This window comes from Burkholderia sp. FL-7-2-10-S1-D7 (genome assembly GCF_001524185.1).
Taxonomy (GTDB): Bacteria; Pseudomonadota; Gammaproteobacteria; order Burkholderiales; family Burkholderiaceae; genus Burkholderia; species Burkholderia diffusa.
Window position 1 is genome coordinate 227,421 of sequence record NZ_LOWY01000074.1, and the last position, 49,464, is coordinate 276,884.

61 protein-coding genes, 1 tRNA gene and 3 pseudogenes (1 of these 65 cut by a window edge) are annotated in these 49,464 nt (G+C 60.1%); 14 read left to right on the forward strand and 51 right to left on the reverse strand.

All coding sequences use genetic code 11. The features are described from left to right. The 43 genes and pseudogenes from WS75_RS23355 to WS75_RS23540 all read right to left on the reverse strand — a co-directional run. Positions 1–154: the start of a DUF2514 family protein gene (locus WS75_RS23355; RefSeq protein WP_059683596.1), read on the reverse strand. It extends 314 nt beyond the left edge of the window; the window shows 154 of its 468 coding nt (coding positions 1–154); its start codon is at positions 152–154; its stop codon lies beyond the left edge, outside the window. Then, positions 151–570 carry a glycoside hydrolase family protein gene (locus WS75_RS23360; protein WP_059683598.1) on the reverse strand — a complete coding sequence of 140 codons (420 nt, stop codon included), beginning with the start codon at positions 568–570 and terminating at the stop codon, positions 151–153. The genes WS75_RS23355 and WS75_RS23360 overlap by 4 nt, the downstream gene beginning before the upstream one ends. Beyond that, positions 563–856 carry a phage holin family protein gene (locus WS75_RS23365; RefSeq protein ID WP_059683600.1) on the reverse strand — a complete coding sequence of 98 codons (294 nt, stop codon included), beginning with the start codon at positions 854–856 and terminating at the stop codon, positions 563–565. Before WS75_RS23365 ends, WS75_RS23360 begins: the two co-directional genes overlap by 8 nt. A 55-nt stretch (positions 857–911) precedes the next feature. Further along, positions 912–1,628 carry a hypothetical protein gene (locus tag WS75_RS23370; RefSeq protein ID WP_059683602.1) on the reverse strand — a complete coding sequence of 239 codons (717 nt, stop codon included), beginning with the start codon at positions 1,626–1,628 and terminating at the stop codon, positions 912–914. Further along, positions 1,628–1,936, reverse strand: a complete 309-nt coding sequence (locus WS75_RS34700) for a hypothetical protein (protein ID WP_082729710.1) — start codon at positions 1,934–1,936, stop codon at positions 1,628–1,630. The genes WS75_RS23370 and WS75_RS34700 overlap by 1 nt, the downstream gene beginning before the upstream one ends. Continuing rightward, positions 1,933–6,690 carry a phage tail protein gene (locus WS75_RS34705; protein WP_082729711.1) on the reverse strand — a complete coding sequence of 1,586 codons (4,758 nt, stop codon included), beginning with the start codon at positions 6,688–6,690 and terminating at the stop codon, positions 1,933–1,935. Before WS75_RS34705 ends, WS75_RS34700 begins: the two co-directional genes overlap by 4 nt. Continuing rightward, positions 6,687–7,250 carry a tail assembly protein gene (locus tag WS75_RS23380; protein WP_059683603.1) on the reverse strand — a complete coding sequence of 188 codons (564 nt, stop codon included), beginning with the start codon at positions 7,248–7,250 and terminating at the stop codon, positions 6,687–6,689. Before WS75_RS23380 ends, WS75_RS34705 begins: the two co-directional genes overlap by 4 nt. Beyond that, on the reverse strand, positions 7,247–7,999 hold the full coding sequence (locus WS75_RS23385; protein ID WP_059683606.1) for a C40 family peptidase: 753 nt from the start codon (positions 7,997–7,999) through the stop codon (positions 7,247–7,249). The genes WS75_RS23380 and WS75_RS23385 overlap by 4 nt, the downstream gene beginning before the upstream one ends. A gap of 49 nt (positions 8,000–8,048) precedes the next feature. Then, positions 8,049–8,390: pseudogene (locus WS75_RS35210) on the reverse strand (phage minor tail protein L); the annotation flags it as partial. Between the two features lie 114 nt (positions 8,391–8,504). Further along, positions 8,505–9,044 (reverse strand): annotated as a pseudogene (locus WS75_RS35215) (phage head spike fiber domain-containing protein); the annotation flags it as partial. 105 nt (positions 9,045–9,149) lie between these two features. Continuing rightward, positions 9,150–9,485 (reverse strand): annotated as a pseudogene (locus WS75_RS23395) (phage minor tail protein L); the annotation flags it as partial. Continuing rightward, positions 9,485–10,975 carry a hypothetical protein gene (locus WS75_RS23400; RefSeq protein ID WP_059683608.1) on the reverse strand — a complete coding sequence of 497 codons (1,491 nt, stop codon included), beginning with the start codon at positions 10,973–10,975 and terminating at the stop codon, positions 9,485–9,487. The pseudogene WS75_RS23395 and the gene WS75_RS23400, both read right to left, overlap by 1 nt. 8 nt (positions 10,976–10,983) lie before the next feature. After that, complete coding sequence (locus tag WS75_RS23405; RefSeq protein ID WP_059683611.1) at positions 10,984–11,322, reverse strand: phage tail protein; 339 nt, start codon at positions 11,320–11,322, stop codon at positions 10,984–10,986. Continuing rightward, complete coding sequence (locus WS75_RS23410; protein ID WP_059683614.1) at positions 11,322–15,422, reverse strand: phage tail tape measure protein; 4,101 nt, start codon at positions 15,420–15,422, stop codon at positions 11,322–11,324. Before WS75_RS23410 ends, WS75_RS23405 begins: the two co-directional genes overlap by 1 nt. Before the next feature lie 10 nt (positions 15,423–15,432). Continuing rightward, a complete protein-coding gene (locus tag WS75_RS23415; RefSeq protein ID WP_059683615.1) occupies positions 15,433–15,714 on the reverse strand; it encodes a phage tail assembly protein T in 282 nt (93 codons plus the stop codon). Then, positions 15,711–16,175 (reverse strand): phage tail assembly chaperone, encoded by a 465-nt coding sequence (locus WS75_RS23420; protein ID WP_059683618.1) that lies wholly within the window; start codon positions 16,173–16,175, stop codon positions 15,711–15,713. Before WS75_RS23420 ends, WS75_RS23415 begins: the two co-directional genes overlap by 4 nt. A 30-nt stretch (positions 16,176–16,205) precedes the next feature. Further along, the gene (locus WS75_RS23425; RefSeq protein ID WP_059683620.1) at positions 16,206–16,661 is read right to left on the reverse strand and encodes a phage tail tube protein; all 456 of its coding nucleotides are present in this window, start codon (positions 16,659–16,661) and stop codon (positions 16,206–16,208) included. Positions 16,662–16,718: 57 nt separating this feature from the next. Beyond that, a complete protein-coding gene (locus WS75_RS23430; protein WP_059683622.1) occupies positions 16,719–17,063 on the reverse strand; it encodes a hypothetical protein in 345 nt (114 codons plus the stop codon). After that, positions 17,060–17,482 carry an HK97-gp10 family putative phage morphogenesis protein gene (locus WS75_RS23435; protein ID WP_059683624.1) on the reverse strand — a complete coding sequence of 141 codons (423 nt, stop codon included), beginning with the start codon at positions 17,480–17,482 and terminating at the stop codon, positions 17,060–17,062. The genes WS75_RS23430 and WS75_RS23435 overlap by 4 nt, the downstream gene beginning before the upstream one ends. Beyond that, positions 17,475–17,801 (reverse strand): phage head closure protein, encoded by a 327-nt coding sequence (locus WS75_RS23440; protein WP_082729712.1) that lies wholly within the window; start codon positions 17,799–17,801, stop codon positions 17,475–17,477. Before WS75_RS23440 ends, WS75_RS23435 begins: the two co-directional genes overlap by 8 nt. Further along, the gene (locus WS75_RS23445) at positions 17,801–18,367 is read right to left on the reverse strand and encodes a hypothetical protein (RefSeq protein ID WP_059683628.1); all 567 of its coding nucleotides are present in this window, start codon (positions 18,365–18,367) and stop codon (positions 17,801–17,803) included. The genes WS75_RS23440 and WS75_RS23445 overlap by 1 nt, the downstream gene beginning before the upstream one ends. Before the next feature lie 6 nt (positions 18,368–18,373). Continuing rightward, positions 18,374–18,556, reverse strand: a complete 183-nt coding sequence (locus WS75_RS23450) for a hypothetical protein (protein ID WP_059683630.1) — start codon at positions 18,554–18,556, stop codon at positions 18,374–18,376. Positions 18,557–18,615: 59 nt separating this feature from the next. Then, positions 18,616–19,923, reverse strand: a complete 1,308-nt coding sequence (locus tag WS75_RS23455) for a phage major capsid protein (RefSeq protein ID WP_059683632.1) — start codon at positions 19,921–19,923, stop codon at positions 18,616–18,618. A 103-nt stretch (positions 19,924–20,026) separates the two neighbouring features. Next, positions 20,027–20,995 carry a S49 family peptidase gene (locus WS75_RS23460; RefSeq protein ID WP_059683634.1) on the reverse strand — a complete coding sequence of 323 codons (969 nt, stop codon included), beginning with the start codon at positions 20,993–20,995 and terminating at the stop codon, positions 20,027–20,029. Beyond that, positions 20,992–22,251 (reverse strand): phage portal protein, encoded by a 1,260-nt coding sequence (locus tag WS75_RS23465; RefSeq protein WP_059683636.1) that lies wholly within the window; start codon positions 22,249–22,251, stop codon positions 20,992–20,994. Before WS75_RS23465 ends, WS75_RS23460 begins: the two co-directional genes overlap by 4 nt. 4 nt (positions 22,252–22,255) lie before the next feature. Beyond that, complete coding sequence (locus WS75_RS23470) at positions 22,256–22,441, reverse strand: hypothetical protein (RefSeq protein ID WP_059683638.1); 186 nt, start codon at positions 22,439–22,441, stop codon at positions 22,256–22,258. Further along, the gene (locus WS75_RS23475) at positions 22,438–24,150 is read right to left on the reverse strand and encodes a terminase large subunit (RefSeq protein ID WP_059683641.1); all 1,713 of its coding nucleotides are present in this window, start codon (positions 24,148–24,150) and stop codon (positions 22,438–22,440) included. Before WS75_RS23475 ends, WS75_RS23470 begins: the two co-directional genes overlap by 4 nt. A 9-nt stretch (positions 24,151–24,159) precedes the next feature. Beyond that, the gene (locus WS75_RS23480) at positions 24,160–24,645 is read right to left on the reverse strand and encodes a phage terminase small subunit P27 family (protein ID WP_059683643.1); all 486 of its coding nucleotides are present in this window, start codon (positions 24,643–24,645) and stop codon (positions 24,160–24,162) included. A gap of 148 nt (positions 24,646–24,793) precedes the next feature. Continuing rightward, positions 24,794–25,150 carry an HNH endonuclease gene (locus tag WS75_RS23485; RefSeq protein WP_059683645.1) on the reverse strand — a complete coding sequence of 119 codons (357 nt, stop codon included), beginning with the start codon at positions 25,148–25,150 and terminating at the stop codon, positions 24,794–24,796. 275 nt (positions 25,151–25,425) lie between these two features. Beyond that, positions 25,426–25,502: transfer RNA gene (locus tag WS75_RS23490), tRNA-Met, on the reverse strand. Positions 25,503–25,644: 142 nt separating this feature from the next. Next, positions 25,645–25,944 carry an H-NS histone family protein gene (locus WS75_RS23495; protein ID WP_059683647.1) on the reverse strand — a complete coding sequence of 100 codons (300 nt, stop codon included), beginning with the start codon at positions 25,942–25,944 and terminating at the stop codon, positions 25,645–25,647. 539 nt (positions 25,945–26,483) lie between these two features. Continuing rightward, positions 26,484–26,945 (reverse strand): hypothetical protein, encoded by a 462-nt coding sequence (locus WS75_RS23500; RefSeq protein WP_156429858.1) that lies wholly within the window; start codon positions 26,943–26,945, stop codon positions 26,484–26,486. 1 nt (position 26,946) lies between these two features. Further along, positions 26,947–27,486: a hypothetical protein gene (locus WS75_RS33805; protein ID WP_156429859.1), complete on the reverse strand. Its 540-nt coding sequence runs from the start codon at positions 27,484–27,486 to the stop codon at positions 26,947–26,949. A 325-nt stretch (positions 27,487–27,811) separates the two neighbouring features. Beyond that, positions 27,812–28,246 carry a hypothetical protein gene (locus WS75_RS23510; protein ID WP_059683653.1) on the reverse strand — a complete coding sequence of 145 codons (435 nt, stop codon included), beginning with the start codon at positions 28,244–28,246 and terminating at the stop codon, positions 27,812–27,814. Positions 28,247–28,290: 44 nt separating this feature from the next. Next, positions 28,291–28,539 (reverse strand): hypothetical protein, encoded by a 249-nt coding sequence (locus tag WS75_RS23515; protein ID WP_059683655.1) that lies wholly within the window; start codon positions 28,537–28,539, stop codon positions 28,291–28,293. Next, positions 28,536–28,808, reverse strand: coding sequence for a hypothetical protein (locus tag WS75_RS23520; protein ID WP_257129436.1), 273 nt, complete (start codon positions 28,806–28,808; stop codon positions 28,536–28,538). The genes WS75_RS23515 and WS75_RS23520 overlap by 4 nt, the downstream gene beginning before the upstream one ends. Positions 28,809–28,870: 62 nt before the next feature. Further along, entirely contained in the window at positions 28,871–29,314 is a 444-nt protein-coding gene (locus WS75_RS32730) for a nuclease domain-containing protein (protein WP_082729713.1), read from the reverse strand. After that, on the reverse strand, positions 29,311–29,643 hold the full coding sequence (locus WS75_RS33810) for a hypothetical protein (protein WP_156429860.1): 333 nt from the start codon (positions 29,641–29,643) through the stop codon (positions 29,311–29,313). Before WS75_RS33810 ends, WS75_RS32730 begins: the two co-directional genes overlap by 4 nt. Further along, the gene (locus WS75_RS23525) at positions 29,643–30,206 is read right to left on the reverse strand and encodes a hypothetical protein (RefSeq protein ID WP_059683660.1); all 564 of its coding nucleotides are present in this window, start codon (positions 30,204–30,206) and stop codon (positions 29,643–29,645) included. Before WS75_RS23525 ends, WS75_RS33810 begins: the two co-directional genes overlap by 1 nt. 169 nt (positions 30,207–30,375) lie before the next feature. After that, positions 30,376–31,383 (reverse strand): helix-turn-helix domain-containing protein, encoded by a 1,008-nt coding sequence (locus tag WS75_RS23530; protein ID WP_059683662.1) that lies wholly within the window; start codon positions 31,381–31,383, stop codon positions 30,376–30,378. Next, complete coding sequence (locus WS75_RS23535) at positions 31,380–32,186, reverse strand: ParB/RepB/Spo0J family partition protein (protein WP_059683665.1); 807 nt, start codon at positions 32,184–32,186, stop codon at positions 31,380–31,382. The genes WS75_RS23530 and WS75_RS23535 overlap by 4 nt, the downstream gene beginning before the upstream one ends. 10 nt (positions 32,187–32,196) lie before the next feature. After that, on the reverse strand, positions 32,197–32,370 hold the full coding sequence (locus tag WS75_RS33815) for a hypothetical protein (RefSeq protein ID WP_156429861.1): 174 nt from the start codon (positions 32,368–32,370) through the stop codon (positions 32,197–32,199). 82 nt (positions 32,371–32,452) lie between these two features. Next, positions 32,453–32,752, reverse strand: a complete 300-nt coding sequence (locus tag WS75_RS23540; protein WP_081056699.1) for a DNA-binding protein — start codon at positions 32,750–32,752, stop codon at positions 32,453–32,455. Between the two features lie 161 nt (positions 32,753–32,913). Here WS75_RS23540 and WS75_RS23545 point away from each other — a divergent pair, with 161 nt between their 5' ends. Both WS75_RS23545 and WS75_RS23555 read left to right on the forward strand, forming a co-directional pair. Next, positions 32,914–33,099: a hypothetical protein gene (locus tag WS75_RS23545; RefSeq protein ID WP_059683667.1), complete on the forward strand. Its 186-nt coding sequence runs from the start codon at positions 32,914–32,916 to the stop codon at positions 33,097–33,099. Positions 33,100–33,277: 178 nt separating this feature from the next. Beyond that, positions 33,278–33,763, forward strand: a complete 486-nt coding sequence (locus WS75_RS23555; protein ID WP_059683674.1) for a hypothetical protein — start codon at positions 33,278–33,280, stop codon at positions 33,761–33,763. Between the two features lie 206 nt (positions 33,764–33,969). Here WS75_RS23555 and WS75_RS23560 read toward each other — a convergent pair whose 3' ends face one another. Next, positions 33,970–34,209: a transcriptional regulator gene (locus WS75_RS23560; RefSeq protein WP_059683751.1), complete on the reverse strand. Its 240-nt coding sequence runs from the start codon at positions 34,207–34,209 to the stop codon at positions 33,970–33,972. Positions 34,210–34,280: 71 nt separating this feature from the next. On the opposite strand from WS75_RS23560, the gene WS75_RS33820 reads away from it, so the two are divergent. From WS75_RS33820 to WS75_RS23585, 5 genes are all read left to right on the forward strand, one after another. Then, positions 34,281–34,667, forward strand: coding sequence for a hypothetical protein (locus tag WS75_RS33820; RefSeq protein ID WP_059683677.1), 387 nt, complete (start codon positions 34,281–34,283; stop codon positions 34,665–34,667). Between the two features lie 1,147 nt (positions 34,668–35,814). After that, on the forward strand, positions 35,815–36,033 hold the full coding sequence (locus tag WS75_RS23570) for a hypothetical protein (RefSeq protein ID WP_156429862.1): 219 nt from the start codon (positions 35,815–35,817) through the stop codon (positions 36,031–36,033). A 25-nt stretch (positions 36,034–36,058) separates the two neighbouring features. After that, complete coding sequence (locus WS75_RS23575; RefSeq protein WP_059683682.1) at positions 36,059–36,289, forward strand: hypothetical protein; 231 nt, start codon at positions 36,059–36,061, stop codon at positions 36,287–36,289. Positions 36,290–36,513: 224 nt separating this feature from the next. Beyond that, positions 36,514–37,308, forward strand: coding sequence for a DNA adenine methylase (locus WS75_RS23580; RefSeq protein WP_059683685.1), 795 nt, complete (start codon positions 36,514–36,516; stop codon positions 37,306–37,308). Positions 37,309–37,388: 80 nt separating this feature from the next. Continuing rightward, positions 37,389–37,682 (forward strand): hypothetical protein, encoded by a 294-nt coding sequence (locus WS75_RS23585; protein ID WP_059683688.1) that lies wholly within the window; start codon positions 37,389–37,391, stop codon positions 37,680–37,682. Positions 37,683–38,005: 323 nt separating this feature from the next. Here the strand turns inward: WS75_RS23585 and WS75_RS23590 are convergent, their stop codons facing one another. Then, a complete protein-coding gene (locus WS75_RS23590; RefSeq protein ID WP_059683691.1) occupies positions 38,006–38,263 on the reverse strand; it encodes a hypothetical protein in 258 nt (85 codons plus the stop codon). Positions 38,264–38,476: 213 nt separating this feature from the next. Between WS75_RS23590 and WS75_RS23595 the strand changes: the two genes are divergently transcribed. From WS75_RS23595 to WS75_RS34710, 4 genes are read left to right on the forward strand one after another with little or no spacing between them, the layout of a single operon-like run. Further along, positions 38,477–39,334, forward strand: coding sequence for a hypothetical protein (locus WS75_RS23595; protein WP_156429863.1), 858 nt, complete (start codon positions 38,477–38,479; stop codon positions 39,332–39,334). A gap of 8 nt (positions 39,335–39,342) precedes the next feature. Further along, a complete protein-coding gene (locus WS75_RS23600; protein ID WP_218919286.1) occupies positions 39,343–40,620 on the forward strand; it encodes a DNA cytosine methyltransferase in 1,278 nt (425 codons plus the stop codon). Between the two features lie 8 nt (positions 40,621–40,628). Beyond that, the gene (locus WS75_RS23605; protein ID WP_156429864.1) at positions 40,629–41,888 is read left to right on the forward strand and encodes a hypothetical protein; all 1,260 of its coding nucleotides are present in this window, start codon (positions 40,629–40,631) and stop codon (positions 41,886–41,888) included. Further along, positions 41,885–42,277 carry a hypothetical protein gene (locus tag WS75_RS34710; protein WP_257129437.1) on the forward strand — a complete coding sequence of 131 codons (393 nt, stop codon included), beginning with the start codon at positions 41,885–41,887 and terminating at the stop codon, positions 42,275–42,277. Before WS75_RS23605 ends, WS75_RS34710 begins: the two co-directional genes overlap by 4 nt. Here the strand turns inward: WS75_RS34710 and WS75_RS23610 are convergent. Continuing rightward, a complete protein-coding gene (locus WS75_RS23610; RefSeq protein ID WP_059683700.1) occupies positions 42,272–43,372 on the reverse strand; it encodes a hypothetical protein in 1,101 nt (366 codons plus the stop codon). The genes WS75_RS34710 and WS75_RS23610 overlap by 6 nt on opposite strands. Before the next feature lie 67 nt (positions 43,373–43,439). Here WS75_RS23610 and WS75_RS34970 point away from each other — a divergent pair, with 67 nt between their 5' ends. Further along, positions 43,440–44,684, forward strand: a complete 1,245-nt coding sequence (locus tag WS75_RS34970) for an HNH endonuclease (protein WP_306453418.1) — start codon at positions 43,440–43,442, stop codon at positions 44,682–44,684. 66 nt (positions 44,685–44,750) lie between these two features. Beyond that, positions 44,751–44,990 (forward strand): hypothetical protein, encoded by a 240-nt coding sequence (locus WS75_RS23620; protein ID WP_059683702.1) that lies wholly within the window; start codon positions 44,751–44,753, stop codon positions 44,988–44,990. A gap of 42 nt (positions 44,991–45,032) precedes the next feature. Here the strand turns inward: WS75_RS23620 and WS75_RS33825 are convergent, their stop codons facing one another. The 3 genes from WS75_RS33825 to WS75_RS34720 are packed head-to-tail and all read right to left on the reverse strand — an operon-like array spanning position 45,033 to position 46,710. Then, positions 45,033–45,539 (reverse strand): hypothetical protein, encoded by a 507-nt coding sequence (locus tag WS75_RS33825; protein ID WP_156429865.1) that lies wholly within the window; start codon positions 45,537–45,539, stop codon positions 45,033–45,035. Between the two features lie 4 nt (positions 45,540–45,543). Further along, entirely contained in the window at positions 45,544–46,278 is a 735-nt protein-coding gene (locus WS75_RS32745; protein WP_082729716.1) for a type II toxin-antitoxin system MqsA family antitoxin, read from the reverse strand. Positions 46,279–46,287: 9 nt separating this feature from the next. Then, positions 46,288–46,710: a hypothetical protein gene (locus WS75_RS34720; protein WP_257129438.1), complete on the reverse strand. Its 423-nt coding sequence runs from the start codon at positions 46,708–46,710 to the stop codon at positions 46,288–46,290. Between the two features lie 515 nt (positions 46,711–47,225). On the opposite strand from WS75_RS34720, the gene WS75_RS23630 reads away from it, so the two are divergent. Next, the gene (locus WS75_RS23630; protein WP_059537455.1) at positions 47,226–47,480 is read left to right on the forward strand and encodes a hypothetical protein; all 255 of its coding nucleotides are present in this window, start codon (positions 47,226–47,228) and stop codon (positions 47,478–47,480) included. 355 nt (positions 47,481–47,835) lie between these two features. Here the strand turns inward: WS75_RS23630 and phaR are convergent, their stop codons facing one another. Then, positions 47,836–48,402, reverse strand: coding sequence for a polyhydroxyalkanoate synthesis repressor PhaR (gene phaR, locus WS75_RS23635; RefSeq protein WP_011549704.1), 567 nt, complete (start codon positions 48,400–48,402; stop codon positions 47,836–47,838). 118 nt (positions 48,403–48,520) lie between these two features. After that, on the reverse strand, positions 48,521–49,261 hold the full coding sequence (locus WS75_RS23640; RefSeq protein ID WP_059537451.1) for a 3-ketoacyl-ACP reductase: 741 nt from the start codon (positions 49,259–49,261) through the stop codon (positions 48,521–48,523). Positions 49,262–49,464: the final 203 nt, after the last annotated feature.

Below are 49,464 nucleotides of genomic sequence, written 5' to 3' on the forward strand. Positions count from 1 at the left end.
TACGCTCAGTGACGAGATCCCGAATTCGCTGCGCCTGCGTTTCAACTGTGTGAGATTGGTCGGCGTCGCGATGCCCCTTCGAATACCCGGCCGCAGCACCAACGAACACTGCGGCGATAACAACCAGCCATAGGCGAGGATCGAACCAGGTCATACGCCGCTCCGCATCATCGATGCGAGGCGCTTTGCGCGATCCCCGACCTGCCGCGCCCACAGGCTGTCGAGCATTTCGGCTGAGGCCGTGCTCCAGTCGCGGCGTTGCGCGGCCGCGAGGAAATTTCGGAACCCGAGCAACTTCCCTTGCATGTTGAACGCCATGTTCATCATCACGCGCTGGCGCACCGGATCCAGCGCTCGCCACCACGGCAGATTGCGGTCGAGCCATGCCTCGGTCTCGGCTCGATCGTTCTCATACATCAGATCGATCTCGCTGTCCCGGAAACCCTTGTCAGTCAAATTGCGGCCGATACCGCCTGACACCTTGCCTACCGTGTCGGTGTAGATGCGGTACTTGCGCCCTTCGTCGCGCATCAGTTCGGCCTTCAGAGCGGCCGCGTCGTAATTACCCATTCTTGCTCTCCCCAAACAATTGCTTTGCCTTTCTGCGCAGCAGCACCTCGAGGTACTGCGACCCGACGATGCCAAACGCGCTCCCGAGGCCGAGCAACGCGATCGGCGGCAGATCAGGGATCTGCAACAGCGCCAGGCCGGCGACCATCGACGTCGCCGAACCGAGCACCGCGCGCCCTGCAACGAGCCGAAACGTCAGCTGTTCGCTACCGACCAGAACCTTCGCAATTCCAATCAGTCCGCCCATGAGGATTAACTCCAAGATCGTCTTTTCGTGCTCTTGCATTACTGCTCCCCGATTCCTGCCCCGTAAAAAGAAAGGCCGCCAAATTGGCGGCCCATCACACAATCCCTGTCGCATCCAGCACCATGAACATGTGATGCCACTGCTCTTTAAATCCCGTAAAGTTTGGCTTCCTCCCACCTCCCCACATCGAGGTTCCCCATGCGATCGTGTCGCCAGTCACACGAATCGACGTCATCTCCAGACCGGCGGGGGCATAGCTCCAGCCAACATGCACCGGCGCGATAGCCGAAATCAAAACAGGCCTGCCGTACGATCGCGACTTCCACTGCGGCCCGGGAGCCCCAATCGTCACAAATCCCGTGCCAGGCACGTAGTGATCGACGATCACATCGAGTACGCGAAGGAACGGCACCGACGTGTCCGCGATGAGCTTCGTATCCGGCGCAAACACCTGAAACCCGAAACCACTATTGACGGGGGGTGTGCGATCGAACAGAAAAAAATAGACGACGCATGGGCGCTCAGTCACGAATCGAATCGTGTAAGCGCCACCGTCGACGCTCACGTTCCAAACCGAAATACCGACGCCATCAGATGCATACACGCCATACATCGGCCCGACTGTGGAGTTGAACGAGAATGCGATGCTCGGAAGCGTCGCGCCGAACGGCTTCCCCACATCGTTGACCGCAAGCGGTAACGAAGTGTCTACCGCCTGCCCTGACATCGCCTGCACCATCTGATAGTTCGGTGTCCTCCCATCGATCTGATAAAGGCCGCTGTCCGTAAATGCCTGAAACCCTGCGTCCATCAATACACCCCGAAAACAAGCCAACCAGGCACCGGCGAGTATGCGTTCGATCCGCTGCTATTCCCGCTGTACGACCAGCTGATTCCGAATGCATCGATCGCGACAACCGGCGTAGGCTCTGCACCGCCGACACGCCGAAAAATCCACTGCGGCATGAACGCCCAGAACGGCGTGCCCCCTGACAAATCAGCCGGATTGGACCCCGCACCGCCTCCCGTGTACACGATCCCAACGACGCGCCCGGCACGCGACGTACCGTCGAGGACCATGCGGCCTGTGCCATCCCAAACCCAGAACCCCGCGCTCATTGCTGCCACACCCCCCATCGCACGCGCAGTACGCCGTTTGCGTCGTATACGCGCCCGCCGTTGCTATCGATTACCGTCCGGTTGCCGCGACCATCGGTCGAGTTGATTTCGAACCAGCCGCTCTTGTCGAGCCGCCATCCCTGCTGTCCCGCGACGTAGTTGTCCGACTGGATGTAACTGCCGATCATGGCGTTCGTGATCCACCCGGCACCAATCAGCGCCTGCCGCAAAAACACCTGGCCGCCCTGCACCACGAACGGCACGATCGACGCGCCCCCGTTATTCGGATCCACCACTGCGAAGCGCTGCGCCGACACCAACACCTGTGACTCGAAAATGCCCTCGTTGTTGTTGACCCCAATGCCGATGCCGGCGATGTACGTTCGGCCGTCCGACGTGATCTGCGTTTTGATCTGGTACGACGCCGAAACACGCCCATTCAGATCCGCATACGACTGCGCAACCGTCTGGACCGCCGCAGCGTTCGCGTTCGCCTGCGCACGAACCGTCGTAATCTCTTCTGCCTGCGCACTCACCGCGTCGACGCGGGCCTGTGATTCAGTTCGAATATCGGCATACAACGATGCCTGACCGTTCTGCATCTGCGCCGTCACAGAATCGAGCCGCTGTGCGAGCGCCATGTCGGCCTCGGCACGCGCAGCTTGCTCGGAGTAGACGCCGGCCATCACCTGTGTCGATCCGGCCGCCTGCCCCGTGTCGCCCGCCATCGGCACATTGAGCTGCGCAGACACCTGATTGATTTGCGATGCAAGTGCACCGTCCGCGTCCGCGCGAGCCTTCTGCTCGGCCGAAATTGCCGCTGCATTGGCGCTGGTGGACGCCGATACCGTGTCAATGCGCGTCGACAGCGCACTGTCCGCATCGGCGCGCGCGCTCTTTTCCGATACGATTGCCGCAGCATTCGACGCCGTACCGCCCTCGTCCGAGAACGGTGTCGCCGAGGCGCTCTGCTCCAACTTGACTCGCCGCCATTTCAGCGTTGTCCACCTCGCATTGGTGCAGACCAACCTCACTCGGGCGAACGCGGCACGCGCCGGCACCGAAGCATCGACTGTCGAATATCGGCTCCACGTCCCGTCCATCTTTGCGGGTGGCGTATTGTTCCCGTCGAGCACCTGCTGCCGGTTTGCGTCGAAATACAGCACGTCGAAGTAATTCGACCCGGAAGCAGCGGCATCGACAAGGAGCTCGCCAGACACGGCATACGGCAAACCGCCCGTCACAGGAACGAGGTCGGTCTGAAATACCGTGGTTCCAACCGCACCTTGCGCATCTGCAGCGAACCGGTAGCCATCAGCGTCAAGCGCCGCCGTGAAACCGCGCGGCGAACTCCATCCGGATACGCCATTGACACCCGACGGATTCGGCAACAGATTCGCAGCGGGCTTCTCCGTGGCCCCTACTCGCGCGGTGAGCGCCGTGATACTGGTTGCGTTGGCAGTGTCGCCATCCGCTCGCGCCTTTTGTTCGGCTGTAATCGCCGCCTTGTTGGCATCGGCGGTCGCCGTCACCGCATCGATGCGCGTCGACAGTGCGCCATCAGCGTCGGCACGCGCTTTCTGTTCAGCCGAGATCGCCGCGGCGTTGGCGCCGGTAGACGCCGCAACCGTATCAATTCGGCTCGATAGCGCACCGTCGGCGTCGGCACGGGCTTGCTGTTCGCCCGTGATCGCCGCCTTGTTCGCGCCTACGTCGGCAACGACCGCGTCAACGCGCTTGCCGAGCGCCGTATCGGCACTGGCACGCGTCGTCGCCTCCGACGTGATTGCTGCCGTGTTGTTGTCGGCCTTGGCGACGACTGCATCAATACGCGTCGACAGCGCCCCGTCAGCATCGGCTCGCGCGGTCGCCTCTTGCTTTATGGCAGCCGCAGCGTCGCCGACACTGGCAGTCACCGTATCGATCCGCTTGCCGAGGGAATCGTCCGCCGTCTGCCGGGCTTGCTGCTCGGCCGTAACTGCCGCGCCGCGTTGCAGCGCTTCCGCAGCAACGGCATCGGCTCGGTCCTTTGCCTCTTTTGCGATCGCGTCCGTGCGATCTTTCACCTCCTTTGAAATTGCGTCCGCGCGGGCCCGCGCCTCGCTGGCGACTGCCGCCGCGCGATCCGACACCTCCTGCGCTATCGCACTCGCGTTGTTTGCGACATCCTTCTGAATTCCCGGGATCGCATCGATCGGTTTTTTCAAATCCTCGCCCAGCGCCGAGTGGGAGATCTGCCCCTCGAAGTATTTTTCGTAGGCGCTTTGATCGTTCGTCGGCTGCCCCTGTACGCCCGAGCCAGATGCCGGGAACCACGGTCCGACATTCCCCGTCGTATCGACCAGGCGGGCCCAGTAATAGAAGACCTGACCGACCGCAAGACCCTGGATTGACGTCGAGGCCTGCGGGTACGCAAAGTCCGACAGCTTGATTGCGTCGGCGCGGTTCGGCGTGCGGCTTTGCCAGATTTCCGTACGTTGTGTGTCGCCCGCTGAGCCGTCAGCCGGGAACGCCCAATCGAGGTTGATGCCATACACAACGCCCGAGGCCTTCAGCGATACAACAGCTGGCGGCAGGCTCGTTTTGCCCGTCAACTGCGTTTCCGCACTGACGGCCGGCAGCGACGTGACGCCCATCACATTCTGCGCCCGCACGCGGGCCACGTAGCGGCCCTGATAGATTCCCGGCACCTCGACCTGCAGGCTGCCGGTCCGCGCGACCGTCACCCACTCACCGTTGTCCTTTCGCCATTCCGGAAGGTACGTCACGGCGTTTTCCGCGGAATCCCAAGCGATGACCATCGTCGTTCTCGAAATGCCCTGGTCGACCGCCGAGTATGTCGAGACCCTCACGTTTGCCGGCGCGCCTTGCACCGACGGCGGAATAATCGTCGGTGGCCGCTGCTGGATTTGCACACCTTCGTCGATCGCCGCGTATTTCCCCGGCTCGTGCATCGCCGCGATGATTGTGTATGCGATCTGCCCGTCGTCGTCGCTCTCCTGCACGCTGACAACGCGATAGAGCTGGGCGGCAAGCTCGCTGCCTTCGATCATCCACACCGCGCCGGAAACTGGATCGGCATCGAAACGATCCGCCATTGTGAGCACGTCGCCATCGACCGACTTCACGGTGCGCGATTGCGCAACACCCGACGGCAGGATCGCCGTGAAACGATCGCCCGGTGCCACCGTCGGCGCCTTGTCCAGCGTGACGACCGCGCCAGCTGCGGAGCGGATTCGACCGCCGATTCGCCGGCCCGCCTTCCTCGGATCTGCAATCGCGATGACCTGGCCAGGCCCGACGAGCACGCCGTCCATCCCCACCTGAAACGACACCGTGCCCGACTCGTAGCGGGACGTCAGAAGAATCCACTTCCCGAGCCGATGCGCTTGGGCCTGCGACGTGCAGCCGAACGCGGTAATCTGAGTCTTGACGACGCCGTATCGCGCGATTCCGTCATCGTCAGGCACATATTCGACGGCCTGCTTGTACTGGTTCGACGGATCGTTGTAGCTGACGAGCGCAACCGTGTATCGCGTCTTACGCTCGCTGCCCACGTACCGGAATGCCCCGTCGATCACGTTAGCCGCGGTGTACACATACACAGGATCCGAAGGCATGTCGGCCGATGCGACCACGGCGCCTGGCCCCCAGTACGCGATGCCGCGGAAAACACTGGCGATGTCCTGCAGCACCTTGAACGCGTCGGCCGCCGACTGAATCACGCAATTGCACGTGAAGCGAGGCTCGACGCCGCCCTTACCATCGGACACCATCACATCACAGTAACGCGCGATTTCGTACAGCCCCCACTTGTCGATCATCGACGCATCGACCGTTTTTCCAACGCCGTACCGCTCGTTCAACAGCAGGTCATAGAAGATCCACGCCGGGTTGTTCGTCCACGCCAGTCGGAACGTGCCGTCCCACACGCCCGAGTACGTGCGCGCTTCAGGGTCATAATTCGAAGGCACGCGGACAATCAGGCCGCGAACGTGGTACGAGCGCACCGGCACCTGCGAGAACGAGCGTGCGTCGAACGTCATGCCGACGAGCGCCGTCATGGGGTAGCGGAGCTTGCGATCGATAACCTCGGTGATCGCCTCGATATTCACCATGTCTGCGATCAGCGAGCTGTGCGCGTTCGGTGTGATACGCCGCACGCGCACCAACCAGCCGGTTGATGCGCGCGGCAGCTCGATACGATGCGAGCGCTCGTACAGCGACGTCGTTTTTCCATCGAATGCCGACGACAGCACCTGCGCATACGAGCCACCGTCGACCGACAGATCGATCGCATATTCGACGCGATAGCCAAACACGCCGGCTGCCGGATCGCTCTTTTGCAGCGCAGGCACGCCGAAGCGAATACGGACCGCCGTCAGCTGCGTGTTTTGCACCTGCCGCACCCACGGCGCATCGGAGGTCAGCGACACACCTATGGCCGATTCGCGTTCGACCGCCGGAAAGCCCGGCATGAAATCCTGGTCAAGCGTGCCAGTGCGGACATCGACGCTGTAATTCTGGAAATTGACTGAGCCGTCCGAATTCTGAATCGGCGTGCCGTCGAGAAACACCGACTGCATACCCTTCACCAGACCTACGATCGGGCCCTCGGAAATGATGTCGAGCACCTTCGCGCGCGCGATCGAGTGCAGGTTGTCCGGTGATTCACCGCCCCCACTACCGCCACCGCCGCCACCCTTCGCGCCGCTGATCCGCCTCGGGCCAGATTCCGCGTAAATCTTCTTCACACTTGGTCTTCCGTATAAATGCCCGAGCTGACCACCTTCGAGCCGACGATCATTTCGCCGTAGACAAGCGGCACGGGCTCGCCCTGCGCCGCGCTGTTCACTGGTCCGTTGAAGTAGTAGGACGTGCCGTTGTCTGCAACGCCCGAGAGCCCCGCCTGTTGCGGGCTCAGCATCTGTGTGATGCCGCCGAGCGCCATCGAGACGCCCAGGCCGATAAGCGTCGGCTGATTAAAGACGAAACCGACCACGGCTAGGGCAGCGCCGAGAATCGTCTGAAATAGCCCGCCGCTCTTGCTGCCGATGATTACCGGGGCGATCCGAATCGTGTCGTTGCCGACCGGCGCATCGAGATCGTCTTTGCTGAGGTTTCGTCGACCGTTGAATACGGCGAACGTCAACCGCTTGCTTTGCGCGTCGAGCAGGAACTGCCGAAAGCCCGGGATCAGCACCGACAGCGCGCGCAGTGCCTCGGACGTCGACGACACCGACAGACGATGAATCCGACCGAAGCGCGTGCCCAACATCCCGTAAAGCCTCACCTCACGCACTTTCTCGATCAATTCGCGCCTCCGACATATCGCAGCACCGTTGTGCAACAGTCTCGCCACATCGCACCCCAGACTGCCCGACACGACAATCGCCCGTACATGTGATGCGCGAACATGCCGTCACCGAGATACACCCCCGAATGATTGGGCACGCGGTTCTTGCTCCGGACCTGCATCAGCAGCACGTCGCCCGGCTCGAGCTGCGCGTCGCGCCCCAGGTCGAGAAACCCCGCGTCCTGGTAGTGCGCGATATACAGGTTCGAATACCCGTCGTCCCACCACCCGTCCTTCCGCTCGAAGTCTGGTAGCGCGATGCCGCGCTCCGCGAGATACCAGTCGCGCACGAGCGAATAGCAATCGAGTACACCGTGCAGATACTCCCGGCCGTACAGCGGCGCGGCGTATCCGCTCGGCCCAAATTCGCACCAGTTGTCGACGGCGATCGAACCGTCCGCCTGCACGCCGAGCGATACGATTACCCACACCGGAATTCCGGCACGCTCGCACATTGCACGGTCGCCCATACTCGGCTGCGCGATGCCGTTTGGATGCGAGTGCACCAGCGCGAGAATCTCGCCCATGTCCTCCGCGTCCGCGTAATCCTCGGATGCGAGTGAGAATTGTTCGGTTGGCGCCGACGCGACGTTTCTACCGGGCAAATAGACGTCTCCCGCGGTGGTCCTCACGACGAGCCCGCAGCATTCGCGCGGATACTCGGCAATCGCGTGTGCCGCGATCGCCTGCTTGATTCGTTCGTCCATAAAAAAACCCGCCGATTGGCGGGTCCGTGAAGTGAGGTTGGTCGGATGGCTAGGCGAGCGTGTCGCACAAAAAGCCGCCGTGCGGCAGCGGATTGTTCACGCCATACCGGCATTCACACCCGCTGATTTTCTGGCTGCACCGATCGAGCGCTGGATCGCTCACCGGCTTGTCGTCCTTGTCGAAAAACACCATGGCGGTATAGCCGCACTCGGGTCCGCGATAGCGCCATTGGCACATGCCGACGATCTGCCGCGCCGGCACCTGCTGACCGCCAAAATCGAGTGGCGACGACAAGGTGAATTCGACCTGCACGCCGGGTTGCTCATCGCTTTTCTGCTCAATGCGCCACTGCTCGACAGGCCACTCCTCATTCGGATCTGCAGACGGATTGCTTCCCGCCACCCCAGACCCAGTCCACGTCAATACTGCGGATTTCAAGGGCGCGGCCGGCAGTTGAACGATACCGGCTTGGTCGACGGTGTAATCAGTCATCGATACGGGCGTGGCGCCTGTGGGGATGTACGCGCCCGTTTCCGTACCTTGTACCTGCATCGCGCCCCACACGAGCACGTCCGCGCGCGCCGAACCCTTGGACGCACGCAGATCCAGCCGGAAGCCCCGCGCGGTATCCATCGCCGGCGCCGCATGCTCGAAATACGTCCAGGCCGGCGTGACATTCGCGATGATTGGGTAGGCATTGTGAAAGCTGATCTGCAGCTGGTAAATGGAAACGCCATCGAACGATCGCAGCCATACCCCCTGCGCAAAGGTCTGTCCTGTGATCGTCGTTTGCCCTTGCGACAATTCGCTTCGATCGTTGTCCGTCGTACCGGCCCCGCGATCGAATACGATCCGGCATGCCCGACTTACGCCATCCGGCGCGAGGCCGGCATTCGGCGTCACCACAGGTGCGACCCCCGTTCCGTAACCAATCTTCGACCATGCGGACTGCGCGAAGTCTTCTGAGAAGCGGATCGCGTTCGTCCGCGTCGCCCTGTATAGGAGCCTGCTTCCCTGCCAGTCGGTCCGCCGGATCGCCGTCACCGCCAAATCGCGGACGACCGCGAGGCCGTCAGGACCGACGAGTTGAAATGCACGCGTAACACCGTCACCAATCCCAAACCGCTCGTTCTTCGCGACCTGATCGATCGGGAAGTTGATTGCGTCGAGGTACTTGGCGAGCGTTCGGCGTCGGTAGACTTTTGCCCCGACAAGATCGTCGAGCGCGACGCACAGCGCCGTGATCGTGCCGTCGATGTCCCCGACGGTCAGTGTTGGCGACGGCTGGCGTGCGTCTGACGTCCGCTCGAATCCGGCCGCCTGGATCGGCCACGGTTTGTATTCCTTCCCTTGCCACACGATCGAAGTCGACTGCAGGTGTCCGTGAAAGCGCAAGACGTCGCCGCCAATCGCACTGCAATCGACTTCGAATAGTTCAACGCGCCTGCCAGGTTCCAGCTGTTGAATGTCACTGGTAATCGACATTACACGGTCACTCCGCGGATATTTATCGCCAACGCGATAGGGCCTACATTCGCAGTCTTGAATCCACTCACTTGAATACGGTAGGTCCGACCTACCACGAGACCAGTTGCTGCGATAGACGCGCTCACGTGATAGAAATTGCTCCAGTTGCCGATTACCGCGAGTAAGTCTTGGTAGGCCACGCTTTCATCTAGTGCCGTCCCGGTAGCGGTATCGATCAACTTGAAGTTGTAACCGACGGTCAAATTCGACGACGTACCAGCAACAGCGATACCGCCGAAGAACGAAATCAGTGCAGTACCGTTGAGGCCCTTGTGAGTGAAGTTATAGCTCCACATATTCGCGAAGGCGCCGGAGCTGCTATACGGCGTGTCCACCACCGTGGTCGAGGTAGTGACCACGCCTCCGCCGAGCTGGGAGGTCTGCACCGGGCTCGGCAAGTTGCCGGTATCCCACGGCACTTTTCCGTCAAATGTCGGCCGACCTGAATATGCCGGTGCACCTCCCAAGTAGGCAACGGTCGCCTCTTGTGAATATGCCGACACTGAGGTGCCAGCCTCGCATTTGAGGTTGGCGTACGTCGCCGCCCCGATCGGACCGATCGGCCCCGCAGTCACTCCTATCCGAAACCGCATCTTTGTAGTTCCGGCGGGCGCCGTTCCGGCCGCAGTGCGAAACGTCGGCCCGCTGCCAAACGTTACGGAGGCCGGCGCAATAACCCTCAGGAGCGCGTTAGACGCATCGACGAATTCCACGCCAAACGTTGCAGCCCCCGCCGTCATACCGCTGGCCGCAATTACGCCTTGAATCGCGATCTCAATTCCGGGAACCGCTGGAATGTAATCGCTGTAGTTGTACAGCGGGCCGCCAGTCAGGGCAACCGCATTCCTGAAGAATGGTCCGTTTCCCGCATTCGCATCGCGATCTGCCGTGAAGTTGGTGCCGTTCCAGCCGATGTTTCCGAGTTCGCCTGAGGCATTCACCAGCAGGTTCGCGCCCGCGATGCCGCCAAGCTTCCCAAATGCGAGCAGGTCGCCGCCGACACTGAGCGCACCATTAACTACCTCATCATCGCCGTATGCCCGGCCGCGCATGAGAACTCGCCACGCATTCACGCCGTCCGTATCCAGCAAAACCGCCTCGCCGGTGTTGAGCTTCGTGAGTGCGAGCGCGTCGCCGGATCCGGCCGCGACGGCGATAGCAATCGCCTTTCCGACGTTCCGGATATGGAGCACCCCGTCGGCAGCGCATGCCGAAGCCGCCGGCAAAGTAATCGTGCCGCCTGCAGCAATGTTGATGCTTACCCGTCTCCCCAGATGACGGGCCGCAGTCAACGCCTGCGATGAAGTAATGGGAGATGCCGTCGTGAGCACGGCCTGCGCGCTCAATACATCAACGTTCGCGTTGAACTTCGTGTTCGCCGTACGCTGGTCGTCGCCGCCTGACCCTGTCGGCACCGTGCCCAGGTTTGCTTTTTGAAGAATTGCCATTCCCTGTCCTACGGTGCGAATGTCTGTTCAAACTGTGCGGTGATCGTGTACGACTTGCCGTCCTTTACCGGCTCCGAATACTTCTCGCACACGAACCGCCCCTGCTCGCGAAGTGGCGGCGCCCACAAAAACGAGATCGCGCCCGCATGTGCGTCGAGGAACTCCAATATCGCCGTGATCTTGGCCGCACTGCCGACGAACCGCAGGTTGTATGTCGACGACCGATTGTTGAGGCCGTCGGCCGCACGCTGCGTGTACCCATCGCCGAACTCGGCTTTTCGCACATGCAGCGTCGTGTCGCCGCCGAAACCTTGCACGGTCGGCGACCAATTAAATGTGTCGGTCATCACCCCATCCCGTTTTTCAGTTTCCAGAGCGCTCCACCTTGGCGGCTCTCAGTGGCGATGAGCCCCCGTACCATCTGTGTGAGTTTCTTCACGAACTCGGCGCTCGCCATCATCTGCGACGCGTCGCCGCTGCCACCCTCGATCGTCACCGGAATATTCAGCTCGATTCCGCCACCCTGGCCACCGAGCACGCCACCACCAGCCGAGCCGCCGCCAACGAGCCCGCCGTTCGCAAATTTCGCGAAGCCGAGATCCTGCCCGCTGTTGATCGCCTCGAGCAGACGAAGCACGCCCGGCTTACGCACCGCCGCAGCCCTCACCACGAATTCCTCGTTCGAAAGCCACGCGGGGATGCTGTCACTCGTCGACGTGCCGGGCCCGGTAACACGCCCGCCCGTGGCGAGGTGAAATCCGTAAGCATTGCCACCGTTACCCGCAAATGCATCCGTCAGGCCGCCACCGATACCGCCCAACAGCGACGACGAACTAAAGCCACCAGCCGCCGACGCGCCCAGCCCCAGGACAGAACCAAGGGCGCTAAACACCGGCGCCATCGCTGCCCGCGCAGCGAACCGCGCCAGATCGGCGATCATGCTGTCCACGAGCCCGCGGAAATCCAGCTTGCCGGTTGCCGCGAACGATGCGACCGCATCCTCGAGGTTGCGAAACGAACTGGTGAATGCCTCTTCCGCCCTGCCTGCGGCGTTCTCCGCGGACTCCTGATACAGCGCGACCGCGCGGCTCGCGCCGACGCGCCAATCACGCTGCATAGTGAGCCGCTGATCGAGATAACCGCGTTCACGCTCGATCTGCTCGGCCTCGGCCCGGTTGATGCGCTCGATTTCGGCCAGATATTCCGGCGAGCCGAGCGTGCCGTCCTTGCGCGCGCCCTTCGTAAAATCGTCGCGTCGACGTCGAAACTCATCGCCCACGCGGCTCATCGCCTGATTCAGCTCGCGCGCGTTGTCGCCCATCGACATCGACGCGAGCTCGCGCTCGACCTCGCGCTGACGCTCCGACGCGTAGTCGGCCAGCTCGGCATCGATCTGCGCGCTGCGCTCCTTCAGCTTGTTGATCGCGTCGTGATACCGCACCTCCTTCTCAAGCTGCACAGCGCGGTCGTATGCCGCACGAATCGCCGCCTGATCGCGGATCAGGCTCTTGTCCCCCTCGGATAGCTTTGCGCGCTTGCCGGCCAAGTCAGTCAGTTTCTGGTCAAAGCCGATGCGATCCTTCTCGGACTGCGTGAGCTTGTCGGTCGCGACCGCCTCGACACGCAATTGCGCGATCCGCTGCGCGATGTTGTCGAGCAACCGCTGGCTTTCCGACTCGCCTCGAGCGCCACCCGAGCGCGCCTTGTGTCCCAACGCCGGCGCATTAACGGTGATGCGCGCGACCTGCGCGGCCGACTCCGAAACCGTATCGTCGAAAGCCCGCTTACCACGCGCCGCAGCCGCCGCCCGCGCCGCATCAGCGTTGAACCCGAATTTCTCGAATTTCTTGCTGACGAGATCCGCCTGAAATTCAGCAAGCGCCGCCGCAACAACCATCTGCTGGTTCATCAGCGCGAGTTCGCGCGTCAGGTTGTCGATATTCCGACGTGCGCCCGCCTCGGCCTTGGCATCCTTGTCCTGAATCGCCTTTTCGAGCGACTTGTACGCGTCGGCCCGGCCCGCAATCAAGCCGGCCTGCCGTGCCTCCGCCGTGTTGGCGCTCTTCGACTTCGCCTCATACTCGGCGCGCTGCCGCGCAGTCATGCCGATCACGTCGGACGCTTCCTTCAGCTTCTCGACGTACTTGTTCCACGCCTCGGCAGCCATACCGCCCGCGAAGAAATTGTTTTCCTGCGTGAGCAACCTGATTCCGTCTGCGGCACCGCGAGCCTCCGCGCCCATCGCCGAAAGAGCCTCGGAGTTTTTCCTTGAAGCACCCTCGGCAACGTCAATTACTTCCGCCGCCGCGATCAAGGACTCTCGAAGTTCCGCCCCGCCACCCGTCGCCTTCGCAAACTCATCGATAAGCCCCAGCCGAGCTTTCGATTTCTCGACAACACTCTCCGCTGATGCCTCGACCGTGCGAAGAGACGCGTTGAGCTTGTCAACCGCCTCTTGAACTTCCGGAGACAGGAAAGCGATCCCGCCATCCATCGACGCCGGCATTACCGCCTGTGTTGCCTTGAAAGCAAGCGTCTGATACGCCGCCGCCACATCGGAATTCGAGCGCTGCCCCGCCTTTTCAACACGAAGCCGCTCCGCCTCCTGCATGAGCGGCGACAGCTGCCGATATTTCTCGATGATCTGGTCGAGCGGCGCCTGCATGTCGACCAGGCTCGACGTCGCGCTGCTCGCGTGATCGCGGAATACCAGCCAGTTCACTGCGGCGCCGAGCGCCACCGTGCCGACTGTCGCGATGATGCCCGGCAGGCCGCCCATCACCGACAGCAGACCGGTCCCGACTGTGCGCATCAGCGAGCCCGCACGGGCGGCAGCAGTCTGTGCCACCGCCGCACGCTCGGTTGCCGCGGCCAGGCCCGCCGTCGCCGCTGTCGCGCCGCGCTCGGCCCGCTCGCGTGCCTGCGTTGCCGCCGCAACCTCGCGCTCGGCGACCGCGAGCCCCTTCTCGGTTTCGGCCAGCGCCGCCGCGTAGCGCGTCTGGTCGACCGTACCCTTGGCCGCCGCAGCTTCCAGCGCCACGCGGCGCTGCTGCGCAAGCGCGAGAGATGCCTCGGCCCGCTCGAGCTCGCCCTGCGCCACTGCCGTCTCGCGCGCGATCACAGCCGCGTACGGCGTGCCGGCGATCCGCGTGCCGATCTCCTGACTGCTCGCAAGATTCGAACGCGCTGTCGCCACCTGCGCCACGGCGCTCGATTCAATCGCCCGCGCCTCTGCAAGCTTTGCCTCTGTGTACCGAATCGAACCTGCCGTCAGTGCCGATTGCATGGCGAGGCTTTCGCGCATAGCGCGCATGCCAGCCAATTCAGCCTGTGCCGCAACTTCGGCCGCCTGAGCGTTCTGCAGTTTCGCGGCCGCCGCGTCACGGTCGCCCTGCGCCCGGCTGATCGTCACCAGTGCAGCCGCATTCTCTGCCTGCGCTTTCGCGAGTAGCGCTTGGCGCTCGGCATTCCACGCAATCGCCGACTTTCCCGCGGCTACTGCAGTCTGCACGAAATACACCGCGAGCCGGCCCGCGGCAAGCGACGCACTGATCTTCACGATCTGGTCGATGTGCTCAGCAACATAGATGATGCCTTGCGACAGCTTCGCGCTCGCGCCCGTGGCCTGGTCCGCTTCACCGATGTATTTCAGGATCTCCGTATGCAGACGCGTCATCGACTGATCGACCGTCACCTGCATCTTGGAGAACAACGCGTCCGTGCTCGCCTCGGCGTTCTTCAACGCATCGATGAGGTTTTCGACGGTCAGCTTGCCAGCCTCCGCCAGCCCCTTCAGCTCGGACGAGCTTCGCCCCATCCCGCGCGCGATTGCCTCGGCGACGCCGGGCAGTTCTTCAAGCACACTGTGCAGATCCTGGCCGCGCAACTGACCAGACGCGAAAGCCTGGCCAAGCTGCACGATACCCATCCGCGCCGTATCGGCGGAAACACCGGACAGCGCGACCGCCTTGCTGATCGTCTCGACCAGCGGCCCAACCTGCTTGATCGATAGGCCAAGATGACCCGTGTTGTTCGCGATGCGCTGATACAGCTCAGCGGTTGCATCGAGCGGTTGGCGTGCCGTACGCGCGATTTGAACCACATCGTTTTGCGCGATCGCAAAGTCGATCTGGTCTCGCGTGACGATCTTGAGCCGGTTGCTCAGGTTCGTCCATTCGTCGGCATATTCGACGAGCCGGTGCACGCCGAATGCCGCAGCGGCTGCCTCGGCATACCCGCGAATCGACCCTCGCGCGGCCTCGATCGCGCGCACCGTCACCTGTACGCTTGCCGCGTTCGAAGCGAATGCCGCGTCGGCAGCCCGGCCCCCATCCCGGACTGCGTTGAAATATCCGCCGGCTGACGATGCCAATCCGCGCATCCGACGGTCATATTCCGTCGTGTTGGCGGTCACGCTAACAATCAGTTCGCGCAGACTTGTTGCCATATTTTTCCGCCTACTTTGCCATGCTCATGAGGGCTGCGAAGAACGCATCATCAGCAACCTCTTGAACTTCATCCGATTCGCTGCCACCCCAGTTTGGCAACATGTCGGACACCTTCACCTTTGCGCCCTGAGCCTGGAACACTGCCGACGCGACCATCGCGGCATGCAAGTCGTACCGGTCATCGCTGATCGGCGATTCGGCGTCCAATGCCTGCCACAGCACAAACTCGGCCGCTGACATCGACGCGCGCAGCTCGGCAAGCGTCTTGCCAAGGCGCAGCGCCAACGTCAGTTCAAGTCGGAGGTCGGGGTTTCGGCGGAAGGCTTTTTTCCCGCTTCGTCCGGGTCGACGTTGAGGTCGCCGAGCACGATCGCCTTGGAGACGATACGATCGTGTGCGGCACCGTACGCTTCAGCGACATCCTTGGCATCGTCGTCCTCGAATTCGCGGCGCCAGCCTTCCGGCGTCTCGATGAAAAGGACGCGCACGAACAGACGCGCGTATGACGCCTTGTAATCTTCGGCGCTGACGCGCGCATACTTCGCGCGCGCCGTGTCCTGGTCGTCGTCCTGCTCGACACCCGCCGACGCGCGAAGCGGTTCGAGCCAAAACGCACGGTCCTCGAGCAGAGGCTCGCGCACGGCGACAGTGACGCCGTCCCACTCCGGCATCGGCACAAATTCGTGTTTCCAGCCGGCCAGCGGGTTGAGAATCGCGGCGCGGATCGCGCCAGCTTTTACCTTGTTCGTCATCTTCTATTCCTTGCTGGTTCGCGATATTGATCAACCTGCCGACGGCGGGATTTCCTTCGGCGAACCGCTGACGCGCACGCTGTACGTCGACGTCACGATTCCATCGACGCCTGCCGACCACGTGTACTGACGCACCATGCCGACGAACAGAAACTGCGCACCGTTCCGGAATGTGACGCGGAACACTCGCTTTTCGCCAGTCCCGCGAGCAGCCCGGAGAGCCAACTGACCTTCGTCGTCGGACGAATAGTTGCCGTCTACCGAGAATTCGCCCGGATCCGGCAAGCCCAGCTCGAATTCCTTCTCTTCGCTCGCGAGCGTCGTCACGTCGATTTCCGACGACTGGCCGCCCTGCCATTGGATCGTCTTGCCAGTCGTGTTCAAATCGACGAAAACCAGCGTCTTGTCATCGAGGTCCGTCGAAACAGTCTTCGACACCTCGACCTTCGTTCCCTGCGCCTTGATGCGCTTGCTTTTCTCGGCCATAAGCCCCTCAAATGAAAATGGCCCGCACTCGGCGGGCCAAACAGAAAAATGAATTGCTTAAAACTGGACAGACAACTCGATACTCAGCCGGAAATCACCCGTGTCGTTCGAATAGTCGTCAGGCAATTCGCTGATCCCACCGACGTCGAACCGACCGCTCGATGACGAGCGATCAATGATCTGATCGACAAGCGAGTCGGCCTCCGTATAGGTTTTCGCGTAAACGTCAATCTGAAACATGCCCGACTTGCCGCCGGTCACTCCGCCAAGCGCCATATCGCGCTCACCGCTCACGCGCGACACGACGTAGTACGGAGACTTCGCAGTCGACGCGGCAACGGACACGTAGCCCTTGGCGACGCCCACTGTCCCTATCGTGTTACGGACAATCAATGCGCTCAAAACCCACCCCCAACCACTTCGTCGATCGCGCGAGCAATTTCGGTTCGAATCGCACCTTCAGCCTGCGCGATCGATGCATCGAACGCCGGTCGCATGAACGGCTCGGACTTCATGTGCTGCGCGCCAAGCTCAACGAAACGCCAGTAGAACGCGTTATTGGGCGAATCCTCCTTCCCCTTCGTTCGAACACGAACACCAGCAGTCGCCACACCTGGCGAGTCCTTCTGCCGCAGCGAAGCCGAAACGATGTTCCGCTTCAGCTTCCCCGTCTTTTTCGGCGCTCGCGCACGGGCTTCGTCACGAATGACTTTCGCACCTGCCAACGTTGCGCGTCGGAGTGCCTTCGTCGACTGCGCCTTCGCGAGCTTGGTGAAGTCGGCTTGCAGGTCTGCGAGACCAAGAATCTGGATGCTAGACATACTTCTCTCCCACCTTTACTGACAGGTCGAGATAGCCACGCATACGGGCCGGCAGCACCGCCGTGATGTCGTACAGCCTACCGTCGTACCGCACACGCATCTGCTCGTCGATTCCTGCCCGATAGCGAATACGCATGCTGGCGACAGTGGAACCTCGAACCGCCCCGGAAACAACGTGTTCTTTCCCGTTCACGAACAGCACGTCGGCCCACGGCCGTGCATGCACGACCCACGCCCCCGGCAACGTTTCGCCGTTCTCGTTTTCTTCCCCGCTCGGCCGCTCGATGACGATTCGCTCTTTTAGTTTTCCAGCCTTCATCAAAACCTCGGCGGAACGGTGATCGAATCGAGCAGCAGGTCCGCGTAGCCGTCTGGCATCTGTGCGATTGCCTGGCCTTCGGAAAAAAGCTCTCGATGATCGTAGGCCCACGCGGCCGCAAGCAACATCCACGACCGCACCGACGGATGCTTTTCGATGTCGACACCAGCCTGATACGTGATCGTCACAGCCCGCGCGTTCGGCCAGTGAGTAGCACCAAGCAGCGCGCACAACGTTTCGCGCCCGAGCTGGACAAGCTCATACCCTTTCGGGTCGAGTGTCGACGCCGTGCCGGTGCCGTCGCGCATTTCGATGCTGTCGACGCGCAGCACTTGACCGACCGACAGCGGAAAGTCACTGACCGGGAAGGCCGCCAGCCGCTCGAAGTAGCGAGCTTTTCGAATTGCGGCCCCCGACTTCCGTTCGGCCGCCTGGCGCGCACCGGGAATCACCGTGCGCTCGATGAAATCCCGTTCTTCGTCGTCATCGATTCGACACTGAATCGCAACGTCCTCGAAGGTAAGCGGCTCCGTGTCGTCCAGGTATTCGACGAGAACAGCAGCCATCTGGGATTACCCCTTTGCCACGGGCTTGCCCGTGTCGGCCTTCTGCGACGCTTTCGCCTCCTTCGATTCCGGCACGGATGCCTCCGCGATTTCCGCATCGACGAGCCGATCGGCGTGCGCGTCCTCGAAACCCGCGATATCGCCGGGCGTGTATTGCGCGTAATGCCGCTTGAACTTGACCACCTTCATGTTTTTCTCCGAACGGCGGCCCGATCACGACGGATCGAGCCGCACGGTTGCGACTACGCTTACGCGCCCCAGGTCACGCCGGACAGCACGGCGATCGACTCGACGTGACGCGGGCCGAAGTCGTTTTTCGCGATCACGCGGATCAGCGTCTGGTCGCGTTGGAACGCGCTGACCACTTCGCCGCCAGCGTCCTTGTAGGTCGCTTCCTTGCTGTAGTCGATCTCGAGCGTTTCCGCTTCGCCGATGAACACGTCACCGAAGTCGGTGAAGTAGATTTCCGACTCCTTGCCGGCGTCACCGAGATTGACGGGCACCTGCGTCGTCTTGCCGACCGGGTAGCCCTTGAGCATCCCGTTGGCGAGCTCGGGATAGACCTTGTTGCCGTTCCCGTCGCGCATACCCTCGAGGAATCGGAACGTGCGGGGAGCCATGATCCAGCCGGGTTGCGTCAGATTTGCGTCGGCGTTTTCGAGCGCGAGAATGGCCTTGCCGAGATCCGTCTCGATCTTTTGCAGCGTCGAGCCGTCACTCGCGGTGATGACGTTGCTGGCAAGAGCCCAGAAGCGCAGCCCCTTCGGAGTGTTCGCCGTGCCATCGTCGCGGATGAACGCCTTGTCTTCGCGCGCGCCGATCGCGGACGTGAGATCGTTGACCACGAGCTGGTCGACGTTCGGGTTCACGCCGGAATACTTGATCAGATCGTTCGCGATCGGCACCAGCGCGGCGAGCTTCTTCGCCGTCAGTTGCAGGTCGTCGAATTGCTGTTGCGTCGCCGGGATATCGCTGTCCGCACCGATGTAACCGACGATCGCACCGCCCTTCAGACGCGGGATGGTGATGTTGCCGTTCGCGAGCGGCAGCGTGCGCGCGCCGAGCTTCCGAACAACCGACTTCGGACGCAGCAGTTCGATCACTTCGCTCGACAGGTTTTCCGGCACGAGCACGCCGCCCGCGCTCGACGAGAGTGTATTGAGAGACATCGCGACTTCCTCGCCGAAACCACGCTCGATCGCCAGTTTCGAAGCAAGCTGCGCGTCGCCACGCGCCGCCGCGAGAGCGCGAACCATACGTGCCATCTTCGCGCCCTTCACTTCCGGGACCTTCGGCTGTGCAGGTACGGACGCCGCACCCGGTGCAGTGACTGCGGCCGGCGTCGGATCGACCGGCACCGCGGCGGCGGCGGCCATGCGCTCCGCGGCTTCCGCGCGCTCGATTTGTGCGGTCAACTCGTTGAATTTCGAGCTGAGCTGGTCGAATTCGGCCTGCTGTTCGACCGACAATGCGGTGCCGCCCAACTCGATCTGAGCCAGCGCTTGAACACGCTGGTTGATGGCAGCGCGTTCGCGGCGGAGTTCATTGACGTTCACTTACCCTTCTCCTAAAAAAAATGCCACCCGAAGGTGGCTTTGTTCAACTGAGACGCGAACGCGCTCTGGTGTTGATCTGGAAAATTCAATTTCTCGCGAACGGTTACATCATCGCCCGCATATTCATCGCCACCGCACGGGTCGACACACTACGTCGGGCGCTCCCGCTCTGACGCTCGGCTCGCGATGCCCGTACTTCGGCGGCGATCCGGTTGATCGCTGCCTGAGGCGTCTCGATGCTGTCCGCCAGCCCGGCGTCGACGCCTTGCTGCCCGAAGTAAACGCCCGCCTGCGTGTCCTTCACCGCCTGCGTGCTCAAGCCACGGAAGTTCGCGATCGCATCGACAAACTGCTTGTAGCTGTTTTGCACCATGCTGGTAAGGAACGATAGCGACTGATCGCTCAGCGGCTCATGCGGCGTCAGGTCGTTCTTGTGATCACCGGCAAACACTGACGTCACCTTGATCCCCTGCTGCTGGTCACGCTGCGAGACGTCGAGATGGTTGGCGATCACGCCAATGGAACCGACGCCCGATGTGCGGCTGACGATCACCTTCGAAGCCGCGGCCGCGATGAGATAGCCGCCCGAGAAGGCCGAAAAGTTGACGATGGCCGTGATCGGCTTGACCAGCGATGCGGCGCGAATGTCGTCAGCCAGTTCGAACGCACCGGTCGCGCTGCCGCCATTGCTGTCGATATCGAGCACGATGTGCTCGACAGCCGGATCAGCGACCGCTTGATTCACCGAGGAACGCAAGCCCTCGTAGCTGGTCATCGGCTCGCACGGATTCATGTGCGCCGAACGCGACACAAGGATCCCCGACACAGGAATGATGTCCATGCCGGTATCGGCAACCAACGCTCGCCGACGCTCGGATGCCGCCGCCATCTGCGCACCGCTGTCGTAGTCGTCATCCTCCATGATTTTCGGCTGCGCGCCGTTCACGGTCAGGTTGACGATGTTGAGGTTGAGCGCCTGGTTCGCCCACTGAACCGCGAGAGACATCATCGGGTCCGTGACGAGCTGCGGTTGATTGAAAATCAGACTTGCAAGTCTGAGGTGCGGCTTCAAGATAGGATCCTCCCAATTTCGTCGAGCGCCGCTTTCGTCGGCTCGGTCTTGCCAGCGGGGAATTGCTGCGGCTTTGACGCATCGACCATGTTCATCGGACTCAGGTAGATGTCGCCGCCATTGACCGGCGGCATGTTTTCGAGCCGCCGGATGTCGTTGATCGACAGCCAGCCCCACTGGCGCCCGACTGCATACGCGGCGTACCGCGACGATTGATCGCCGCGCAGCAGCCCCGCGAGGTTGTATTCGATGAAATACTGCTTGCGCTCCGAAGGCAGCAAGAGGTCGCGCATCTTCGCCTGTTCGTGCCGCTTGACCCACGGCAACAGCGTGTAGATGACGAACTGGAGCGACTGATGCTCGATATTGCTGAATGTGGCCCGCTCGAGCTCGTTCACCATGTGAGCCGGGATCTTGTAGATCCGCGCGATGTCGAGCGCCGACAGGCGCAGTGCGTCGATCAGCGCTGCGTCAACGTTCGTCATCGACAACGGCTTGAAGGTCATGCCTTCTTGCAACAGAGCGACTTTCTTCGCGTTGCCCGACCCGCCAAATTTCGCGTTCCAGCCGTCCGTGATTCGGTCCACGCTGGCCTGATCCTTCAGCGCCGGACTTTCTTTCGGCCTCTCGATAACGCCCGATAGCGCGGTGCCATTCATGAACGACTTTCCAGCGTACTGTTGGATCGCTTGTGCATGCCCGATTGCGTTTGCATGCAGCAGAACCGGTGACAATCCGGTGTAACCGTTGGTCGACATCCAGCGAACGTGATGTACCAGCCGCTTCGGCATCGGTTCGGAACCGTAGACTTGATAAACGGGCATCAGGTCCGAACCCTTCATGACCGTCACCGCCTCATTGTCGAGCGGATACAACCCTTGGATAACCCCGTCCTGATCGCGATCGATGAAGCTGTAGCTGTTGCCGCGCAAACCTGCCGCGACCTGCGACTGCTCCTGGTACTCAAATGGGGTCTGCCAGGGGTTCGGCTCGTACTTCAGGATCGAATACAGCGGATGGTCGACTGCCGGCTTCCTGTCGTCGCCCGAACGTTCATACAGTTCGATCGGCAACTGCGCGATGCTCTCCGAAAGCAGCGTGACGCAGTTTTGCAAGACCGTCAGCGACAACGCGCTCGCCGGCGTAACCACCTGACCAGCATCCGACCGGGCGCTACCTAACAGTGCCGACAGCCATCCTCCGCCGCTCATTTGCGTCTGACTGCCACTGGACAGCAATTGCCTACTGAAGAACATCGGGCTACTCCTTCGGCTGCCCGGCTCGAGGTACACGAGCCGCCGCCATATCCGCCAAGAGCGCCCACAACAGAAGCAGGACACCCGCAACAATCAGCCCGATCGGCAGACTGATCAGCACAACCCCCGTGACCAGCAGCGCAAACCCGAGCAGGCCGGCCACCCAGGCCGCAATGCCAATTGAATTCAAACGCCTACTCCTTGATCGTAGATCGACTCAGAATTGACTCGATCGGCCAGCATGGCTCGACCTATCGCCATGATCAGCGCAACCGCGCCGTCGATTTTGTTGTCGTTGCCCTGCTTGATTGGGCGCACGACGTCGTCATTTCCCGGCAGGTTCTTGCCGATAACGTTGCTGACGCACCAGGTCATGATCGGGTTGCCGTCGTGATGGAACCGGCCTGACGTAATCGCCGCCTCCAACTCCTTCATCGGGTCCGACATGTTCGTGTAGTTCTGCACGATCGTGACCGGCGTCAGCCCTTCGTCCTCGAGCTGATGAGATAGGTTCGTTGCGCCATGCGGGTCGAGTGGCGTGCATTGCACCGGGCACACCCGGTTCGCATCCTTCGCCTCTTCCAGGATGTCGCGATAGTCGATCTCTGCACCGTCCGTTTCGAGGAGAAAGCCCTGATTGACCCATGCCTGATACCGTTCCGCCATCCGGCGGTTTTCGGTGGTGCGGACGGTGTCCTCGGGCACCCAGAAGCGCGGCGCGACACAAAAGTAGTGCCGCCGCCCGTCGATGTCGCGCCACAAAAGCCGCGCCATGCTGTTCAAGTCGAGCTTGCGCGCCATGTCGAGCGCGAGCACGCAGTCTTGTCCCTCGAACTGTTCAAGGGTCAGCGTGCGGTCTTCGCAGGCCTTCCAGTCTTCGAGGTTGAAATAGCCCGTCTTCGCCGACGTCCAGACGTTCAGATGCTTCGTCTTGAACGTGTTTGTGAATCGCGCCGACTTGATCGCGCGCTGCTGCTGGCTCTCCAGATACTCCTGGTAGACAGAAACTCCGATATTCGGATTCGCCTTCGCCAGCACGCGCGGATCGGTCCAATCGTCACCTTCGTCAATCGTCCAGATCCACCCGAAAAGCTCGTCGTCGGGAACCGTCCCCTCGAGCATTTCAATCACCTGCCGACGCTTGTCGAAGCAGGGGCCTTCGATGTTCGCGCCGGCCGTCGTGATGATGAACATGAGCGGCTGACGACGCGCGCCCATGCCGGTCAGCATCGTTTCGTACAGTGCGGCGCTGTCGTGCTCGTGATACTCGTCCACAATCGCGCACGAGGGCGACGCGCCATCGCCGGGGTTGCCTATGATCGGCTCGAATCGACTCCCATCGGCCGGCTTATTCATGTTCGAGGCATTGACCTCGATTCCAGCCGATTCGATGAGCATCGGCGAGCGCTTGACCATCAACTGCGCCGGCCGAAAAACTTCCCATGCCTGCTTTTCAGATGTCGCACCCGAATAAACCTCCGCGCCAAACTCGTCATCAAGCACGAACATCCCGATACCGACGCCGGCCGCGATCACGGATTTGCCGTTCTTTCTCGGTACCTCCCAGTAGCTCTCGCGAAACCTGCGCTTGCCGGTGCGTTTGTTGAGCCACCCGAAGGTCGCCATCAAGCCGAACTTCTGCCACGGCTCCAGCGTTACCGATTGCCCCTTGAATGCCCACTCGCCTTTCGTGTGCGGCAGCAGTTCAATGAGCTCGAGCTTTCGCTCAGCGGCTTCCGGATCGAACTTCCAGCGGAAATCCTTCTTTCGGCTCGCCGCAAGGTCGTCAAGGTGGCGCTTGCAAGCAAGTTGCACATACCGGCAAGCCGCGCGCTTGCCACGAACGACTTCTCGCGCGAACTTGAGCCCCTGCTCTACGCGCGGGAAATTCGTCGCCATGTCTTTCAATCATTTGCCGAGCAGCTTCGCGAAGGGGTTGTCTGGTGTTTTCGGTTTCGCGCCGACCAGGCGCTGCCGGCTCGCCGGGTCGAGCCCTAGCATTGCGCCGAAGCTAGCCATTTGCGCCGCAGCCTCCTTCACAACGGTCGCGGCCGGATTCTTCATCGGACTGCCTTGCGAGCTGTCAACAACAGGGCCGTTGCGAGTCAACTCGTCCTGAGCAGTACGCCAGTTGCCGTAGGCCGCACAGAAGATTTCGACAATGTGCAGGTCGGTCACTTGCAAGATTTTTTGCCCGCAAAGCAGCGGAACAACGCGCTCCCACATGTCACGCGCCTCGTCGCAAATCCATTCTGGCGGCTCGATGTTCGTGACCAAGCCGAAATCCGGCTCGTCCTTATTCAGCGCACGTTTGCCGGGATTTCCCGCAGCGACTTTCCGTGCGGTCGGCTTGGGCTTTCTGCCCCGACCCGGCACTGACGCTATACCTCCCATTGGCCAACTCCTGAATTTTTAATTTCGCGGGCGTAAAAATTCGACGAGGCGGGCGGTCCCGAAGGCGACGCCTCTCAGACTTTTTCACCCCCCTCCCCACCTGCCCCGCCCGCCGGGCGGTCGACGACAGGGCTCGACCGCGCCCGCGTCACTGCAGCCGCTCGCGCGCCGTCTTCGTCGCATGACAGTCGCGACAGATTGCTTGCAGGTTCTCGTCGCGGTCAGTTCCGCCTCGCGCTTTCGAAACCACGTGGTCGACCGCAGTCGCCGTCGTCACTCGCCCAACCTGCAAGCACGGCTGACAAAGACCGCAGTCGCGACGCAAGATGCGCAATCTGATCTTTTCCCACGCGCTGCCGTATCCCCGCGCATGCCGGTTGCCGCGCGCTGCATCCGGCTTCCACTTGACGGCCTCGTGCACGTGCTGATCGCAGTGCGACTTACCATCCGCGACGAGCGCACCGCATCCCCGGTGCTTGCAGGGCTTCATCGGTCGGGCGGGCATAGACGTACCTTATGCGGATTGGACGCATAAACGAAAAAGCCCGCGAGGCTTTCACCTTGCGGGCTTCAATAAATGGTCGGGTAATGAGATTCGAACTACCAACTCCAGCCGACAAGGTCAGGCGGGCGGTCCAACCCGGGTCAATGCCCAGCCAACCAGGCAAGCCTCTCGAGTCATCTTCGGCCTTCAACTTACACCCCGCCTCAAATGCCACTCGATCACGTGATGGCACAAAGCAAAAAGCCCGCTTGCTGTCGCAGAGCGGGCTTCGCTGTTGGTTGCGGGGATAGGATTTGAACCTATGACCTTCGGGTTATGAGCCCGACGAGCTGCCAGACTGCTCCACCCCGCGGCCGCGATTGTAGGCGAAATTGCGCATCACTGCAATCAAAAAAGCCCGCTTGCTTTCGCTTGCGGGCTTCGCTTGGACGCACCTCGCGCCCGACGTCGTCAATATAACGAAACGCGAGCGAGTTTACAACCCCCAAGTTAATTTACTCTTGGATCAGGAATCGATTCCGATTCTTGGCATCCTTGATCCAGGCCGGCGCGCGGCCACGGCCCGACCAGGTCGCGCCGGTCTTCGGATCGCGGTACTTCGCCTCCGTTGGCGCCTTCGTTTGCGTTCCTGACTTGCCACGACGCGCACCGAAAATGTCTTTCTCGGTAATGCCGTATTCCGCGACCTTGGCACGGATCTCTTCGACAACGACCTGAAACTCAGCTAGGCGAGCAGCTTCTGCTTTCTCAGCCAATGCCTCCGCTTGGGCTTTCAGTTCCTTGTAGGTTGCCATGCATTCCTCCAATTGTTGTGTTGTGCATATGATAGACCCTTTGGCTTAAGCGAAGGAGCACATCGATATCCTGCAAGTGCGGATTCCAATGGAAACCTCAGTTACCCGCAGGAAACCGCACGACTTGAATTTCAGAGGGACAGTAACGAAGAAGCCCACGCGGCTTCCCGGGTGGGCTTCATTTAGGCGCACCTCGCGCCCGAGGTCGTCAATCTAGCGAAACGAGAAGGGGTTTACAAGTACTTTATGTGTATCAGTCTGCGTCAGACCAAACAGACAGCTCCAGATCGAATGATTCATCTCGGCCAGAACGGGACGCTCGTCCGACGTCCGTCTTGGACACTCAGACGACTGGTCTATTGTGCAAGCGGCCATCAAACCACCGAGAACGGGTGGCCCAACGTGAGCCGCCCCGGCATCCTCCAGGTAATGGTCAAAAGCAATTAATCCCTTTGCATGTAGCCAACCATCAGAATGGCGCCGACGGCCTGTAACGGAGTTGGAGAAACTGCGAACAGTCGGCGCCATCAGAAGCGCGGCTAGACGATTGGATTGCCACCGTTGTACGCGACAATATCTGCTGTCGTCGCGTTCATTGCATACAAGGCGGCCTGCACTTCAACAGGAATCGGAGTTTTCCATGCTGCTTCACCCTGCAACACTTCATCCTTTGTATGGTAAAGGTCGAACGTCAAATTCACGTTTTCCCACGCAACTTGGTAGTCAGGTGGCAAATAACGCTTGACTACGAAGAGCGTCGGTCGGCCGTCCCCGAAGGATGATCGTTGAATGAGTATGCCATCAGGGACATCGATACCAGCGTCTGCTAAGGCCGTGGGATTAAGGATGGTATTGCGCACAAACTCGGGCCGATCTTCAATCGGTAGATCGTACAGTTGATCAAGGAGCGCTTTGAAGCTTGGATTAAGAACAAAGTCTATCAGCGTGTCATAGTGAACACGCATGACGGCACGTAGATCAGCAGGAATAGGCTTCGCCATCTTAGTCTCCCCCGCCGGCGCCACCACAGGCGGTGGCGGCGCCGCCGCATGCACAGGCCCACTTCCCGGCCTCAGGGTCTATATTCTTTTTAACACCAAGATCGTTCTGTGGAATCCCCAATTGTCTCGGCATTGGAGACCATTTGTCCGGCATCTCTATTTGTATTTCTTTTCCGTCTCCCCCGAGAATATTAGCCAAATCCAGATACAAGTCCGGATAATTATCTTTAAGCGACGGAAGAGCATCGGGACGGTTTTTGGCGAGAAGCGAGATAATTCTCCGACCTTGTTCTATATCGACACTTGCTCGATTTCCATACTCCCCCTCTTCGAACACTCGGCTTGAAACACGCATCTCTGGCGGCATCGGCACGCCAAGTGACTTCAGCGCGTCGGGCGTCAGATTCACAGCGGCCATTTCGTAACGGTCCTCGATAGGAGTCGCCCGGAATGACTGCATCTGTTCCAAAAAAGCCGGGTGTGTTATGGCATCCAATACGGCGTCCGTTTCCTTCTGTAGCGCTTCCCGTGTTAGTTCCATTTCATCCTCAAGAATTTTTATTCAGAATCGAGGCGATATCGGTGAACTAATCCCAACCGTGAAACACCAACCTCGGCGCAATCTTACGGTGCGTAAGTGACTATAGGAGGTGCGTGAGATATCGGCAGTGATGGTTAACTCGAATGTTGGACAGCTTAGAAGTGTGTCCTACCAAACAGGTGAAGCAAACTGACCTGATTGAACCGACTCTCAAGGACGAAGCTTTCCGAACTCCTTGCAATTTTGGCTGCAACTCGCACGAACGACCGTCGTAGGTCGAACACGGCCCGATGAGGTGACGCCATTAGAGAGACGAGGTATAGCCTTACGCGCGTTGAGCCGGGTGTGGCTCCCTCAAGAGGCCACGCGCTTTCACGCGCGGATACAGCGCTACCTTCGCCGCCTGATAGCTCGCATGCGCGTCCGACAGGTCGAGTCCGCGCGGATTGCTCCAGACTTTTGCGCGGCATGCTTCGTTCATTGCGCCGATTCGCTTCGCCTTCATGTGTCGCTGGATTGCTGCGCGCTCCTGCCACGTCAGAGCGTCAACGCACACGTCGACCTGTTCCGCCCGCTTCTTCGCCGCCTTCCGGTCTGCCTCTTCCGCGCGCTCGTCGGACGTCAGCGTGCGTTCGTCTTCGGAGAAGCCACGGCACGACGGATCGATGCGCCCATAGCCAAGGCTCGGCACATACCCTGCCTGCCAGTCATACCATTCGCAGAGCAGTTCTTCGATCTGGTTGCTTTCGTCGATCGTCATGTTGTTCCCGTTTTCGATTTGCTTGAGTGGCCGGTGATTCGTCGTTACATGACGACGGTGAAGTTGATGCCGTGATGCGTGAGCCAGTCACCGATCGCATGACGCATCGTCCGGTTACGGGGCCATGGAAACGAGACCTGCGTTCCAAGCTCCGTCTCGGTGACCTCTCCTGAGAATGGGCATTCGTCGAACGCGATGAGATCCGCTCCCGTTAGCCCATCGAAGTGACGAATCGCCGAGATCAGAAGCCGCTCAGGCACGTCGCTGTATAAGATGCACGCGGCAGCACTCATGTCTCATCCCTCAGGTCGATTTCGCGTGCTCCACTGGCGAGGAACTGCCCGAGCACACGCGACTTCTGGTTGTCCACCCAATACAGCTTCGTTCGGAACACGCCCGGCGCGACCCAGCGCGGATCGCCCTTCGCGATATGCGTTCGGTACATCTCAGGAACGAACACGTCCGCCTCAACCGCAGCTACCAGTTGCCGCTTCACGGTCGGAATGCGCGCCAGCCGAAATACAGTCGCATCGATCTTTCGCGTGATCTCGGTGATGACCATCGCCCCCATGCCGCGCTTACGGGGCGTACTACGCAACCCCGCTGGGATATGCACCCACATCCTCACTGGCAATTTGCCTCTCCCATCTTTCGGGACCGAACCGGCTCCCATTCCTCAAATGCCCGATCCCACACATCGAACTTGACCTGCTTGGGTGTACCAACGCGGTTCTGATCAATCCACGCGTGACACGCGCTGCAGCCGGGAACCGTGAATTCGTTTTTCGCCTTCATAGCCCCAGCCTTCCCGTGGCGCGATTGGTTCGAGTGGCACGGCACCACGGTTTCGTCGATTGGATTCCGCCGACAAAGGCCTGGCACGCGCAGATAACAGGGCTCGCCGCGGCAGGCCTCCAGATACCTCGAACCTTCTGCGACGGTCGGTCGTCTCGGGCGGCGCCTCTTCGTCACCTGCTGCGGGGCCGCTCCCGGCAACGGCGAACTCTTCCGGGACCATGACCCTCGCGACATCGGCTTCGTGCGCGGTTTGAATCCTGAGCGCTTCATGCCGACGCTCGCCCAACATCGACCATCGCGCGTATTGCCGGAATGACCGTGGCAATTCCCACCTCGAACGCGACATGCCGGCGTTTATCGGCCGGTATCACCTCGTTTGATGCTGGGAACGCTTTGCCAGTGAGATGCAACTCGTAACCTTTCCTGCCCCGCCGCCCCAGCCTGATATACCCGGTAGAAATCAGACGGTTCACAGTGCGCTTCATGCTGTCAGGCGTGGATCGGAGCTGCGATGAAAGCGCCCGCAACGTAATGCCGGGACTTTCTCCAAGGCGCTCACAGATGCATCGTTGCGTGAAGCTCATCTTTTCGCCGCTCATCAGAATTCCTCCGTTTGCCAACCACCGCCGTCCCTTGCACGACCGGCCTTCACCGCAATGAACCGCACCGGGTACTGATCCGCGGCGACCTTCACCTTCACGCGCGCGTCGTCTTGCCAGTGCCCCTTGACCTCATGCGCCTCGAGCTGGCCGTTGACGAGCATCACCGCGAAGTCCGGCGTGTAGAACGTGTTGTCAGCGAGCCGGAACTTGATGCCCTCGAAGCGATACCAAGCGATCTCGCCCGCCTGCTTCCGCGCCTCAAGGTGATCGGCGTACCGCTGCTCGGTCTTGTTCATCTCGCCGGTCCTCAGGCGCCCGAGTGCTTGCATGCGCTCCTTGGCGTCGGGCTGGCGGTATGCCGGCGTCAGCACGGACGGCGCACCGATCCCGTCGCCGATATCGTCGAAACCTGCGTCGACTTGCGGCCGATTGCCCGTCGCATCGAACACTGCCTTCTGTGCCGCCGTCATCTTCGGGCGCGAGTCATCGCGAACGCGAGCCGTACCAACCGTTTTCACAGCGGCGTCGACCCGCATCGGCCAGGTTGTTCGTTTCGTCATGCCTTCCTGTCGCTATCCACGTAATTCTTCAACTCACGGCGCGCCGTCTCGGCTGCCGCATTTCCAAAGCGTTCGCGCACCGATGTGATGAGCGCGTGCGCCTTCCCATTCCGACCGGCCCGGGCGTCGCGCACCGCTGCCATGAACCGCTCGCGACACTCGCCGGCCGTCATTCCGCTGCCTGCTGCGCGACCTGTTCGCGCGGAATGTCGTTGAAATAGGCGTACAGCGATTCGTAGCGCTCTTCGCTCTCGCGGCTAACCGTGCGCAGCATGTCCTCCATCCACTCGCCTGGTCCGGCTGCCTTGAACACCCGCGCCTTGTACTGCTCGAACACCTGATTCGGTTTTTCCTCAATACCAAGCTGCTTGCCTCTCTCGCGGATGCCCGGCGCGGTCTTCCACCAGTCCGGTGCGACAGTGATGCCAGCACCCGATGACGTCGCGGCCACGTCCCCTTTCAGCGGGAACAGGCCCGTCCAGCCACGCAGCACTGCCTCTTCGATGCATGCCGTCGGGTCTTGCCCCAGCGAACGCAGCTTCGCCAGCTTCCGGATCGATACGGTTGCCGCCGGGCGAGTCCACGGGGCGTCTTTGTGCTTTGCCTCGCGGTGCTCACACCACATGTCCCAATCCTCGAACGTCAGCCAGTCGGGCAGTTCGATCGAGCGGAGCTCGGCATGCGACGCAACTCGCGGCGCACGCCGTGCGCCTTGGTGGTTCTCTGATGGTTCCTGTGGTGGTTCATGGTGAATCGGGTGCAACCCATTGCACCCTTTTGCGAAACCCGTTGCACCCTTTGTGTCTCTCGCTGCACCCTTTTTGCTGCCCGTTGCACCCTTTTCAATGGGTGCATTCGTTGCACCCTTTGAGCCAGCGGAAATGGGTGCAATCTCTGCACCGTTTATCCAGTCGGGATTGATGCGGTATTCGCAGGCACGGCCACGGCCGCCAGCCGCATTCGCGACCAGGATCAACCAGCCGCGCTCCACCATGCTCTTGATTTGGTACTGAACTGCGCGCGCCGAGCGGCGCGTCTTTTCGGCCATCGTCTCGATGCTCGGGAAAATGTGCTCCCCGTTGTCGTCGCAGTAGTCGGCCAGTTTCAGGGCAAGCAACAGCTCATGGTCCTCGCCCGGATACCGGTCCCACACCATCGTTTGGACCTTGATGCTCATGCGGCCTCGTCGACCATGCCGAGCACCCACCGGAGAGCGTCCGCGCGCTCGCCCGTCGCCGTCGCCAGTTCCGCGGCAATCTGCTTTCGGGTACGCATGCGAGGGGCTGCATTGCCGGTCAGCGCGGCTTTCTGCGCGCGCGACCGTTCATGCCCTTGCTTGCCTTCCCCAGCCGCAATAACGACTTTCACCTTTGCACGCTGTTCGGCAGGCTCAAGCTTCCCCAACGCTCGCGCATGCGTGACATTGATCTGCCCGGTGTCGACGGCCTTCTGAACGTCCTCGCAGCAGTCGAGCAAAGCTACGGTCACGCGAACTGTCTGGACGTTGCACCCAAACAGAATTGCTACATCGTCCTCGGACCGCATGCGCAGCTGGCGCGCCATCTTCGCCGCCATGGAAAGCGGTGTCTCTTGTTGCCGGATCGCGTTCTCGCTGGCGATCGCGGCCGACAATACCGATGCGCGCTCGTTGCGCGCGAGACGGCGGACAATTCCTGGCACCGTGATCGGCGGATCGCCACGATCGATCAATCGACGATTCGCTTCCCGGGCAGCCTTTACGCGTTGCCGCCCGGTGACAACCTGCACCTCACCGGTATCCGGATCTTTCGTCACCTCAATCGGCTGGATCACGCCTTGGAACATGATGTTGCGGACCATGCTCTCGTCGACCGGCCAATGAACCCGCTCGTCAAAGAGCGGATGAGCCGGATCGATTACAAGCATGAGCTTGTCGGGATCGAAGTCGAGCGCGTTTCCCTTGCCCTTCGCTCCGTAGACGTCGATGGAATTTTTTGCCATTCGAGGATCCTCAGTGACCGCACGGCACGGAGCCGTCGAGAGATTCGAGCGCGCCGCACGACAGACACTTGCGCGGATACGTCGGGTGTTGGCTGGCGTCGCGCACTATGCGCCGCACTTCGTGGGAGCCGATCTCGTTCCGCTCATGCGTATCGGCCGATTGGTTGATCTGCGTGGTTTCCATAAATCTCGATCTATTAGGATTACTGAACCCGTATAGAAACGTTCTCCGTCGAAAACGCTTTTACCCGGGCCCGTCGCTTACATCACCACCGGCCGCCACACTCCCCGAAACCTTCACGTGCGCAGTGGCAGTTCACGCCGACCTTGCTCATCGTCGACAGCCCGTCCAGATACTCCCGCGAGACCACGCGCAGTTCGAGCGCATTCAGCCCGGCGTCGATCTTGTTGATCGGAACGCCAAGGTTCCCCGACAGGAATCGGCTCACCTGCGAGTCGTCCCAGCCGAGCGCATCTGCCACCGGCCCGCGGCTGCGCGGATCGCTCAACGCTTCCCGGAATGCCCGCTCGATGCTCGGTTTCCGGATAACCTCAATGGTGCTCATAGCAACTCAACTCCGTTCAAATCTGATTGAATGACCTTGAAGGTCGATTTTTCTAAACTTCAAGCATCGAATCTCGATGCAGATCGGACTAAGGCGAGGGTTCCGGCCCTATCTGTAGAATTAGCAGCTCTCACACAACCATTCCGATACGGGGAACCCTCATGAAACTGAAACTCAAATCTGTCTTCCTTGACGGCGCACAACCCAGCGCAATACTGACTGTCGAGGGCGCTGATCCGCTTACACAGCTTCCGGTGCAGCTTCCTCAGTCTGACGTCCGGAACCTGACCATCGTCGAGATTGAGGAACTCGCCATTGCCGAATGGAAACGAGTTACTGGCGCGTAATACGCGCCCATAGGCTCATATCGCCGTCGATCCGAGATGCAGTCTCGCTTTCGATTTTCGCGGTCATCCGGCGCTCGACATCTTCGAGCGCCGGCCGGATTAGCCAGCGGACCACACGTGTGTACAGGCGCTTCACACAACCCTCTTCCATTGAACCCATCTCCATATTGAGATCCCGATGAAACTCGACCGCGAATATCAAAAGGAAGTCTTGACGGCACTTGCTGAGATTTACCCTTCTCTGGGACATGCTGAACTCGTTGGCGATGTATCCGAAGAAGCGCGTTCAGCGAACCTCTACTACTTGGCGGAACACGGGTTAATCACTGATTCCGCGAAACCCAATCTCGATAGCTCCTTCCACTACCAGCCAGCGCGCATCACAAAAGACGGGATGGATTTCCTTGCTGAGGATGGTGGTCTCTCTGCAATCCTCGGCGTCGTGACGATCAAGCTGCACGAAGACACAATCAAGTCGCTCATCGAATCGAAGATCATGGAATCCGATCTACCTGCCGGCGATAAGCCTCGATTCGTCGATGCGCTTCGATCACTGCCTGCCGACGCCACAAAACACCTAACGATGAAGCTACTGGACTTGGCGCTGTCTCACGCGCCGGGCGCACTTCACGCAGTACAAACGGCTCTTCACATCGGTTCGTGATAGGCCCTGGTAAGCGCTCGAATCGGCCCCAGCCAACCTCAGGTCCGAGTTCAACCCAGAATTCGATCAACTCACTGGACGACTCTATGACTACATGCCCATTTGCAAACACAATGGAGTCGAAGGGAATGTTCACTCGGGTGCTCTCCATCCAGGGACCGGGCTTCGGACGGTCGAACCAGAGACCAGACGTGCATACAGGCGCTTCATACGATCTCCTCCTTTTGAGCGAGTTCGGGCCAGATCAGATGCCAGTCGTCCGGACGAAGGTCGCGACGCGAAAGCCGCCCCTCGCTGAATTTCTCGATCTGAACGCACCTCTTTTCAGAGATTGCGCTTAGTCCGGACGCCATCTGAGATAGATACGATGAGGAAACACCAAGGAACGCAGCCAGCTTCGAAGCCGTGCCGCGCTCGCTCGTCGAGATGAATTCTTTGAGGTTCATGATCGGCAGTTTAGTTGACGCTAAACCGACGGTCAAGTGAATACTAATTTAGAAGAGTCTAAACTTTGGACATGACGATCCAAGACATTCGCCGGGCGAATTTGCGCCGCTGGACTGAGCAGCATGGTGTTCCTAGCAAAGAGAAGAGCTACTTCTCTCAGTTGCTTGGAGGGACGTCATTTGGAGAGCGAGCGGCTCGACGCCTCGAGGCCGAGTACGGCATGGGCGACGGCTACTTGGATCTACCGAGCGCCGACATTGAAGAGCGGAATGCAGCATCACCGTCCCCGCTCGATGTCAGCCCGGAGGCCAGATCCCTCATCGATGCGATTGCCGCCGCTGACAAAGTTGGGTTGTCGCCAGATGTCTTTAATGCGTTGAAGGAAACGCTCAGGGTCTTTGGTTCGCTGACTCGTCCTCAGGGCGGCACATTTGACGTGGAAGATCCAAGCCGCTGATCGGTGTGAGATTCCAGTCATGCATGAGTGCCGATGTACATCGGCACACCCTTCCGGTGTTCAGATCCCGGGCGACAACACCGGGCCCAAGCAACTCAGTCAGCCAATCGAAACCTGCACCGCCGTGTCGCTCGACCACTCGGACGAGCAATCCAATCCTTTCTTTCACGCTGCATTTCGTGACGATCGCCAGATCGCCCGGTTTGCATCGCAACCCCGCCCTATCTTCGTCGTATCGCACACGTACCCTCGCCGTATTTATCTCAAATTACTGTATGCATGTACAGTAGTTTAGCCAAGTTCACACACACCTTTCAACCAAAAATTCAGCATGTACTTAATGCGCGTCTCGCGTTAGCCGAAGCGCGGTGTGGTCGCTCATGCCAAAAGTACAGAATTTACTTGACTGTGAGTTTAGTGTTTTCTAATATCCGTCTCAACGCAGTCACGAAACGCTGCGGCACCGCCCCAAGCGGATCGCTCTCTAACAATCGAAGGTAAGCCGAGCTTGCTCACGCAAGCGACAGGCCGGCGCGATCTGCGTCGTGAGTCAGGGCGGACATAGCGGAAAGCCGCTGTGCTTCGAACGAGCCTGATGCAAGACAGCCAGCAACACGTGTCCGATGGCGTCGTAATCGACACAAACCTCGCGCGGCCCGGAGCCGGCACAGTCGGGAGTAGCCGGGCGCGCGAGCGATGCAACAGCTTTCAGTGAGGGTGCCTCAAGCCGTCGCGGCGGCTCTAAACTGCCCGTAAGGGCATACGGTCTCCTCGTGGTGGAACCGAGGCTCCCTCCCTGAACGCTGTTGCGAACCACGCTCTCAAGTGCGCGCATTCGAACGCGGATCCTCCGCACCAATCAACCGACCTGCAGCGCAAACAGGACGTCGAGTGCGCGCCCTTGAGAGTTTCGACCGCGCTGATCGCACGGCATTGATCGCCAGTGCCGTTCGTTGAGCGCAGTCAGGCCGCCAGGAATCTACCCGGCCTCAATATATTTCGGATAACGAATCTATGAACACATTACTTGTTGGTGTCGGTCTCGGTGTTTTCGCTTCAGCCCTGCTACTCGTCGTCGCGTTTGATATTCGGCAAGGGCCGGACCGGCAGCGTAAGCAGTGACCAACGCAACACGAAGGAGAACGACATGGCAGCACATCGGGCACGCACTACTGATTACATCGTGATGGGCGAGGACTATTTCGTCGCCCATCTGGACGACGGCGGCATCCGAATCGGAATGGTCGGCGGCCGCTCTTACGACGTGCCGGCCGGGCATGCGTACTACGACCGCATCCGCGGCTGCACCAACGAGCGCGACGCCGAAGACTACTTCGACGAGCTGTACACAGCCATCGACGCCTGACAACTGCTCCCGCTACAGGAGAACGATGATGACCATCGCAAAACCGACCTTCGAAGAACTCGGAACGCTTCTGCGCATCGCCGGCACGCTTATGGAAGTCACTGGACTGATGCCGGCGGTTCTGCTCGGCGAGGACCGTGATCACGCGAGCGACAAAGTGATGATCAGCGCAATGCTTGACGAGGGAATCAACCCGACGCGCGCTGCGGAATTGCTCAACTTGAGCCTCGAAGAAATCGCGCGTATCGAAGCCTGACCGATCACCCCCGTTGCAGGAGAAAGATCGGAAGCGAACCGTGCCGCATCTATAAAGCTAGTCGCAATCGACTAGCAGCAGTAGGAAAGGACGCGGCGACGTACCTGGTGTTAGCGCACCCGGCACGCCCCGCACCCGCAGTGCGCACTGCGAATCCGGCAAGGCCACGTCACCCCTGCAGAGGCGGACGAAGGCTATCACGGATGGACTCACTTGGCCAATAGATGCAACCAACACCAATCATTCCTTGGCTCGGCGGCAAACGCCGCCTTGCCGACAAGCTGATCCCGCTTTTCCCTCCGCACGAATGCTATGTCGAAGCGTTCTGCGGTGGCGCTGCACTCTACTTCCTCCGACCCGTACCGGCCCCGGTCGAGGTCATCAACGACGTCAACGGCGAATTGGTCAATCTCTACCGCGTCGTGCAGAACCACCTGGAGGAGTTCGTCCGCCAGTTCAAATGGGCGATCAGCAGCCGGCAGGTGTTCAAGTGGCAGCAAATGACACGGCCCGAGACCCTGACCGACATTCAGCGGGCAGCCCGGTTTTTCTACCTTCAGCACCACGCGTTCGGCGGAAAAGCCGCGGGACAGACCTTCGGCACGGCCACGACAACGCCATCAGTCAACCTGCTGCGGATCGAAGAGCAGCTTTCAGCGGCGCATCTGCGCCTTGCCGGCACGCATGTCGAAAACCTTCCGTGGAGGGAGTGTGTCGAGCGGTATGACCGACCGCACACGTTCATCTACCTCGACCCACCGTACTGGCAGACAGAGGGATACGGCGTCCCATTTGGGTTCGAGGAATACGAAGCGATGGGCGCGTTGATGCGCAATGCGCGTGGCAAGGTCATGGTCTCGATCAATGATCATCCGGACATCCGTCGTGCTTTCGACGGCTTCCACATGCTCGAACTCGATATTCGCTACTCGGTCGCCAATCGCAATGGTCGACCAGCTACCAGCGGCGAACTTGTAATCACGAACTGGAAGCCTGGGGTGATGGACGGCCTGTTTTAGTACCACTCCACCACGCTCCGAACATAGCGACGGCCGCGCATCGAAGCCGGCCTCGACTGATTACCCATGAGGAACCAACGATGACAACTGTCACAAAGGAACAGATTTATGACGAGCAGATTTCGCCGCTCATGACGCAGATCATCTCCATCTGCAAAGAGCACGGGATTCCCATCGTCGCGTCGTTCTTCACACCCGGCGACGACGATCCCGAGCTCGCGGTCACGACCGCTCTGCTCGGCAACGGCTTCGAAGCACCGAAGAACTTCAGCAACGCTCTGCGCGAACTCCGCCCTGAGCTATTCGGTGGAGCACCGTTGATGCTTCGCACCGAGCACGGCGACGGTGGCACGACGCTGACCGCCATCGTCTGATACCTGCGGCGCCAGGCCAAATGACAACGTGAGGTAACGATGAATCGAGATTGGATTCCACTCTGTGTGATCGCCGGGTTCTACCTGCTTGTCGGCGCCGTTGCGCCGCCGATCGAAGCGCTGATGGGAGTGTGGTCGTGAAGGCTCTTCTGATCCTGTGGCTCAAGAGCCTTGGCGTGCTCATTGTGGCCGTGCTGGTACTCGCCACCACTCAGCAATGGGATGAGTCGGCGAGCTGCGAGAGTACCTACTGCACGTAAATCTATGTCTGTCGGATACAGCTTGAGCATCGCGTGCGCCACCTCACAACGTCATGCAGACCGTCAAATATTCAGGGTGCCCGTCGGAAACATTGCATTCAGCCGATCCTGATCGATGACATATTGGTCCACCTCGCCGATCTTAAGCGAAGTCCGATAGGCAAGAGTTGACCAAAGAACGAGCGCGCCGTGCGCAAGATCTCGAAACTTCCGCTCCCCGCCCGGATCGGCGGCCGCAGCAGACCGTGCAAGCAGCGAACTGATGACCAGTTCAGTTTGAGTCGTAAGTTCGCCATAGCTCAGGCCTTCGTCGATGGACATCCCAGTTCCCCGCTTGTTTTGGCGCGAATCGTAGCACGACCACCCTAACCCCAAGCCGCGCAAATTCCAGTGCCTCGGATGCGCGGTTTCTTCTTGCGGGCGGCCTGTTCGGCGCCCGTCTTTTTTCTTCCCAGCTTCAACGGCAGGTGCTCGGACACTCAGTGCGAGTCGAACATCCGCCATTGAGGCTTCATTTCTGATTTGAGGATGCGCATGACTTCGCGTAACCCGTACCTGATTGACGGCCCCGCTCAGATTTGCTTCAGCGGCGGCCGCACGTCGGGCTACATGCTTCACCAACTACTCGAAGCGAACAACGGACTCCCCGACGACTGCATCGTGACGTTTCAAAACACGGGCAAGGAGCGCGAGGAAACCTTGGCCTTCATCAAGGAATGCTCAGAACGCTGGAATGTGCCAGTCAAGTGGATCGAGTGGGATGGTTTCGAGGAAGGTAGCCGTTCCCGATGCCACGTCCGGATCGTCAACTTCGAAAGTGCCAGCCGAAACGGGGAGCCGTTCTCGCGCCTTAATGAGGCACTGGGAATCCTCCCTAACCCCGTCATGCGCACCTGCACGGCGAACCTCAAGGTCAAGGCCGGCAGAGCCTTCATGCTTTCGCAGGGATACGACGAATGGGACAACGTAATGGGCATTCGTGCAGATGAGCCACGTCGCGTTACACGTCTCACGGCGCCAGGCCGAGACAACAGCGGTGGCGAGCCGAATCTCCCGTTGGCTCGCGCGAGGGTTAGCAAGGCCGATGTACTGGCGTTCTGGCGTGCTCAGCCGTTCGATCTCGCTCTGGATCCGGAAGGAGACTTCGGAAACTGCGATGGTTGCTTCCTGAAAGCACGACACAAGATCGTACGTGCATTCGTGACGAAGCCTGAGCTCGCCACCTGGTGGATCAACGAAGAGGCGCGCCCTTCTGGCGCCACCTTCCGCAATGACCGCCCCAGCTATTCCGAGCTCCTGCGAGAGGCTGGCTTCTATGCCAAGCAGATCCCACTGGCATTCCCTGAGTTCAACGACGACGAAGCACTCGCCGACTGCATGTGTGGCGACTGAGGAGCCAAATGACTATTCGATTTGGCTCAGTTTGCAGCGGCATTGAAGCAGCGAGCTGCGCGTGGCATCCACTCGGATGGCAAACGGCATTCGTAAGCGAGATCGAGCCGTTTCCTAGTGCAGTTCTCGCGCACCACTACCCAACCGTGCCGAACCTCGGCGACATGACGAAATTCAAGGAATGGCCTAATGCAGCTATCGATCTTCTCGTCGGCGGAACTCCCTGCCAAAGCTTCAGCGTCGCCGGACTCCGAAAGGGACTGGCTGATCCGCGTGGCAACCTCATGCTCACCTATCTTGCCATTGCTGAGCGCTACGCTCCCCGCTGGCTGGTCTGGGAAAACGTCCCCGGTGTCCTGTCGTCAAACGAGGGACGGGATTTTGGCACCTTCCTCGGAGGCTTGGCAGAACTCGGGTACGGGTTCGCCTACCGCGTTCTTGACGCTCAGTACTTCGGAGTGGCCCAGCGACGCCGTCGTGTGTTCGTTGTCGGACACCTTGGAGATTGGCGACGTGCCGCAGCGGTACTTTTTGAGCGCGAGAGCCTGCTCGGGCATCCTGCGCCGAGCCGCAAAACGTGGCAAAGAGTTGCCGGCACCATTGCACCAGGCGCTCACCCTGGTGGCCATAATGGCCAAGACGACGACGGAAAGTTCCTCATAGCGCACGCGCTACGCGGAGAGGGATTCGATGCGAGTGAAGACGGTACAGGTCGCGGCACACCGCTGGTCCCGTGTCAGCCGTACACACTTGCGATTCGCGGCCGCGACGACGGACATGCGCTCGAGTATCGCCAGGACGGAACCGCGAACGCGATCCTAACTCCGAACGGCGGCCGCGGAGGTATCGGCGTCGGAGCCATTGCATTTGACACGACGCAGATCACGTCGGCGACGAACCGGAGCAACCCTCGTCCTGGCGATCCCTGTCACCCCATCTCGGCCAGCGCTCACACGCCCGCCATCGCCTTCGATTGCAAGTCGTCCGGACAGAATGGATTCGGCGTCGGTGAGATCGCCTCAACAATGCGGAGCATGGGTCATTCCGATTCGCATCAGAACGGCGGCGGCCATCAGGCCGTTATGCACGGGACTGTCGTTCGCCGCCTCACCCCGCGCGAATGCGAGCGACTGCAAGGCTTTCCAGACAACTACACGCTGATCAACAGTCGCGGCAAGCCAGCAGCAGATGGCCCGCGCTACAAGGCGCTCGGCAACAGCATGGCCGTGCCCGTCATGCGCTGGATCGGCGAGCGAATTGAACTCGTCGAATCACTGACCACCTGAGGACCACAATGACCACCACCGACAAGAACCACGCTGATGCACTGACCGGACCCTACAGCACCCGCCACCGTAGCATCGGAGACTGGCTGTGGTGTGAGTTGACGGATTACTGCAAAGAACTCGGCATGCCGCCTGCGGATAATGACCGTCTTTTCGCAATCGTCGATCTAGCTCGTGCCGCATGGGATCGCCCTGTCGAGCAGCACGAAGCAGCGCCGGCCAGCCTCGAAGGGCTGCGCCGTGCGGTCCTCACGCCACGCGCGTTCGTGCGCGACGAATACGGGATGCTGACGCATCCGGCTATCCCGGCCCTCGACGAGGACGTGAACTACCACACGTTCTTTGCCGCGTTCGGCATCGAATCGACGTTCGTCTGCATGGAAACCGACGTCGACTGCGACGCGTACGAGCGGTACGTCGAGTCAAACGATCCGAACTGCAGCTTCTGGACGCCGAGCACACCGGCCGGCGACGGCTGGCTGCTGCTCGAGATCTACGACACCGAGGACGGCCCGGTCGCGCTGTACGTGCGCGAGAAGAAGCCGGAATCGATGCGCGAACGCGAGAAACAGGAGCATCTCGCCACGCAACCCGCACCATCCGCCCCGCTCGAAGGCACAGGCAATGGAGCGGATGCCTTCGCGCATGAATTGTGGGCGGCGGCACAACTTGCACCCAGCGAAGGCATCAGCGATGGCGTGCAACGTATCGTCGCCGCTCTCTCCCGCGCCCCTCGCACTGAGGTGGCGGGAGCGGTGCTGTCCGGCGACGCGAGCGAATGCCTGATGGCCGTGGTGAGCCATCATCGTGACTTCGTGAACGCGTGCAAAGTGATGCACTTCGATGCGATAAACGACGACAGTGACGCGTACTGGGAAAAGCAGATTGATGTGCTGAACCGCATGAAAGCACAGGCGGAACGTGCACTGTCCGAACCATCCGCAGATGCAGCGGCAGCGCCGAAGGCATTCACTGACACGCAAATCGCAGCTCTGCGTGTCGCTGCCGAAGCTCTCGTCGAGCGATACGCGGAGCCGATCCGCGCCATCCTGCGCCACGCGGAGCATGCAGCAGCGCCGGCAGACGAGCGGGCAGCGTTCGAGACGTGGTGGGTACGAGAGGTGCCGGAGCAATTCCGTGCGGACACTCTGCGCCTTCTCCGGCAGTCTCGCGAGCTCGATGGGAAGTACGGCATGGGGAACGCCGAAGGCGCATGGGAAGTCTGGCAAGCCTGCACCGCATCTGCCAACGAGATGGGGGCGGAATGAAAACCATGCAGGTCGACCGGGCCGGACATGCCGTGTGCCTACCCGCGCATCACCATCTTCCTCTGCGTTGGTTCAACTCCCTTCTGAGAGAGATCTACAGCATGACCAAGAAACGAAGTACCGCTCGCCAATCGTCTGCACAGGACGTGGTTGTTCCGTCTGCACTGTCCAGCGCAATTACAGCCGTCAGTTACGAAGGCTTGAGCGTCTCCACACCGACCGGCGAAGCAGCCACACTGGCGATTGTCGACCAAAATGGCAATGTCATCGACGCAGGGCCCGCCGTGGCTCGAACAGTTTGGGACGTTACCATCGCGGCATATCGAAACTTTCTGATGGGAACCGGCCACCTCCGCGTCTTGACCAAGCCTCCCGTCGCACAATCATGACGTCGCGCTCTGCGAAAGCTTGACTTGCAGATAGTCAATGTTCAAGTTGAACTGAGCCCGCAGGCGTTCGATGAATTCTCGAGTAGCGCCGTCGAGATCAGGCTCACCAACCGCGATCAGCTTCGCCGGCTCAAGGCCGCCACGTCGATATCCGTATTCGAGCAGCTGCCCCATTGCTTGCCGAACCACCTCCGCCGCCGAATCGGCAATCTTGGTTTCGTAGAGGATACAGCCGCCGTCAAGCGGATACACTACGGCGTCAGCATACCCCCCAGTTCCAGTTCCACGCTCCATCCAAACACGATCCTTCCCATGTTCTTTGATGAGTAGCTTATACAAGGCTGCTTGGACTTCGTTGTGTCTCAACAAGATCTTGCGTTGCGTCTCGGGCACGTGCTGAAACGCAATCGTGGCCCGTTTTCGGTACTGCGACGCACGTGCCGAAGTCGATGGCAACCACACCTGGTCCGCGACGAACCATGGGAACATATTGCGAACCAATATATCGCCTCGAAACACCTCGAACCGATCCAAATGGTTAACCAACGATCGCGCGCGTACCGCCCAGCTTTCCGACTCGGGGATGGAGAACTTCGTATGTGTTGCAAACCACCGCAATGCAGCATCGTGGCGAGGTGCGTCAACAGTGGTGTGATAGTGGTTGGGATGTATTCCCGCAAACACGCGCCGAATCAAGAGCCGTGGCACCTTTGCGATTCGTCCACTAGACCGCCAGCGTTCGGCTCTCTTGACGATACGGTCGAAATTCTCTGGCGAACCATCATTCTGCACATCACTGATGATCTCGATCAGTTCCTTTCGCAAACGATCGGGATCACCAGAGTGCAGCATGCCTCGCCCCGCATCGGCAATCGAATTATCTCGCGTCATCCATAAGATATCGAACAGATCTTCGTGGCACCCACTCGATAACGCCATCGCGATCGACTCGGTAGTCTCGCGATAGCGCGGCAACCAGCCCAGTTTGAACCGATCTTCAGCGGCGAGAAACCCACTTAGAAACGCTTCAACCTCACCGTCTAGAACGACGGGTACCAACATCCCATCGCTCAATTGTGTAGCGCGGTCACTCATAGATTTTCCCCGTAGCAACCGACGATTCTGCCATGCTTGGTCCAACGGTAGCGGAACGAACCACTCGATGCTTCTCGAAACTAGTCCCAATGCTGTCGACGGCGCTCGTGACGTTACAATTGCTCTCACACAACTGACGCTTGTGCTTCCACTAGAAGCGATCAAGACGAGCCTGTTAGAGCCAGCACAAGGTCGCACACCAACACGCAGAAATTCGGGGAATGCCATGACCGGAAGTCTTTCACCGCACGATACGCTGGACGAGCCAGGGCGACGCCTCCTGCGTTTCTTGGTCGCACACCTGCCTAAGATCAAACTGGGCGCCCCTGAGACCTATTTGGGTTACAAAGAAGTCCATGATGCGCTAAAACTTCCCATGCTAGCGAACACTTACGGCAGAAGTCTGGAAGTGCAAGGACTGGTTTCGCTAGCCGATTGGACAGTCAAAACGGGTAAGCCGGGGATCACCGGCATAGTCATCGACAAAACCACGAACATGCCGGGGCCGAAATACTTCAAGCTGTTCAATCGGAAGCGTGAGGATTTCCCGTGGTGGCGCTCTGAAATCGAAAAATCCCTTGAGTTTTCCTGGCAACCATACTTGAACAGCGACGCTCCGCCGTCGGACGACGCCGGTGGCGAAAGTTGGACCAAAGTGGAGCTCGCCGCCTCGGTTCAGGCCTACCTAGAGATGCAACAGCTCGATCGCGATCACAAGTCGTACACGAAGCGAAAGTACTACGATGATCTTGCCGAACGGTTTGGCCGATCGGCAAAGGCGTTCGAGTACAGGATGCAGAACATTTCGTATGTTCTCTCCGTCATGGGACGCGACTGGCTGACAGGTCTCAAACCGGCCAAGAACGTTGGAGCCAACGTCGCTGCTCAGATCGAAGAGCTCATTGCCAAACTTGAGGGCAAAGCGATCACGCCGGTAGCCGCATTCGAGATTTCAGTTCGCGACAACATCAGCAAGAGCGACCTACCGGAGCCAGCAGGCAACCAGACTCCCAAGGCCTCTACAGCGTCGGTTACGCAATACGAACGAGATGCCCGAGTGAAGGCTTGGATCCTGAAGACGGCCGAGGGCATCTGTGAATGCTGCAATCAAGTGGCCCCGTTCAACGGTCCCGACGGCCGCCCGTATCTTGAAGTTCATCACGTCAGAAAGCTGGCAGAGAAAGGTGCCGACAGCACAGAAAACGCTGTAGCCGTGTGCCCCAATTGCCACCGGGAACTGCACTACGGGCAAAATTCCAAGAACCTCGTTGAGAAGCTCTATGGGAACATCTCGCGACTCAAGCGTCCGTAGTTGTCGGAAATCGTCCCTGCCGGGTAAGCACGTTCGCACACCACGAACGAACCGCTAGACCCCGAGATGGCCACGCTGAATGCTGACACGAGCAACGTGAAAATCTTTCAGGAGTTGAGCATAGTGGCGCCGGACGGCAATCCCGCAACGCTCGCCGTCGTCGACCAGAACGGCGAAACCGTCGAGGCCGGCCGGAGTGTGATGCGCGCGGTGTGGGACGTCGCAATTCGGTCGTATCGCAATTTCTTGATCGGCAATGGGCACCTGCGTGTGCTCACGCAGCCGCCTACCTCGAGGATCAAATAAACAACGGCGCCTTGAGGTGCCGTTGTTTATCAACCTGTTCAACTACTGACCGACTTTATTCGGAGTTCCGACTTTATTCGGCGCGTCACTGCCAAAATGCATCGACGGAAGCAACAATTCACCATGCCACGATCGAGCAGTAACATTTGAGACCATTTCACGAATCGTCCCATAAAGCATCGAAGCACCATTAACCACCACGACATCCTGGCGTCGGGCCTCATCCGGAAATGCTTTAGTCACTACATTAAAGTACCCAACGCACTTAACATCTATCCGATAAGGTGCGACCTTCCCCTCTGTCCCCAACAATCGAATGCCCATTGTCAGGACGTACGGTTGAATCTCAACCGCTTCTCCCACGCCATTGATATCTGGCGTGAGCGGATCGACATGTCCATGCCCTAGCTCTAATTGAAACTGAACTCCAGCAAAGTCATAGGCTCCCTCGGTTCGAGGGTGCGGTTCAGCGATTTCTGGCGGCGTTGCAGGCTCAATGAATACTTTTAGAAACCTGAAGTTCACCAGTTGGAGTGGACTCAATTCCATTGCTTTACGCCGCCGCCTTTAGAACTTGGATCGATGTGGTGAGGTTTCCAAACTTGACGGGTTGTGATCCTTTAGAGGAATCCCAAGACCACGCCGACGTTGTTGTTGCCTGTCTACGTGTCACTTCAAGCGTTTTTGTTTCAGTTTCAGACGACTTCGTGTGAGGCGTATACTTGCCTGCTTCCCAAATATCAAATCTCAACGTCTCGAAAACTATGTCTTGAATTGTCTGCAAGTCACAATGGGACGCGATTCCTCTCGCCTGAATATTTTGCGCTGCATAGCTCACAAAGGGACCGACGTGCTTTTCGATCGCGTCAAATTTCCCTGCAACCCATGCGTACTGAAACAGCGTTGGTGGAAATGCATCACAGACTCGAAGTGCTCTGTCCATCGCAGTGGATTGCGCAACGTCGTCCGATTCGTACTTTGAAAACGCGACGGGTCCACCACCGAAAATTGCGGCCGCATCATCCTGCCGAAGATCGTACTTAGCGCGAATTGCAGCGACTTGGTCGCCAGTCAGCAAGCCATTCGCCTCTTTACGGAATTTTGCGACAGCGCGCTTGTTTGCACGTGCGGACTCCTTGCCAACTACCTCTGACTCGCATTGGTCGCAAACCTCCATCCGCAAATCGATCATGGCCGACTTGCCGTTTTCAGTAAACTCCTCAGCAAAATGCGTCAGGTGGAGTTGGCCCTCTCCGCAAATGGGGCACAGCCCAAGATTTGATTTCATAGGAGGTGTCTAGTTGCTTGTGTGGCAAGAGATGGTGATGACAACGTTTCCCGTCTTACCAATCGCAAATTTGACGAAGTAATCGCAAATCAGATCGCGACGTGCGAACTCATTCCATTCGGTCCGCCGCAGCGAGTACGCATCGCATGCGGCCCACGGACCTCCGGGCTTCCCCTGACACCACTCAGAGTCGATGTAGCGTCCGTGCACGATAGCCTCCCGGATGAGAGCTGCCACATCGTCCAAGTCAAAGCTCAGCTTCGCTGCATCTTTGACGCAGTCCTTAGTCCAGAGCGCGACTTTGCCGGCCGCCAAGAGCGGCTCCAAATCATCCAAGCTGTAGAGAGGTCCGCCGCAGATCTTTCGATCCTCCCCCGGATCTGGAGGCAGCGTACCCTGCCATTTTCCCGCGTTTGTTCGATTATTTACCATCTTGGTAAGTTCCGCAAGAGCAATAAATTTTGGCTCGGCGGAAAATTTTGCGCCGCTGAGACTGGCTCTAGTGGCGAAAATCTTACCTTATGATCAGCAAACCCAGAAGTGGCGTCGGCCTAGGCTTCACTCAAAAGAGTGGCAGCGGAGCTCGAACCGGTGGCCGAAGGGTATACTTTTAGTATCACTCGGGCACCCGAGCGACACGAAGCCTACTTTGGGGGACTGGGACATCTGGAATGTGGGGGGCGTGGCGGCAAAAGCGTGAGTTTACAGCTATTTATGGGTCAGCGAGGCAAAACCGGCGATCAAGACGCCGTGGATGGCGCCCTCAATACGCATCGCGCGCAGGCGCATCGGACCGCCACCGGTGGCTGATCCAGCCCTTTCAGAGCGAGATGATGAAACGATGGACACGATCACCGCACGTCGTGCACGACAATCGCCCCGGCCTCACTCCGCCCCTATGCGAAAATCGCAACAGCCGCTCCCTTCACTTACCCAATGGGGTTCGCATGACCACCCACATCACGATCGAATTCACCGAGCACGCCGCCGAGACCATCGGCGAGCAGACCAGCACCAGTTTTTCCTATGACCAGGGCGCCCACGTGCCGCAGCCGGGCGACTTCGTCGAACTCGAGAATTCGCGGCAGACGTTTCTCGTGATCGGCCGGGTGTTTTCGCTGAAGGCGAACTACTGCGCAGTGAAGCTCGTGCTCGACCTTCCTCCCGCCGACGATCACCAGGATTTCGATCCGGCACTTTGAGGTAACCCGGCGAACCGCGGGTGCATTGCCGCTACTTGTCGCGACAAGGCCCGACGCAACGGCGATCGGCCGCAATGCCACGAACGCACGCCATGAGGCGCGCCACGCCCGCGTATCGATTCGCTGATGACTGTCTGGATGAGGTCGGGGCGACCAGATCACGATCATGCCCGCCCCCACGCGAGGGTACGGGCATTCGGTGCCGACGATCAGGAGCGACCGTCGGCAACATCTTGCGACTGCGGCCATCGTCGTGCCGTGGCACACGATCGGCCGCATCGCACCGCCGCGCGTCGCGGCGCCAAACCTGGCGTCGGGCGGCGGGTGCCGCCGCGACCGGCCTGCCGCGCACGCGTTACTTCTTCTCCGGCTCCGGCGCGCCCGGTTGCTTGAACGGGAACGTGCTGAACATCGACTTCGCCTGGTTCTGCATCTGCTCCTGCATCTGCACGAACATGTTCTTCGACTGCTCGATGTAGCTCGTCATCATCCCTTGCATCATCGGCGCCTGCATGTTCATGAACTGCGACCAGACTTCCGGATTCATCGCGTTGCCTTCGTACAGGTTCTTCGATTGATCCGCGAGCTTGTTCTGGATGTCGATGAACGCCTGGATGTTCTTTTCCAGGTACGTGCCCATCATGCCCTGCATCGCATGACCGTAGAAACGGATGATCTGCGACAGCATCGACGACGAGAACATCGGCACACCGCCGCTCTCTTCCTCGAGGATGATCTGCAGCAGGATGCTGCGCGTCAGGTCTTCGTTGGATTTCGCGTCGACGACCTTGAAGTCCTCCTGTTCCAGCACGAGCTGCTTGACGTCGGTCAGCGTGATGTACGTGCTCGTCTCGGTATCGTAGAGCCGGCGGTTCGGGTACTTCTTGATGAGCCGCTCGGCCGTTTTCTTTGTAGTAGTCATGTAACGCCTTTGGGTGCAGCGTAGCGCAAGTGACAAATCCCCGCTTCCCGGATCCGGGAAGCGGGGGCCTTCGGAAACGCCAGGCCGCGCGGCCGCAGCGACGCGCGCAGCCGGACGTTCAGCCCATATGCAGGCCGCCGTTCAGCGAGAAGTCGGCGCCCGTCGCGAAGCCGGAGTCATTCGACGCGAGCCACGCGACGATCGAACCGATTTCCTCCGGCGCGCCGAGACGACGCACCGGGATCGTCGCGACGATCTTCTCGAGCACGTCCGGCCGGATCGCCTTCACCATGTCGGTGCCGATGTAGCCGGGCGACACGGTGTTGACCGTCACGCCTTTCGTTGCCACTTCCTGCGCGAGCGACATCGTGAAACCGTGGATGCCGGCCTTCGCGGTCGAGTAGTTCGTCTGGCCGAATTGCCCCTTCTGGCCGTTCACCGACGAAATGTTGATGATCCGGCCCCAGCCACGCTCGACCATCCCGTCGATCACCTGCTTCGTCACGTTGAACAGGCTCGTCAGGTTGGTGTCGATAACGGCCGTCCAGTCTTCATGCGTCATCTTGCGGAACACGACGTCGCGCGTGATGCCCGCGTTGTTGACCAGCACGTCGATCTCGCCGACTTCGGCCTTGACCTTGTCGAACGCTGCCTTGGTCGAGTCCCAGTCGCCCACGTTGCCTTCCGACGCGATGAAATCGTAGCCGAGCGCCTTCTGGTCCTCGAGCCATTTCACCCGGCGCGGCGAGTTCGGGCCGCAACCCGCGACCACCTTGAAGCCGTCTTTCGACAGACGCTGGCAGATGCTGGTGCCGATGCCGCCCATCCCGCCCGTTACGTACGCAATTCGCTGAGACATAAATCTCACTCCATTTTTTGGTTTCGAGAGCCGCCGGAGGCCCCCTCTGACTTCACGTGCACCGGCCGAAGCCGCAATCGGCCGGCGCGCGGATTGGTTTGGCCGTGAAGGACGACCGGTTACGGACGTTCGACCGCGAGCGCGACGCCCATCCCGCCGCCGATGCACAGCGACGCCAGCCCGCGCTTCGCATCGCGCTTGAC

What these genes read in the sequence shown, in the direction of transcription:
- WS75_RS23360 (WP_059683598.1), bottom strand. Translation starts at nt 570, where the DNA reads ATGGGTAATTACGACGCGGCCGCTCTGAAGGCCGAACTGATGCGCGAC.
- WS75_RS23365 (WP_059683600.1), bottom strand. Translation starts at nt 856, where the DNA reads ATGCAAGAGCACGAAAAGACGATCTTGGAGTTAATCCTCATGGGCGGA.
- WS75_RS23370 (WP_059683602.1), bottom strand. Translation starts at nt 1,628, where the DNA reads ATGGACGCAGGGTTTCAGGCATTTACGGACAGCGGCCTTTATCAGATC.
- WS75_RS34700 (WP_082729710.1), bottom strand. Translation starts at nt 1,936, where the DNA reads ATGAGCGCGGGGTTCTGGGTTTGGGATGGCACAGGCCGCATGGTCCTC.
- WS75_RS23385 (WP_059683606.1), bottom strand. Translation starts at nt 7,999, where the DNA reads ATGGACGAACGAATCAAGCAGGCGATCGCGGCACACGCGATTGCCGAG.
- WS75_RS23400 (WP_059683608.1), bottom strand. Translation starts at nt 10,975, where the DNA reads ATGGCAATTCTTCAAAAAGCAAACCTGGGCACGGTGCCGACAGGGTCA.
- WS75_RS23405 (WP_059683611.1), bottom strand. Translation starts at nt 11,322, where the DNA reads ATGACCGACACATTTAATTGGTCGCCGACCGTGCAAGGTTTCGGCGGC.
- WS75_RS23410 (WP_059683614.1), bottom strand. Translation starts at nt 15,422, where the DNA reads ATGGCAACAAGTCTGCGCGAACTGATTGTTAGCGTGACCGCCAACACG.
- WS75_RS23420 (WP_059683618.1), bottom strand. Translation starts at nt 16,175, where the DNA reads ATGACGAACAAGGTAAAAGCTGGCGCGATCCGCGCCGCGATTCTCAAC.
- WS75_RS23425 (WP_059683620.1), bottom strand. Translation starts at nt 16,661, where the DNA reads ATGGCCGAGAAAAGCAAGCGCATCAAGGCGCAGGGAACGAAGGTCGAG.
- WS75_RS23435 (WP_059683624.1), bottom strand. Translation starts at nt 17,482, where the DNA reads ATGTCTAGCATCCAGATTCTTGGTCTCGCAGACCTGCAAGCCGACTTC.
- WS75_RS23440 (WP_082729712.1), bottom strand. Translation starts at nt 17,801, where the DNA reads ATGAAGGCTGGAAAACTAAAAGAGCGAATCGTCATCGAGCGGCCGAGC.
- WS75_RS23445 (WP_059683628.1), bottom strand. Translation starts at nt 18,367, where the DNA reads ATGGCTGCTGTTCTCGTCGAATACCTGGACGACACGGAGCCGCTTACC.
- WS75_RS23450 (WP_059683630.1), bottom strand. Translation starts at nt 18,556, where the DNA reads ATGAAGGTGGTCAAGTTCAAGCGGCATTACGCGCAATACACGCCCGGC.
- WS75_RS23465 (WP_059683636.1), bottom strand. Translation starts at nt 22,251, where the DNA reads ATGTTCTTCAGTAGGCAATTGCTGTCCAGTGGCAGTCAGACGCAAATG.
- WS75_RS23475 (WP_059683641.1), bottom strand. Translation starts at nt 24,150, where the DNA reads ATGGCGACGAATTTCCCGCGCGTAGAGCAGGGGCTCAAGTTCGCGCGA.
- WS75_RS23480 (WP_059683643.1), bottom strand. Translation starts at nt 24,645, where the DNA reads ATGGGAGGTATAGCGTCAGTGCCGGGTCGGGGCAGAAAGCCCAAGCCG.
- WS75_RS23485 (WP_059683645.1), bottom strand. Translation starts at nt 25,150, where the DNA reads ATGCCCGCCCGACCGATGAAGCCCTGCAAGCACCGGGGATGCGGTGCG.
- WS75_RS23495 (WP_059683647.1), bottom strand. Translation starts at nt 25,944, where the DNA reads ATGGCAACCTACAAGGAACTGAAAGCCCAAGCGGAGGCATTGGCTGAG.
- WS75_RS23500 (WP_156429858.1), bottom strand. Translation starts at nt 26,945, where the DNA reads ATGGCGAAGCCTATTCCTGCTGATCTACGTGCCGTCATGCGTGTTCAC.
- WS75_RS33805 (WP_156429859.1), bottom strand. Translation starts at nt 27,486, where the DNA reads ATGGAACTAACACGGGAAGCGCTACAGAAGGAAACGGACGCCGTATTG.
- WS75_RS23510 (WP_059683653.1), bottom strand. Translation starts at nt 28,246, where the DNA reads ATGACGATCGACGAAAGCAACCAGATCGAAGAACTGCTCTGCGAATGG.
- WS75_RS23515 (WP_059683655.1), bottom strand. Translation starts at nt 28,539, where the DNA reads ATGAGTGCTGCCGCGTGCATCTTATACAGCGACGTGCCTGAGCGGCTT.
- WS75_RS23520 (WP_257129436.1), bottom strand. Translation starts at nt 28,808, where the DNA reads ATGGTCATCACCGAGATCACGCGAAAGATCGATGCGACTGTATTTCGG.
- WS75_RS32730 (WP_082729713.1), bottom strand. Translation starts at nt 29,314, where the DNA reads ATGAAGCGCTCAGGATTCAAACCGCGCACGAAGCCGATGTCGCGAGGG.
- WS75_RS33810 (WP_156429860.1), bottom strand. Translation starts at nt 29,643, where the DNA reads ATGAGCGGCGAAAAGATGAGCTTCACGCAACGATGCATCTGTGAGCGC.
- WS75_RS23525 (WP_059683660.1), bottom strand. Translation starts at nt 30,206, where the DNA reads ATGACGAAACGAACAACCTGGCCGATGCGGGTCGACGCCGCTGTGAAA.
- WS75_RS23530 (WP_059683662.1), bottom strand. Translation starts at nt 31,383, where the DNA reads ATGAGCATCAAGGTCCAAACGATGGTGTGGGACCGGTATCCGGGCGAG.
- WS75_RS23535 (WP_059683665.1), bottom strand. Translation starts at nt 32,186, where the DNA reads ATGGCAAAAAATTCCATCGACGTCTACGGAGCGAAGGGCAAGGGAAAC.
- WS75_RS33815 (WP_156429861.1), bottom strand. Translation starts at nt 32,370, where the DNA reads ATGGAAACCACGCAGATCAACCAATCGGCCGATACGCATGAGCGGAAC.
- WS75_RS23540 (WP_081056699.1), bottom strand. Translation starts at nt 32,752, where the DNA reads ATGAGCACCATTGAGGTTATCCGGAAACCGAGCATCGAGCGGGCATTC.
- WS75_RS23545 (WP_059683667.1), top strand. Translation starts at nt 32,914, where the DNA reads ATGAAACTGAAACTCAAATCTGTCTTCCTTGACGGCGCACAACCCAGC.
- WS75_RS23555 (WP_059683674.1), top strand. Translation starts at nt 33,278, where the DNA reads ATGAAACTCGACCGCGAATATCAAAAGGAAGTCTTGACGGCACTTGCT.
- WS75_RS23560 (WP_059683751.1), bottom strand. Translation starts at nt 34,209, where the DNA reads ATGAACCTCAAAGAATTCATCTCGACGAGCGAGCGCGGCACGGCTTCG.
- WS75_RS33820 (WP_059683677.1), top strand. Translation starts at nt 34,281, where the DNA reads ATGACGATCCAAGACATTCGCCGGGCGAATTTGCGCCGCTGGACTGAG.
- WS75_RS23570 (WP_156429862.1), top strand. Translation starts at nt 35,815, where the DNA reads ATGGCAGCACATCGGGCACGCACTACTGATTACATCGTGATGGGCGAG.
- WS75_RS23575 (WP_059683682.1), top strand. Translation starts at nt 36,059, where the DNA reads ATGATGACCATCGCAAAACCGACCTTCGAAGAACTCGGAACGCTTCTG.
- WS75_RS23580 (WP_059683685.1), top strand. Translation starts at nt 36,514, where the DNA reads ATGCAACCAACACCAATCATTCCTTGGCTCGGCGGCAAACGCCGCCTT.
- WS75_RS23585 (WP_059683688.1), top strand. Translation starts at nt 37,389, where the DNA reads ATGACAACTGTCACAAAGGAACAGATTTATGACGAGCAGATTTCGCCG.
- WS75_RS23590 (WP_059683691.1), bottom strand. Translation starts at nt 38,263, where the DNA reads ATGTCCATCGACGAAGGCCTGAGCTATGGCGAACTTACGACTCAAACT.
- WS75_RS23595 (WP_156429863.1), top strand. Translation starts at nt 38,477, where the DNA reads ATGACTTCGCGTAACCCGTACCTGATTGACGGCCCCGCTCAGATTTGC.
- WS75_RS23600 (WP_218919286.1), top strand. Translation starts at nt 39,343, where the DNA reads ATGACTATTCGATTTGGCTCAGTTTGCAGCGGCATTGAAGCAGCGAGC.
- WS75_RS23605 (WP_156429864.1), top strand. Translation starts at nt 40,629, where the DNA reads ATGACCACCACCGACAAGAACCACGCTGATGCACTGACCGGACCCTAC.
- WS75_RS34710 (WP_257129437.1), top strand. Translation starts at nt 41,885, where the DNA reads ATGAAAACCATGCAGGTCGACCGGGCCGGACATGCCGTGTGCCTACCC.
- WS75_RS23610 (WP_059683700.1), bottom strand. Translation starts at nt 43,372, where the DNA reads ATGAGTGACCGCGCTACACAATTGAGCGATGGGATGTTGGTACCCGTC.
- WS75_RS34970 (WP_306453418.1), top strand. Translation starts at nt 43,440, where the DNA reads ATGCTTCTCGAAACTAGTCCCAATGCTGTCGACGGCGCTCGTGACGTT.
- WS75_RS23620 (WP_059683702.1), top strand. Translation starts at nt 44,751, where the DNA reads ATGGCCACGCTGAATGCTGACACGAGCAACGTGAAAATCTTTCAGGAG.
- WS75_RS33825 (WP_156429865.1), bottom strand. Translation starts at nt 45,539, where the DNA reads ATGGAATTGAGTCCACTCCAACTGGTGAACTTCAGGTTTCTAAAAGTA.
- WS75_RS32745 (WP_082729716.1), bottom strand. Translation starts at nt 46,278, where the DNA reads ATGAAATCAAATCTTGGGCTGTGCCCCATTTGCGGAGAGGGCCAACTC.
- WS75_RS34720 (WP_257129438.1), bottom strand. Translation starts at nt 46,710, where the DNA reads ATGGTAAATAATCGAACAAACGCGGGAAAATGGCAGGGTACGCTGCCT.
- WS75_RS23630 (WP_059537455.1), top strand. Translation starts at nt 47,226, where the DNA reads ATGACCACCCACATCACGATCGAATTCACCGAGCACGCCGCCGAGACC.
- phaR (WP_011549704.1), bottom strand. Translation starts at nt 48,402, where the DNA reads ATGACTACTACAAAGAAAACGGCCGAGCGGCTCATCAAGAAGTACCCG.
- WS75_RS23640 (WP_059537451.1), bottom strand. Translation starts at nt 49,261, where the DNA reads ATGTCTCAGCGAATTGCGTACGTAACGGGCGGGATGGGCGGCATCGGC.